We start from the raw sequence: 57,671 nt of genomic DNA on the forward strand, positions 1-57,671 counted from the left end.
TGGGGCCAAAACTCACCCGTGATCAAGACCCCCAAGATCGCTAAATGGGGCCAAAACTCGCCGGTAGGTGGAGCCAGCTCTCACCCCTGAAATCACCCCGCCGATGACGCATTCTGGGCCGAACTACACGTTCTCATCCTCAAGCAAGGCGCGGTGTCGCTTGAGGAGGACTATCTCTCCAACACCTCACGCTGGCACCGGATCACCCTCGATGAGGTTGCCTCAATACGGAGCAGGCTCGCCCCGCGGGCCACGCTGCTGATCTGGCCTGACCTGTCGACAGACGTGGACGCAGCCCTTGCCGGCCTTCCCGACGAGGGCCTCGTTGAGATCGTCTGGCAGAACTCTCGGAGGCACATCACCAGCCTGACCATCGACGAAACCGAATATCCGGCACTGCCCGCCATGCTGGCCGAAGCCCGCGCGATGATGATTCTTCCCGGCTACGAGGACGAACGCACCCCGCTGATGGCCGCCGTGATACCCGATGCCGATGGCGTGCTCCGCGCACGATGGATGCCCTAATACGGCAGCCGCCATTCGTCGTGTGAGCTGGTGGTTGGCCGAGCGCCCCGCCCTCTCGGCCAACTATCAGGAGGCCAGTTGCCGCCGAACTGCTCGAGGGCTGTCCGGGTGTCCTCCGCTGAGGCATCGCCGTACACCTTCATGGCCATCGAGATCTGGCCGCCCACGACGATCCGTCCGGGCGCCATATGCGGGTAAGTGCTCTGCAAGCGGTTTGTACTATCTCTTGAGGCGTTGAACCAGGGCCCTTCGGCTATCAGGAGATCCGCCATGAATCGCTCGATCCGTAACCTGGTCGGCGTCGCCACCGCTTCGGTCATCATGACGGGTGCGGCGATTGCCACCCAATCCGCCGCCCACGCTTCGACACCAAGGGAAGTCTCGATCGCGGTGGCGGACCAACCGGACACGCCCGTAGCCGAGGCTCGGCGCAACTGCTGGTACCGATGGGTGGACGGACGTCGCGTGCGGGTGTGCCGGTTCGGGTAACACCTGCATGCCAAACGGCCCGTCTGATCGGCCGACTCGATTTCCTATGACGGCAAGCGCGGCTAATTGCTCACTGACCTGCAGCTTCTCTTCATGCCGACTCGGCCAATCTGGTCTACGGCCCGCAGTTGCTACAGCAGCTAATTGTCACGATCTACGCCATTACCAGCCTGCCACCCGGATGGATCACCTACACCTAGCCCGCTGCCCTGATCCGCGGCCACTGGAACATCGAAGCCCTGCACACATCCGCGACGTCACCTACCGCGAGGATGCCTCCCGCATCCGGACCGGCACCGCACCCCGGATCATGGCCGGCCTCCGCAACCTCGCTATCGGCCTGGCCCGCCTGAACGGCCGGACCAACATCGCCGTCGCCACCGACCAATACCGCAGCCACCCCGCCGACGGCCTTCATCCACTCGGTCTTACGACATGAGGACGCCCTGGTCCTGGTCCTGGACCTCCATGCACGACTGGAAGACCCCCGGGTGCTGCAATGCAAAGCGGCTTGGTTCTAGGAAGCCTTTGGAATTCGACGAGATCCCGACCAGCACCACGCCTACCCTCACCATCAGGAAAGGAACCCGCGGGTCTGCGGACGCGTGGCCCCCAGCCGAAGCGACAGCTAGGAACCGCGCTGACCAAAATGGAAAATAAAACCCAGCCGGAACTTCAATCTAATCACACCAAAGGTCAAGAAAGGGCGAGCTTGAGGCTTATGCCGCCGATCTCCTTATCGATACGCAGTTTATCTGGAAGACTATGCCAAGGAGCGTTTGGACCGTTACATCAGCAGACAGGCGCAGGACCACAGGATGCGAATTCGCGTCCCGAGGTGGACACTCATAGACTGGAGCACTGCGTGGACGCCAAGATCTGGATCAGTGCTAGCGAGCCAGTGGACGAGTGCGCCTCGTTGATCAACTGGCTACAAGGCCAGCGCGAGCTTCAGGGAAGAGTCTACCCGGCACGCCGCCAACCGAGGGAAGGCGAACTCGGCAGCATGGTTGAGTTTCTCACTGTCGCTGTAGGCTCAGGAGGCACAGGGATCGCTTTGTCCAGATCGCTGATTGCGTGGCTGAGTAACCGTCACTCGGATGTGAGTATCACCGTCACGACGTCAGCTGGCACTGTCCAGTTAGACGCTCTCCGGGTGAAGGACGCCCTGCCATTGCTTGAGAAGGTTCTCCAGCATGACGTCACCGACCATGATGTCTGATTCCATGGACTGGTCCAGTTCTCAAGCAGTCTTGATCGGAGTTTCTACTTACCAAGATCACAGCTATCTGAGCATTCCAGCCGCCGCCAACAGCCTGAACGCCTTTTACTCGGTGCTGACCGATCCGCAGATGTGTGAATGGCCCACCAAGCAGATCACCTTGCTATCCAATCCGTCCGACACTCGGGCGGTGGCTAAACTGCTCCGCCGACTCGCCCAACAGACGCAAGACATACTGCTGATATATTATGTCGGGCACGGCACCGTCACTGCTGGGGGTGAACTCTGCCTAACTTTGACCGATACAGACGCTGACGCCGCTGATTTGACTGGACTGGAATACGCTCGAGTCAGGGCAGCCTTCCGCGATAGCCCTGCGCGTGTGAAAATCGCTATTCTGGATTGCTGCTACTCCGGACGCGCCATCGAGATCTTGACGAATCAGGAGACCGTAGTCGCCGACCAGACCGATGTCCGTGGCGTCTACACCCTAACCGCCAGTGATTATGCCGCCCATGTCCCGCCTCTCTGGCAACAGGCGACCACCTGCACCTCCTTCACAGGTGAATTGCTGGCATTGATCCGCGATGGAATCGTCGGACAACCCGATATGCTCACCTTAGGCACCCTGTACTTGGAATTGAGGCGGCGTCTGCTAACTCAAGGACTCCCAGCCCCCAACCAGCGCGGTACTGACACCGCCCACAGCTTCGCCTTCACTAAGAACGTAGCGTTAGCCCGACAGATTAAGAGCGGTACTGCGACGACCGCTTCGCCTCTGATCGAAGCAGCGGATCTGGGACTGACTCCCCATCAAGCACCGAACCACAATGCCGTCCCCTCCGACAGAAACTCCGAACCTGAAGCAGCCGAATCGGTGTCGCGAGAAACTTTGACTCAGCCACCCGACACATCCGTCGAACCTGAGGCACAACGATCCGACACTACGCCAGCAGACAACGGTACGAACGCATTATCTACTAATAGCTCAATAGGCGGGAAGCTCGGCCAGCTTAGACGGCAAATAATGGGCCCTTCTCTGCCATCTGCCCAGAAGCGGCCCTCCATCACGGTTAGCTACCCCGAAATCGCAGATGGCAACCTGTTTGTTCCGATGGCATCAGTGCCGGGAACCGTAGCTTACAAGCTGTCGCATCTTCCCCGCCGCCTTGTTCTGATAGTAGCCGTCTCGACAGCCATGGTCAGCGTGAGCGCTGGGTTCGCAGTACCCACGTTGCTAGGGGCACAGCGAAGCCCCATCGAATCTCCCAATGTATCTCCATCGCTAACCCCGTCCCCATTTAGCACATAGATCGGAATATTGCGTCTGCGACCTCGAGGACGCACCCTTGGCGGCGGGTTGAGCAGGCGTGTGCGAAGACAGCCCTCAATACCCGGCTGACTGGGCGTAGAAGGAACGGGTGGCTATCCCCTAGAGAAACCTATGCATTCAAGCTGGGTAGAGATGCACGGATAGTAGAGGATGGGTCGTCCGGTCATGGCGCTCAAGAGTATCCATTCAGGTCCACCGTTGACCTGCGGCGATATCAGGCGTTCGCAGACGGATCAGCACGACAGTCCAGGTCAGGAGTATGGAGCCCTGGAGGCCCGGACGTACCAATCGCTTGCAGCATGCCGATGGTCCGCCCTCGCGCCACCTGGCCCCTCGCTTGTACCCAGTGCAAATATGGATGCAGCACTGGCTGGAGCGTGCCCCAATCACGTTTGCGATCGCAACATGCGCGACTGATGCGAAGTGCTCCATCTTGGCGTCGTGTCGCACACCGATCGCTAGCGGGGCGTCCTGTCGCGCAACAAGCAGGACTAGCGGTTTGAGACACGCCTCATTTTGCCGCTGTAAACCAGGGCAAACCGGTCCGCAGGTACCACGATGTCAGCAGTCTCCACCTGCGTCTCCCCCGCGTAATACGTCCGCTGGATCGTCACCATGATCGAACCAGGCGGGTGCTGTAGCCGCTCGCATTCCTCCGCTGTCCCGAGCCGCGCCCCGACCTCTTCCACCCAGTCGTCAATGGGCATGCCGATACTCAGCATCCGCTCGGCTACTCCCCTGCCGGCCAGCATGCCGTCCTCGGGCAGCACGATCGGCGTCCCGCGGGTGACCTCGAGCGGTTCCCAACTGGTCGAGAGCATGACCGGCTCCCCGTCGGCCGAGAAGACATAGTCAGTCCGAACCGCGTCTTCCACGTCTCCCCCGGACTCATCCAGGCCGAGGCGGTCGCGGATCTCTGGTGGGGCCTGGATCGTCTGTGACTTATACGTCCAGCCGGCCTCACGGTCCTGGCGCTCCATGTCCTGTCTGAACGGCGAGCCGTACGGCGTCGCCCGATGCCACGCGCGGATCAGCCGTTGCGGCTCCCGGGGCAGACGAACATAGGTGCCCGAACCTGATCGGGCGACGGCGAGGCCCTCGGAGATGAGCACCTTGAGCGCCTCGGCAGCGGTGGAACGTGAAATACCCAAGTCGGCCGCCAGGCTCGGCACTGAGGGCAGGCGATCGCCCTCCTGAAATTCACCTGACGCGATCCTTTTCCGCAGCGTGTCCGCCACGCGGAGGTACATGGGGCGATCAGCATCTCGATCCACGCCGGTAGCTTGACAGGCTTACTAGCAAGCTTCAAGCTTACGGTCAGATACCGAACCTACACAGAAGGTTGCGTGGTGTACCGGCTGTCCGTATTTCCCACCGACGCATGCGTCGAGAACGTCGGCCACTGGGCACGAGGCGTCGCCCAGACCGAACGCCCGGATCTCGCGCGCGACGCTGAGCAAGTCGCCCGCGCTCTGGTGTCTGCTGCCATCCGCCGCACCAAGCGAGACGAACTCATTCACACGCGGATCGAGGTGACCCCTGACAGTCTGCGCATCGAGGTCCACGATCCGGGCGGCTACGACGCCGCTGGAGGCTTCGAGACAGCCGAACTATCAAGCACCGCCACATCCTTCGGCGCCTCCAGTGACCACACCGGACATAGGATGTGGATCATCCTGCGTAAGCGCAGAGAGGCATGCCATGACCTCGGACGATGATCACCGGGACGAGGCGGGCCAGCGGCCAACAGACGCCGGCTTGAACAGAAACTCGCCGTCATTCGAAGAGGCGACGACCGCCATCCGTGGCATGGCGCAGCCCCGAAACGCGCACTACAGGACTACGCACCCCGCCAATGACGCGTACACGGTGACGGAACCCACGCCTGACCCGGACCTGCTCGGCGCATTCAGGCGCTTCTACGTCTGGCGTGACCGTCTCGGCGGTTGGCGAGCAAGGCCGATGCCCAAGCTGACCACCGAAGAGATCGCCTATGGCCTCCAGCAGGAGTTGGTGGCTGACACGGCCTTGGAACTCGCCTTCGCCTGCACGTGGCAGCGGAGCCGCAGGAACGTCTACCGCTACCTGCGGAAGTACGCCGTCGAAACGACGCACCGTGGTTCAGCTTCCTGATCTGCCTGCACGACCGTGGGAGTCCCTCCTTCGGCCGAGGGACCGCATGCGGATCACAGAGACCTCATGCTGCGGAGCGTACGAGTGGGCCTGCCAGGGAGGCGAGTTCCTCATCCTCCGAACCAAGCAGCCAGAGGGCTACCAAGAGACGGGAAGAGGGCCCCATCGACAGGCGCGTTCGATCTGGCTGGCTCTCCTCACCGAGCACGCGCAAGAACACCTTGAAGACCGGCCTCGTACCGTCGCCAAGAACAGGCGCCGCAACCGGAGACCGCCCGAAGAGCCCACAGCTTTATCAGAGCCACGCGTCTCCTGATAACGCAGTGGCCGGCGCACGTAATAGCCCACACCGCGTGGCGAACCCCATTCCACGCATCCCCGGACGCAACGAGCACCTGGCGTCTTCCCGCTTCCTCGGTTCTCAACGAGGGAAGGTTAGAGGGACGTGAGGCCGCGATACTTCGCAGGTCCTAGCCCGTCCGCCCTACCCTAGAGAGAGTGTGCCTCGGCAAGGGAGCGCGATGAGCAAGGCGAAGGATGACCCCACCTACGTTCGGATAGCTGAGGACATCCGCAGCCGCATCCACCAGGGCGATCCTCCCGCCGGCGGCATGCTGCCCTCTGAGACCATGCTTGCTCGTACCTACGGCGTGGCACGGGGAACCATTCGCCAGGCAGTCGCCGAGCTGGAGCGCACAGGACTGGTCGCCAGCGAGGCCGGCCGCGGGCGTCGCGTGGTCGGCGAAGGATCCGCGAGTACCCGCCGTCCAGCCTCGACACAGTACGAGACGATCGCGGAGAACCTGCGTAAGCGCATCGAGAACGGCGAGCTGGTTCCTGGCCAGCAACTCCCCGGCGAAGCCGCAACGGCCGATGAATACGGCGTTTCGAAGGGAACCGCCCGACAGGCGCTCCAACTGCTGGCCGCCGAGCAAGTGATCGCCTCCGTTCACGGAAGAGGCTGGTTCGTCGGGGGACCCGATCACGCGCACACGCGTGCCGACGACCTCGCCAATGCCCTACGGCAGGAAATCGTCACCGGCCAGCTGGCCGTAGGCGCTGCGCTCCCGGGAGAGAACGTGCTTGCCCAGGAGCGAGGCGTTGGTCGCATCACCATCAGGCGGGCTCTCGCTCTATTGGAAGCGGACGGGATAGTCGAAAAGAGGGCCGGGAGAGGCCGCGTCGTCAAGTCCCGACCGAAGGGTTCCGAGTGACTGTCTCTCAGCCGCCCACGATGCCCTTCACCTCCCAGGAAGCACTCGCGACCCTTCGAGAGGCTTGCCAGGCCGCTGGTCTGGCCGGCGAAGACGCTCGCCTGATACGCCTGGGCGAGAACGCTTTGTTCGTGCTGGCCGCTGAACACGTGGTCGTGCGAATCGCCCGGAGCCTCGACGTCATCGACGACGCCCGGAAAGAGGTAGCCGTATCAGCGTGGCTGCATGACCAGGGAGTTCCTGCTGCCAGAACGACGGATCATGAGCAGCCTCTTGTCGTGAGAGGCAAGCCCGTAACGCTGTGGCACCTCATCGCCAACGACGGCTCTCCCGCAAGTCTCGTAGACCTCGCAGCCGTCCTCCGCGCTCTCCACCAACTGCCCGTACCAGCAGACCTCGCACTCCCGAAGCTCGACATCCTCGGGCGCGTCTCGGAACGCATCAGCGGTGCCGACGTACTCTCGGACGATGAACGTCAATTCCTGTTGGGGAGATACCAGGAGCTTCGGACCGCCTACGAGAGCCTCAAGTTTCCACTTGCCTCATGTGCTGTTCACGGTGATGCTCATTCCGACAACCTCATCAAGGCAAGTGACGGGAGCATCGTTCTCATCGATCTCGAGCGTTTCGCGTTTGGCCCTCCCGAGACTGACCTCACCGTCACCGCCATCGAGCACACCCTAGGCTGGGGCACTCGCGCTGAATACGATCAGTTCGCCGAGCGGTACGGATTCGATGTCCTGATGTGGGAGGGCTATCCCGTGCTCAAAGACATCAACGAGTTGAAGATGACCACCTGGCTGATGCAGAACGTCAGCGAAGACGAGGCCATCGCACGCGAGTTCCGCAACCGTCTCTTTTGCCTCCAGAACCCGGCTGAGCTTCGGAGATGGCGAGCCTTTTAGGCGCCAAGTGACGGGTACGCAGGCTGAATTCGTAGGGTCAGTCATGCGATCAAGAAGCTTTTCGATCATCAGGCCTATTTGGCCAGGCAACCGTCGAGCAGGTGCGGCCGGTGGTGAATCTTCTTCAGTTTGCCTACCGCATACCCCCCTCGTCCCGCCCGCATCAAATCAGCCAGCCTAAACACCGGCTTCTCCCTTCAATCTCAATGCACATAGCACTCAGTTGTGGCAGAATCGAGACCTCTAGCAAGTACGCTCGCTTGGCACCAGCCATCAAGCCTCAAGAAAGGCATGATCGCCCAGGGGATTCGGAGCTCCAGCCGGAGTAATGGTCGGATGTTGCTTTCATCCTCACCTGCGAAAGTCTCTTGGAGAAATGAGGTGATCGGTGATGTCAAGCCCTAAAGATCCGTCCGGCCGATCGCGCTGGCTTGCCCATCCCTGGTGGGCTGGAATAGCAGCCATCTTAACCCTGTTCGGCGTTATCATCGCGATCTTACAGCTTACACAGGGTATAGCTAAGGTCGAATCTCAACGGAATTCATCGGAGCCCGCACTAAACCCTTCTACAAGTTCACAAGAACCGCGCCCAATAACGACTCTCACGCCTGTCGCGACGCCTACTCCGTCATCGACCGAACCTGAACCCTCAGTTTCGCCGAGCATGACTAAGGGGCCGATAGAGTATCTTGCTGATCTCAACGCCGTGGACGGCAGTGCCTGGTCAGGCTCACTGACCATTTCAGGGACGGATTATCCTCGCAGTCTACTTATGTACTGCATCGACTCAGAGACATCCGTACGCTATAGCGTCGTGGGGAAGAGTCGCTTCAAAGCCACTATCGGAATCCCCGACGGGACGCGCACCCTCGACAAGGCAGCTACGGTGAGGTTTTTCGCCGAGGGTCAGCGGAAGATTGGGCCAACCTTGCGCGTTCGACTAGGACAGCCCAAGGACGTGTCTTTCGATCTGAAGTCGGCAACTCAGCTGGAGATTCGTTGCTCCCACGGGGTAAGTGGTGGCTTAACGTTCGGCGTCGGTTTCGGTGAAGCCATTATCACTCCATGAGAGTGAGATCGAGTCACAAGCATCAAACGTTGAGAGAGAGCCAACCCGGGGGGAGGGCTGCGCTCACGAAGCCCTCCTATGACAATGAGGCTGCTCGACAGCTTTCTTGTTCCAGACCGGCTTGATGATCGAGAACCCCTTGATTGCATGACCGACCCTACGAATCCAGCTGGTACTTCTCGACAGCCAGGGCGTTGAACGCTTGGACCGAGGCTTCGCATTCGTAGCCCGCGAGATCGGTTCTGAGATCTCGGATGTATCGCAGGTAACGCTCGGACTTGAGTGCCCCGGCCAGATTGATGGCTTCGAGCGCGACCATGGCGGCCTTCGCCGGCTGTCCCATGTGGCCGTAGCTCGCTGCCTGTACCAGGCGGTCGAATGCGAGCGTCCGTACGTACATCGGGGCGCAGAGATCGACTGCCTGGCCTACGAACTCCATGGCCTGTGACGGGATTTTGAGGTCGCGGTAACAGTGCGCCCCCTCGCTGGCCAGTTCTGCCGCGTCGAAGTAGCGGGACCACGGCGGATCATCATCAACATTCCGCCTGCTGAAGAATTTCTCTGCCTCCAGCAATGAGCGTGCGCACTGCGCCTCGTCACCGTTGGCCGCGTGGGCTCGTGCCTCCATCGCGTAGAACAATGCCATGGGTGTAGCTGTGGCCACGTCTTTGCAGCCCTCCTGGGCAGCGCGGGCGAGTTGGATCGCCTGGTTGTACCGGCCGAGGTAGTTCGCCTGGTGGCTCATGTCGGCGAGCAGCAGCCCGCCCATCATGCGGTCGCCAGAAGCCTGCGCGAGGCGCAATCCTTGCAGGAAATACCGCTGAGCAAGTCCATGCCGCCCCAGGTCGTAAGCCGTCCAGGCGACCAGCTCGGTGATTTCCGCGGCTGCCGAATACAGCGAACGCCCCACCGGCTCGCTGAACTTGCCATCCAGCATCGGGACGACTTCACGGTTGTAGTACTGGATGAGAGCAGGCCGCGCATGCCCTCCCCCGAACTGGAAACCCATGTTCGCGAACAGCTCGGTCGTCACCCGGATTGCGTGAACGTCCCACTTCCCAACAGATGGCCGCGCGCTCTCCCTGACCTGATGTGCCTCCGGGCGAGACAGCAGCCAGGCGATCAGTGCCTCTCCCCAAGCATCCGGCACGACCACAGACTCCAGCGCGACAGGATCATCCGCGAGGTCTCGCCGTGTAAGGCCCAGCAGCCGGCTTCCAACGTCGGAGATCCCGCCACCATGCGCGAGCGTGGCCTCCAGGGTCTCCGGAGTCACGACGCTGGCCAGGCCGATGTCATCCAGCGAGAACGTCACGCCGGCCTTCCGGCCGAGGGCCTCGGCGATGAACCGTGCGGTATCCGGCCGCGGCTTCACACCGTCGAGCCAGCGCTTGACGTCCACATGAGTACAGCTCAGGTGTACGCCGTCGTCCTGTGCGATTTGCCGGACTCGCGAGGCTAGTCCCGAATTGGAGCAATCGGCGCGTCGCATTGCTTGAGCAAGCGCCACATTGGGCATTCGGGACACTTTTCACCTCCGCGCATTCAGGCCATCGCAATCATGGCGTGAGCGGGGTCTCAACGGCGTGCATTTGCGGATTCTCCGCCACGCGTTTCTCCAGGTCGGGGCCTAAATCACCTCCCAAAAGCACCCCCTGCGCATTCAGTCTCGGTGGTGAGCACGGTGTTGCGGCAGCGGCCTACGAGGAAAGCTTGAGTCAGCAAGACATGCGAGGCAAGGCCCGCCAGGAACCCAAGACGACCGGTGCCTAGGACTTGACTCTGCGTGACTGTACATGTTCTATGTCTCCTAGAACCTGCTCGACAGGTTCTCGAACCGAGAGGGCTCAACATGCTTGTCCGTCCGCGAAAGGTGCTCCCGACCGTCCTCACGATCTGCGCCGCCCTCTACGCCCTGAAGGACCCCGAGGGCGCGGCGACCGTGGTCAAGGCGGCTGCGCACCTGGTCATGAGCGCTTCTGAGTCGTTCGCGCGGTTCGTCCAGACCGTCAGCAACTAACCGCAGGAAGAGAGATCCACCAGTGGCACACAACACCAACCGCCCGATCCACCCGGCGCGCATGTCGCTCGCTGAGGTGGAAGCGACCTGGCGAGTGGACGGCGAAACGCCGCTCCCCGAATGCACCTACGACCCCGAACTGCACACCGGGCCTCGGCTCACCATCGAGACCACCCAGGAGCGTGCCGCCCGCGAGGCTGTCGCCCGCGAGGTCTGCGCTACCTGCCCCGCCCTGCTGTTCTGCGGTCTCTACGCGCTGGAGACCCGGCCGACCTCGGGCATCTGGGCGGGCCGCACGCCCGCCGAGGTGGCCGAGCACGCCGCCGAACTGGAAGACCTGGAGGTGGCCTGATGGCAAGCCGCATCCGTGCCCGCTTCTGGGACCCGACCGGCGACGAGTACGGCATCCCCACCTACCCGTGGAAGATGGCCCCGCCGCACCTGCGCACCCTTCGCCAGCTCACCGCCGAAGGGCTGCGCGCTGGCGGGCAGGGAGTCCAGGCCCAAGTGCTCTGGCGCTCCCGCCGCTACGGTGCACCCGGCGTCCGGGCCGCATACCTGTACGACGTGCGGTTCGCCCTGCCCAACCGCATCGCGACCCTGCGCCAGCGCGCCACCCTGTCGAAGGCGAACGCCGCCCGCCGTACGTGCCCCGAGTGCCTGACGGATGTCGGGTACGTTCTGCCACGCCACCTCGGCACCTGCCTCGACTGTGCGGAAGAGGTGGCCGCATGAACGTCTGCCACACCACACCCCGGCCGCTCACCGAGGGCGAACGCACAACCATAGCCGTCACTGCCTCCGTTACCGGCGCGCTCGGTCTGCTCGGGTTCGTCAACAGCTTCGAGCGCGTCGCTCATGCCGCCGGCCCTTCGTTCGGCTGGTTCGCCTGGACGGTGCCTCTCGGCATCGACCTGGGTATCGCCGTGTTCTCCGCGCTCGATATCGTGCTGGCCCGCCTCGGGATGCGGTTGAACTGGCTCCGGTTCATCCCGTGGGCGCTGACCGGCGCGACGGTCTACCTCAATGTGGCCGCCTACCTTGGCGCCCCCGGCCGTACCGACTGGTTCGCGGTCGTCGCCCACGCGCTGCTCCCGCTGCTGTGGGTCATCGCCATCGAGGTCGGTGCCCACGTCGTCCGCAAGCGCGCCGACTTGGCCAAGCCTGACCGCATGGACGGCATCCGCCGCTCGCGCTGGCTGCTGGCCCCGCTCGCGACCGTCACACTGTGGCGCCGCATGGTGCTCTGGGAGATCCGCAGCTACCCCGACGCCCTCGGACGCGAGCGCGAACGCATCCTGGCCAAGACAGAACTTCAAGACCAGTACGGCCTGCTCTGGCGCTGGAAGGCCACCCGCCGCGAGCGAGCCTTGTATTACCTCGGCGAACTCACACCCACGAATATCCCGATGAAGGCGCAAGCCGTACCCGTCAACCAGGAGGACGCCCGGCCTGCCTTGCCGCCCGCGCCGCGCAACCGTCCTGTTGCCAACCGCACCCGCGCCAAGAAGACAGCACCGCCGACTCCGAACGTGGTCGACCTTGTACCGCTGGGACGCCGCGTGGCCGCCGATCTCATGGCACAAGGCGAGCCCCTGACCCGCGACCGGCTCAGGGACGCCATCCGCAGCCAGGGACAGAGCATCTCGACGGATCGCGCCGGAGCGCTCTTGTCGCACCTCAAGACGGAAGGCCCCGCGGATCGGACGCCACCCGTACGGGAAGACGAGGCGGCCTGATGCCCTTGACCATCACCGACACCCGGATGAGCTCGGACGACTGCCCGAACGTGGCCGAGCTTCGCGGCGGCCGCTGGAGCGTCACCGGCTACCCCGGACGGACCTTCGACCGCAACCAGGCCATCACCGCCATGCTGCTGGCCGAACTGCTGGCCCAGCGCCCGTTCCCGGAGGACCGAATCGAGCTGCTCGCCACGTCCTGGCGCGCCGAACTCAGCATCACCGAGGCGGACGGACCGCACACCCCGACCGCCACCCCAACGCCAGCAGACCGACCGGACGAGCAGCGGTCCGACCGCGCATCGTCCCTGACCGCCACATGGGGCGCGGCCTCATCCGCCAAGACAACGACCGCGCCCCAGGACCCCGCGACCAGCAAGTCAAACGAGGTGCACACATCATGACCCACCAGCACGACGATCCCAACAACGAGGACGGCAAGGACCCGGACCGGTCCGTCGCCCCTGACCACGACAACGGCAAGGACGCCGACATCGTCCACCTGGACGCTGCCCGCGCCGAACGCCAGCCGCAGAAACCCGCCGACCGGTCCGAGCCGGACACCGAGGACAGCCCCGCGAACGCGGACGGACCGGTCCTTGAAGGCGAGGTCGTCCGCGTCGACCGCCCCGGTCCGACCGGGGCGGACTGGCGGACCGCGCTTGAGGCCAAGACCCGGAGCCGGCAGCCGATCGTTCCGCTGTGGCTGCGCTCCCGAGCCGAGGCCGTCGAGACTCTCAAGTGGATCGGTCTCCACTACGTGCACGTGGCCGGATACCAGGTCTCCCGCGTACCGCTGTACGGCGGACGGCTGACCGCACGCGCGCCGCGCGGATTCTTCCGCCTGGTGGGCGGCGTCATCAAGTGGACCTTTGACCTGGAGGGCGAGCCGGTACGGCTGGCCGCCGTCCAGAAGGCCGATCCCGAGGCGTACCTCAAGCTCAGCAGGCAGCGAGACTCTCGCGTGCGGCTACGCACCCTGGTCTCGATCACGGCGCTGGTCACGCTGCTGATCGCTGGTCTCATCGTGGCCGATCAGACGAACCCCGTGCAGTGGACGGCGCTCGCGGTCGCCATCGCCGCGCTCGGCATCCTCGGCAAGCCCGCCGATCGCCCGCTGATCAACCGTGCGGTCGTGCCGTCCACGGTGGAGAAGCTGACCAGCGACATCGTCGTCCGTGCCCTGACCGTGCTCGGCATCGCCGGCATCAACCAGGCCATCGCCAAGAACCCCAAGGACGCCATCCGGTTCGTCGCCCCGATCACCCGCGACGGCCCCGGCTGGCGGGCGGACATCGACCTGCCGTACGGCGTGACCGTGGCCGACGTGATGGACAAGCGTGACCGCATGGCCTCGGCGCTACGCCGCCCGCTGGGCTGCATCTGGCCCGAAGGCGACTCGACCATCCACGAGGGACGGCTGATCCTGTGGGTGGGAGACAAGTACCTGTCCAAGACCGTCATCAAGTCCCCGCTGCTCAAGGTCAGCTCGCATGACGTCTTCAAGGGCATCCCGTTCGGCTGCGACCCGCGAGGCCGCGCCATCGTCGTACCACTCGTTGAGCAGAACATCCTGATCGGCTCGCAGCCTGGCCAGGGCAAGACCGCCTCGGTACGCGTGCTGGCCTCCGGTGCGGCCCTCGACCCGAGCGCTGAGCTGTGGATCCACGAGCTCAAGGGCACCGGCGACCTCGACCCGCACGAGCAGAACTGCCACCGCTACGTCTCCGGCATCGAGGACGAGGCCATCGGCTATGCCGCCGACTCGCTGGCACTGCTGCGCAGGGAGGTGATGCGCCGCGCTGCCGCTCTCAAGGCTCTGCCTCCGGACCTGTGCCCGGACAAGAAGGTCACCCGGCAGATCGCCGACAAACGCTCACTGGGACTGCATCCGCTGGTCGCCGTCTTCGACGAGTGCCAGAACCTGTTCGCACACACCGAGTACGGCGACAAGGCAGGCGATGACGCCGAGTTCATCATCAAGCTCGGCCGCGCCCTCGGCGTCGTCCTGGTGCTGGCCACCCAACGCCCGGACAAGGACAGCCTGCCCACCGGCATCAGCGCGAACGTGACGATCCGGTTCTGCCTGCGGGTCGCCGGCCAGCTCGAAAACGACATGATCCTCGGCACGTCCGCCTACAAGAACGGCATCCGCGCCACGGTGTTCCAGCCCAAGGTGGACGCCGGTATCGGCTACCTGCTCGGCGCAACCCCGATGCCCAAGGTGGTGCGCACCGCCTACCTGGACACGCCCGACACGCAACGCATCGCCGACCGCGCCCACGCGCTACGGGCCAGCACGGGAGCACTGAGCGGGCACGCCCTCGGCGAGACGCCCGAGCAGCACGCGCCCACCTTCGACCTGCTCGCCGACATCCTCGTCGTGGTCCCGCCGTCCGAGGCCAAGGTGTGGAACGAGGCAATCGTGGATCGCCTCGCCGAGCTGCGGCCCGACATCTACGGGGCGTGGGCGCGCCTTGAAGGCGGCGCGAAGACGGCCCAGCTCACCACCGCGCTCAAGCCGTACGCCATCAAGACCATGCAGGTCTGGGGCACGCCCGAGGGCGGAGGCAAGGGCGCGAACCGCATCGGCGTAGCCCGAGACGACATCACCACCGCTATCACACACCGTGATCGCGGTAGAGGGTCCAGCGCCGCTTCCTAAGGCCCTGATCGCCTCTAGACCTAGAGGCAGACCCCTCTAGGTCTAGAGGCCCGCCTAGAGCCCAAAACGGCACTCGAGATGCGCTCTAGCACCTAGACCCTGACCTGCGAGAACCCTGAAAACGGCCCTGGAGGCCCACATGGCCACTGCCATCACTCTTCTAGCAGTCTGCCTACTGTCGATCACTCTCAGTTACATCATCGTCTGCCTGGCATGGCCCTGGGGCCGCTGCATCCGATGCCGCCCCGGCGGCAAGAACCGCACGTGCCGCGCCTGCAACGGCACCGGCATGCGGCCTCGCCTCGGCTGGCAGCTCTACGTCTACGTCCGCCGCCTGTACCGCGACGGCACCCACTGACCCGGTCCCAAGGAAGGAAGCCCGCCATGTCCGGCGAGACCACCATCACGATCATCGGCAACCTGACCAACGACCCCGAACTGCGCTTCACCCAGACCGGTACGGCCGTCGCCACCTTCACCATCGCCTCAAGCCCACGCACCTACAACAAGCAGCTTGAACAGTGGGAAGACGGCGAGGCCCTGTTCATGCGCTGCTCAGCCTGGCGCGACCTCGGCGAGCACATCTGCGAGTCGCTCACCCGAGGCACCCGCGTCATCGCCTCCGGACAGCTCCGGATGCGCACCTACGAGACCGACGAGGGCGAACACCGCACCGTCTTCGAGATGACCGTTGACGAGATCGGCCCGTCCCTGCGCTTCGCCACCGCCAAGCCCGCCAGAGCGGCCCGCAAGGCCACTACCAGCGACAACGGCAGCACGCCCGACGCATGGGCTACCACCGCCCCAACGGGCGACAAGCCGCCGTTCTAGCCACGCCCGCACAGCACCGGGATACGGCCTCGGCGACCAGCCGCCAAGCACAACCGCCGAGGCCACCCACCCCGATCACGAGGAAAGGCAGTGCCAGCATGGCACCGACCAGCACCCATTCCCACCGCTACGCCCGAACGACCGCACCCCGCCTGGAAGACCTCAACCACCTTGGCTGGGATCGGCTCACGCTCGACGCGCACGCCGCCACCCCATTGGACGCACTCATGCACGTCCCTGCCGAGGGTTACCGTCACGGGTTCCTTGGGGCCAAGGAGGCGTCCAATGGGTTGGCCTGACCTGACCCGCGCCGCCCTCCAGGCCGCCGCCCGTGGCTGGCATGTCTTCCCGCTCACCCCGCGCGGGAAGAAGCCGTTGCGCGGCTTCACCGGCTGGGAGCGGCACGCCACCATCGACACCGACCGCATCGCCGCCTTCTGGCCACGCCAGCCGTACAACATCGGCATCGCCTGCGGCCCATCCCGCCTGGTCGTGATCGACCTCGACCGGCCCAAGCCCGGCGAGCACCCGCCCGCCGGCCTCGCCCAGCACCACCCGCAGAACGGAGAGCACGTCTTCCGCCTGCTGTGCGCCGAGCGTGGCCAGCCGTACCCCGACGACACGTTCACCGTGCGCACCCGGCGCGGCGGCACACATCTCTACTTCACCGCATCCGAGGGCCTACAGCTGCGCAACAGCGCAGGTCACAAGGGCGGACTTGGCTGGCTGATCGACACCCGCGCCTGCGGCGGCTACGTCGTCGGTCCTGGCAGTCACGTCGCCCAGCCGGACGGCACCGGCCCTTACGAGGTCACGCGGAATCTACCACCCGCACCGCTCCCGGCTTGGCTCGCCAAGGCGCTTGAACCCGCCGCGCCGCTTTCGATGAGCGCCGCCGATCTGCTGGGCAGCTTGCCTGGTCACCGTCTGAATCGGTACGGCGAGGCCGCGCTACGGGGCGAGATTGAGCGCGTGGCCACCGCCCGGCGCGGCACCCGTAACCGCACGCTCAACACCGCCGCCTTCAACCTCGGCCAGCTCGTCACACGCGGCGTGCTGCCCTCCGAGGTGGTCATCACCGCCCTCCAGACCGCCGCCGAGACCGCGAACGCCGAAGGCGATCCGAACCCACCACGCGAGATCGCCGCCGTCATCGCCTCGGGCCTGTCCGCAGGCATGAAAGCCCAGCCACGCCGTTGCAGGGCCGCATGAATATCACGCAAGGAGCACTGTCCATGAACGACCGCACACCTAACGGCGCCGCTCTGCTCGATCGACTACGTGCCGCGCTGACCTGCTACGTCATTCTGCCGAGCCCCGAGGCCGCCGATGCTGTCACCCTCTGGATCGCCGCCACCCACGCCCAGCCCGCTTGGGCACACGCGCCCCGGTTGGTCATCCGAGGCCCGGAGAAGCGCTGCGGCAAGTCCCGGCTCCTGGACGTGGTGGAGGCCACCTGCCACGAGCCGTTCATCACCGTCAACTCATCCAGCGCTGCCGTCTACCGGTCCATCACCGAAGACCCGCCGACCATGCTCGTGGACGAGGCCGACACCATCTTTGGCCCCAAGGCCGACGGTAACGAGGACCTCCGCGGCCTGCTCAACGCAGGACACCAGCGCAACCGCCCGGCCAAGCGCTACGACGCCGCCACCAACCGCGTGGAAAGCATCCCGACCTTCGCCATGGCCGCACTCGCCGGCATCGGCGCCATGCCCGATACCATCGAGGACCGCGCCGTCGTCATCCGCATGCGCCGCCGCGCCCCCGGCGAGAACGCCGCCCCCTACCGGCACCGCCGAGACCGGCCCGCGCTACGTGACCTCGCCACCGACTTGAACGAGTGGCTCCGTGCCGACCTGTCCAGTTTGGAAGCGGCAGAACCCAGCATGCCGGTCGAAGACCGCGCCGCCGACACTTGGGAACCTCTCGTCATCGTTGCCGATCACGCGGGCGAGAACTGGCCGGATCGCGCCCGCACCGCCACGTTGACGCTCACCGCCGAGGCCGACGACAACGGCCAGACTTCGGCCCGAGTACGCCTGCTGGCCGCCTGCCGCACTGCGTTCGGCCCCGAGACAGCTCTACCTACCGCCGTCCTGTTGGAGCGGCTCAAGAGCGACCCCGAGAGCGAGTGGGCCGACCACGGCCCGGCCGGACTGACCGCGATGAAGCTCGGCACGATGCTGCGCGAGTACGACATCCGCTCAGGCAACATCCGCTTCCCCAACGGCATGCAAGCCAAGGGCTACCAGCGGGCCGACTTCGCCGACTCCTGGGCGCGCTACTGCCCAGCCTTCGACCCCATCCCTGAGGCCGATGTCGTGCCGATCGAGAGGGAGGGCCGTCCCAGCCGTCCCAGCCTCGTCACCGCAGGTCAGAGCGGGACGGCTCTCGTCGCCGGGACGGCATGACCCGTCCCACCAAAACAAGCCGTCCCAGGCTTGACCTGCAGAAATGGCCCTGGGACGGCTGGGACGGCTTACCCCTCCACAACCAGCCGCGAGCACCCTCGGCGACCAGCCGCCAAGCACAACCGCCGAGGCAACGATCTGCACCGATCACGATGCCCGAGAGGCAGTCATCACCATGCCAACGCGCCCCAAGACCATGCTCACCATCGCCGACGTCCTCGACGAGATCGACGTTCCGAAATCCACCTTCTACCGCTGGCTGAACACCGGCCGCGGCCCGAGGTCTCTGAAACTCCCCAACGGTAAGCGCAAGGTCCGCCGCTGCGACCTGGACGCATGGCTCAGCACCTTCGAGCAGACCGCAGCCTAGGAGGGGGCAAGATGCTGACTCACGACGTCGTGATCTGGAGTATCCGCAACCGTAAGGGCCGCGCCAAGCCCTACCAGCTTCGATGGAAGGTCGGCACAGAGCCGAAGTCCAAGGCGTTCCTGACCAAGGCGCTCGCCGATCACTTCCGCGCCGACCTGCTCAAAGCGGCGAAGAAGGGCGAACCCTTCGACACGATCACGGGCCTGCCCGCCTCCATGACGAAGACGGAAAAGGCCTCCCTGAGCTGGTACGACTTCTGCCGCAAGTACGTGCACATGCGCTGGCAGAGTGCCGCTGCCAAGACCCGGGAGAGCATCGTGGACAGTCTCACGGTCGCCACCTTCGCTCTCCTGGCCGACGGGGCTTCGGGCCTCTCCAAGAAAGAGATCAGAGCCGCGATGCTGTGGGCCCTCATACCGCGCCAGGACGACGAGGCGGCCCCGCCTCATCTCAACTACGCCGTTCGCCTGCTCCAAAAGGGCACCATCAACGTGAGCGACCTCGCAGACCCCATCGTGGCGCGCAACGTCTGCGAGGAACTCACGCTCACACGCGATGGCAAGCGCGCGGCGGCCGACACGACGGCCCGCCGACGCCGCGGACTCAACACGGCTCTTGAATACGCGATCGATCTCGGCGAGCTGGCCGAGAACCCGCTCAAGCGCGTCAAGCAGAAGAGGGTGGCCAGGGATAACGCCGTTGACCGGCGCTGTGTGGTCAACCCCGCCCAGGCCCGCGAGCTCCTCGTGGGCCTCTCCTATGTCGGTAGTTGGCATCGCGGGCGAGGCCGCCGTCTCGTGGCGTTCTTCGCCACGCTCTACTTCGCCGGCCTTCGCCCAGCCGAGGCGATCGGGCTCCGCGAGACCGACTGCTTTCTGCCGGAGCAAGGATGGGGGTTGCTCACTCTTGAAGTCACTCGCCCGAGCAGCGGCAAGCAGTGGACCGACAGCGGAGCCGTGCACGACCAGCGCGGACTCAAGCAGCGAGAGGAACGCGAAGTCCGTCCTGTGCCGATCCCGCCGGAACTGGTTCGCATTCTGCGGGCACACGTCGGAGAGTTCGGCACGGCTCCGGACGGCCGACTATTCCGCAACGAGCGTGGTGGCGTCCTCGGCGCTTCCACTTACTCTCGGGCCTGGGAAGAGGCCCGCCGCTTCGCCTTGACCCCGCAACAGGTCGCCTCACCCCTCGCTGGAAAGCCCTACGACCTGCGCCACGCCGCCCTGTCCACCTGGCTCAACGCAGGCGTCGACACGACGGTGGTAGCGGAGCGCGCGGGCAACAGCGTGGAGGTTCTCCTCAAGCGGTACGCCAAGTGCCTCGATGGACGCGACAGCCAGATCAATCGCCGAATCGAGGCCGCCCTTGAAACCTGATCAAATTCAGTCAATAGGAATCTGAACCACGGGCGCAAGCGGTGAGGGTCAGCGAGGACGGGCGGAACCTCGATGCGCGACTGGAGACCCCGGCCAAGCCGTCTGCGCCAAGCTCAAGTGAGACATTCGGGGACAAACAACCCAGGCAGGGCTTAGTAGGGCGAGGACAGGTACAGAGCAGACAGTGACGATGACCATGCACGACATGCAGGCCGACGGGCCCGCCGACAGAGGCCCGCAGCAGCCGATTGCCCAAACCGACTATGGCAAGGACCGAAGTCAGCGATTTGAAGCGTCCCCGCGTCAGCCAAATACCCATTGCGAGCGAGAACAAGATCGGTCACAGCTTTCCGCAAGCGCTCCAGCCGGTTATGCCGAGTCGTGACAGCCCGGCCATCACCTCCGGTTGGTAGTCAGGGCCGAAGCGTTCTCGGCTGGTGGGACACAGGCGGGCTCGACGAGGCCGGGTGGTTGAGGGCAGCCCGGGGCGTGAATGACAAGTGCGACCTCCGATGATCATTGGTTGTCTACGCCAGTCGATCAAGAACAGGGGCCGCGTTCGCGTGCCATCATCGCCGATCGACGTGCTCGCCTGCCACCTGGAGCACGTCACCATCGCCGACCCGCTGACCGACCTGCTCGATCTGCCGGCCCTGGCCGAGGTGATGGACTCGGTGCCCGACTCGCGCAGACGCCGCTACCGGCTCGGCCCGCTGCTGGCGCTATCCCTGCTCGCCGTGCTCGGCGGAGCAACATCTCTGGCAAAGATCACCCACATCATCGCCGGATACGACCCACACCTGCGCGCCCAAGCTGGGTTACCCGGCACACCACGGCCGGCGTCAGCACTTTGGGACGGCTCCTCGCCCGCCTGGACGGCGACGCCTTCTACACCGCCGCCTGCGGCTACCGGCAAGCGCGTCATGCACTTCTCCCATATCGAGACAAATCGGCGCCTATCCCTCCTATAAGAGGGTAAAGAGGACTGTCTGCGTGATCTGAACTTATTCCAGAAGATCGATACGAAAGCGGGCTGCACGGCAACCTGATCCCCCTATCGTCGATACCGATTCGCTCGAATCATCACAATCGCCTCACCCCTACATGGAGTTTGAGCTATTGTCATCTGCGCTACTGCGGGAGCACTGAATCCGAGATGGGCTCCGCGATGTGCCATTTGTCTGGTTGGGGCGCTACTGGGCGAAAGAGGGTGTTTCAGATGGAAATCACAGTCACGATAGAGGGGACTGCGGATGACCTTCATTCCCTATATAGCTGGCTGAGCGACGATGAAGAGTTGCGAGGCCGAGTGCAGCTCATGGAGCCGCCGCCACAACCCGGCACCCTCGGCTCCATCCCTGAAATGCTGACCGCTGCACTGTCTCCAGGTGGCGTGATTCCCGCCATCCTCGTGAGCGGAGTCATTACTTGGATGCGCCATCGCACAGGTGAGGTCGTGTGCAAGTTGACCCGGCCAGACGGAATCAGTGTGGAGGTGTCGGCCCAGAGGGTGCGTAGCACGGACATGGCAGAAATGCGCACGCTGGTAACTGAACTGTGCCTCTCGTTGGAGCAGGGTGCCGGGACTGAAACAGGCTTGACGGCACCGTCCGAGCAGTGATCAATGAGGAGCCTAGACGCACCCGGGAGCCAGGTGCTTTTGGTGGGCACCGGCATTTATGGCGCGAAATGCGGCCTCCCTCCGGTTCCTGCAGTGCTGGGTACACTAACTGACCTGGGTCAAGTGCTCGTAGAGCGATGCGGGCTACCTAAAGAGAATCTGCAAGTTTTGCGTGACCCAGAGACCCCGACTCAGCTCGGAAACGCTGTCGCAGAGGCAGCTGAATGCGCTCAGGACGTGCTATGGATTCACTATGTGGGTCACGGTCTTGTCAGTCCCAGCGGCGAGTTGTATCTGACCACTGTCGCGACCGACCGGCGATCTAGCCGGCTGGCGCACACTGCGCTGGCTTACACGGCAATCCGTGACTGCCTACTGCAGAGCCCAGCTCGGTCGATCGTTGTCGTACTCGACTGTTGCTTTTCTGGTCGGGCGGTGGGTGTCCTTGGGGCTGTTGACGGGGAGGAAGCTGACTTGGCCCGGGTGCACGGCGGTTATGTACTGGCTGCGGCAGCCCGAAACGAACTGGCGATGGCACCGCCCGGAGACGTACACACTGCGTTCACTGGCGAAATGATCCGGCTGATAAACGAGGGCGATCCGGAAGGTCCTCAGCAGCTAACTTTGCGGCACGTCTATCGATACCTAGACCGGGCTCTGCCTGCGAAGGGTTTCCCGCGTCCCCGCCATCACGCCAGTGCGTGGATCGACGACTTTGTACTCTGCCCGAATCCCGCCTACCAGCCACCTGTACTCAGCGGTCCGATGTCGTCTAAACCAGCTTGGACCACCAACGGAGGCATACCGCCGGTTTGCCCATACCCGGGTCTGACCGCGTTCGGCCCCAACCAGGCGCAGTGGTTCTTCGGCCGAGATCGCTTGATTTCCGAATTGGCCGAGACTTTGACCGAACGCATGGACCGAACCGGCCCACTGGTGGTCGTGGGCCCATCCGGAGCGGGAAAATCCTCGCTGCTAGGCGCAGGTCTGCTACCGATGCTGGCCAAAGGCGCCGTGCGATCACCCGGCTCCAGGACATGGCCCCACATCCTGTTCACTCCTACCGAGCACCCACTGACCGAGCTGATGGCCTGCATGAGGCAGTCATCAGATAACCCGCAATTGCCATCAGCTAACCAACTGGTCGACAATCCCAATCAGCTTGCCGCCACCATACGAGAGATACTGCGTGATCGCGGTAGGCAAGAAACGATCAGTGGTGCCCGAATGGTGGTGGTAGTGGATCAGTTTGAGGAAATCTTCACCCAATGCGCCGACAAGAACGAAAGGCAAGCGTTCGTCAGAGCGCTGTGTGCCATATCTAGCGGCGACGGCGGCGATGAGCCACCCGCTTTGGTCGTCCTGGGCCTGCGAGCAGATTTCTATGGTCACTGCACTACCTATCCTGAACTGAGACCCGCGCTGCAGGAGGCGCCCGTCATCGTCGGGCCAATGAATACCTCTGAGGTACACGACGCGATCACTCGGCCAGCTCAAGTCACGGGGCAAGCTCTACAACCGGGACTGGTCGAGGTTCTGCTGCGCGACCTAGGCCTCGGTGATGAGGCTGAGCAGAACCGCAGCCCTGGAGTGTTGCCGCTCCTCGCCCACGCCCTGCGCGCCACGTGGGAACATCGTGAAGACAACACACTGACAGTATCTGGCTATCAGGCCACAGGCGGTATCAAAGGTGCGATCGCCACAACTGCTGAGGCAGCCTACAACCAACTCGACTCCGCCGGACAGCAGGCAGTCCGCCTGCTCATGTTGCGTATGGTCCAGGTCGGGGAAGGCGGCGCAGACACTCGCCGCCGAATCGACCGCAGTTTGATTTATCGCCTGTCTTCCCCTGAGACAGCCGTCGCTGCGCTGGAAGCCCTTGTCAGCGCGCGACTTGTCACTCTCGACGAGGAAACCGCCGAGATCACCCATGAGGCGCTCCTCCACGCCTGGCCACGCCTCCACCGGTGGATTGACGCCGATCGGGTTGGCTTGCGCATCCATCAGCAGCTCAGCGAAGCCGCAAACACCTGGGACCGTGCCAACAGGGAAGCCGCTCATCTGTATCAGGGCTCCCGCCTTGACCTGGCCCGTGACTGGGCCTCCGACCCAGCTCATCAGGCCGATCTCAGCCCGTTAGAACGCACTTTCCTGAACGCCTGCGATCGAGCCGCTCAGCGGCGCACTCGACGCCAACGACAGATCATTGCCATCTTGGCCACTTTTCTCGTGTTGACCCTGACCGCGAGTCTGGTGGCCGTCCGGCAAAGCCAGGCGGCGCAGACCCAGGAGCGGATCGCTATTGCCCGTCAATTAACGGCTGAGTCAGCCACGTTGGCCGCAGGAGGCCAACCAGAGGCTTCTATGCTGCATGCTGTCGAGGCTTTCCAGCAAGATCCCACTCTCATTGAAACTCGGAGCACGATACTAAGCAGCCAAAGTCGTTATTTTAGAGTTCGACTTGTCGGCCACAAAGATACTGTTTATGGAGTGGCGCTCAGCCCCAATGGATACACTCTCGCCACCGCAAGCGCCGATCGCACAGTCAAGTTATGGGACGTTTCTCATCACAAGGTAACTGCTACCTTGGCTGGTCATACGAGCGACGTCAACTGGGTAGTGTTTAGTCCCGATGGCCACACGCTTGCCTCCGCCAGTGCCGACGGCACAGTTAAGTTGTGGAGCATGGCCAACTACAAGGAGATCGCTACTCTCTCTGGCCATACCGATCAGGTCACGGGCGTGGCATTTAGTCCCGATGGACGAATGGTCGCAAGCGTCGGTGGCGATCGAACAGTTCGGTTGTGGAGTTCGACCAAGCATAAGGAGATAGCGGTCCTGACCGGCCACACCGGCTTAATCTTCGGGGTCGGGTTTAGTCCCAATGGGCAGATACTAGCCACCGCTAGCTTGGATACAACGGTCAGGCTATGGAGCGTTGCCCGCCGTAAGGAAATTGCCACCTTGCCTGCCCATACTGACGACGTCAACGGGGTGGCGTTCAGCCCAGATGGACGTACGCTTGCAACCGCCAGTAACGATCGCACGGTTCGATTGTGGAACGTAGCCCGCCATAAAGTGGTTGCCGTCCTAACGGGCCACAGAGGTCCTGTCTGCGGTGTGGCGTTCAGTCCGGATGGAACCATCCTGGCAACTACCAGCACCGACGGCACGACTAAACTATGGGATGTCGCTCGCCGTGAAGTGACCACCACCTTGGCGGGTCACACTGGTGCTGTCTGGGCGGCGACATTTAGTCGCGATGGGAACACGATTGCTACAGTTAGTAATGACAAGAGCGCGGTGCTGTGGAGCATGAATGGCACAATTCTTACGCCCCGTCCGATCGGGCCTGTAAAGAGGGTGACAATTAGTCCAGACGGACGCACTTTCGTTACTAGTAGCAGCGATCGAACCGTTCGGATTTGGAGCATGGATCGCAACAGGGTGATCGCAACTCTAACCGGCCATAAAGATACTGTCTTTGGGGTCGCAATTAGTCCTGACGGGAAACTTGTCGCAACGAGCAGTAATGACGGAACTGCTCGCTTGTGGGATCTGGCCCGCCATCATCTGATTGCCGCTCTACCTCACGCTGATACGCGCAACACAGATTTCTTGGGGCTGGGCGTGGCGTTCAGCCCGGATGGGCGCACGCTCGCAACCGCCAGCAATGATGGCATAGCGCGACTGTGGAGCGTGGCTCACCACAAGATAATCACGTCTCTAGCTGATCACAGCGGTACTGTCTGGGGGGTGGCGTTCAGTCCCGACGGAGGAACGCTCGCCACCACCAGCAGCGACAAGACGGTCAAGTTGTGGGATACCCACACCCACAAGCTGATCGCCACCCTGACCGGCCACAGCAGTCTTGTTTACAACGTGGCATTCAGCCCCGACGGGCATACCCTTGGCACTGTCAGTGACGACAAGACGGTCAAGTTGTGGGATACCCACACCCACAAGCTGATCGCTACCCTGACCGGCCACAGCGATGGCATCTGGGGGCTGGCGTTCAGTCCTGACGGACGAACGCTCGCCACCGCTAGCGTAGACAAGACGGTCAAGTTGTGGGATACCCACACCCACAGGCTGATCGCTACCCTGACCGGTCACGAAGGCCCTGTATATGGGGTCGCGTATAGCACCGACGGGCATATGCTCATTACCGCCAGTAACGACGGAACAATACGGCTATGGGACACCGATCCGGCCCGCGTTGTCGCGAAGGACTGCGACGTCATCGGGCCTATCAGCCGTTCTCAATGGGCCCAACTTCTTCCTGAACTGCCTTACCATCCCACGTGCCCCCCTATCACTCAGTAGCTTGTGAGCCTCCCGCGTCTGTGCCTGCCGAAATTTGTATGCACGCAGTTCAGACTCCCGCGTTACGTCGCCATGCCTCCTAAGACATCAGTGCCGAGTTCGTGCCGCGAGCCGTAGCCCGCGAGCCGTAGCCCGCGAACCTGGCCGCGATGGTCCTCGGTCGTCTGGCGTTCCGTCCCGGTGGCTGGGAGCGCGCGGACGTCGCCGGCCGAAGAGCCCTAGCCCCGTCGGCTGCCGATCGGCACGCGACGCGCTGACCGTAATCGGGCTTCCCACGACTGGGGCGGGATCTATACCAACTGCCACAGGTTCATGACCATTCAGCGCACCACAGGCGATCTCGCACTGATCGTGGCCACCGACGAGTGATCAGCACCTGGGGGATATGAGGATCTGCTGACCCGCGCCGATCCTAATCGCATCTAAGGAAGCGCAGGTGACATGAAGCCGCCTCACCGCTAGAGGCATTGATGGAAGCCCGATCATGGTCCACAACTGGTCCACAGCCAGTGAGCGTCAACGAGAACGGGCGGGACTCCGTGAGACTGGAGGCCCGCCCGTTCGTACGATGTTTACCCTGGTCAGCGGCCGGAGCCGCCGGTCAAGATCGTGTGCCCCCTGTAGGATTCGAACCTACGCACCCGGCTCCGGAGGCCGGTGCTCTATCCCCTGAGCTAAGGGGGCTCAACGAGTGATAAGGCTACCAGCATCAGGCCACCACTCCGCACCACGATAAAGGTCCAGCCACACATCCAAGGAAAACCGCACGTGACCGCGCCACTACGGGTAGCTTTGCGGCCGTGGGCGAGGTTCTTGGCAGGGTACTGGTCGTGGACGATGACGAGGTCATCCGTCAGTTGATCGCGGTGAACTTGAGCCTGGAAGGCTTCGAGGTCGCCACCGCCACCGATGGGCAGGACTGTCTTGAGCGCGTGCTCGACGTCATGCCCGATGTCATCACGCTTGACGTGATGATGCCGTTGCTTGACGGCTGGGTGACGGCGCAGAAGCTGCGTACCGAGGAGGCGACCAGTCACATCAAGGTCGTGTTGATCACTGCTAGAGCGCAGGATGATGACAAGCGGCGCGGACATGGCATTGGCGTTGACGCCTACCTCACCAAGCCGTTTGATCCGGCGGAGCTCATTGAGGTGGTACGTGATCTCGCGTCGAGCCCCAGGGCCTGACGGGTTCACCGTCCGCGATCGGTCGCTCGGTCAGAGACGAGGGTCAATCGGTCGACCCCGGGGAGCCCGAGGGGCTGGAAAGCCCCTCGCCCAGAGGCGAAGCCCTGGATAAAGCGCCCGAGCGAGAGCGAGGACCACGCCTTTCGGGGGGTCGAAGGGGGCGCGAGCCCCCTGGGAAACACAGCCCGACCTCCAAGCGCGAAGCACCCATAGTGGGAGGCCCACGCTTGTCAGAGCAACCCGCGCTCCCGCCCCGCCGCAGCCGCCTGGGTGCGGGTGGAGACCTCCAGCTTTCCCAGGATGTTGGACACGTGCACGCTTACCGTCTTCTGTGCGATGAAGAGCCGCTCCGCGATCTCCCGGTTGGTCAGGCCCTCCGCCACCAGCCGTAGCACCTCGATCTCCCGCGCCGTCAGACCCCCGTCCGCCTGTCCGCCGGTGAAGCGGGCTCGGCGGCCGAAGTCGCTCAAGGCGTTGTCCAGCGGTGCGGCCCGTAGCTTGCCCGCCGTCTCGCGGGCCTGCTCCCACTCGGACTGGGCTCCTGGCCGGTCTCCTGCTGCCAGCAGGGCCTCCGCCAGGCGCCAGCGGGCGCGGGCCGCCTCGTAGACGAAGCCGTAGTCGAACGCCGCCACCACTCGCCGCCACAGGTCCACGTCGAGCCGGCCGTGTACGCGATGCCATTCAGCTTCCGCGCGCAGGGCCCAGGCCTGGCCTTCCGGGCCCATCTGGCCGCGTTGGCCCACCGGGCCGGTTTCGACGGCGAAGCGGACGCGGGCCAGGAGGTCGTCGGCGCCTTCCACCTGGCCGAGGTCGGCGAGTGCCCACAGTGCGACGGTGGCGAGGCGTAGGATGCCCGGGTCGCCGGGTTCGCAGGTGGCCAGGGCGGCCTCTACGTGTTCGAGGGCTACGGTGGGCTCGCCCTGCCAGAGGGCGTGCTCGGCCGCCAGCCCGCGGGACATGTAGGCGACGAGCAGATCTGACCAGAACGGTCGCAGCCAGTTGAGGCGCCCTTCGACGGCGGGCAGACCGCGGGCTACCTCGATGAACAGCGCGAACGACGACAGGACCGCCTCCGGCAACGTGCCGACGCGGGCGCCGAAGCCGGCGGCCATGGCCTCGGCCTGGTCCCACTCGCCGGCCACGTAGTGGATCAGGAAGCGGAGGAAGCGCAGGTCGGTGCCGTAGGTGCTCCAGTTGAGGCCGGTCTCGACAGCGAGTTGGATGCCATCGTCGGCGACCTCGGCCGCCTCGGCGAGCAGGCCCTGCTCGTAGAGGAGGCGGCCATGGTGGAAGCGGGCGCGCAGATTCATGGCCAGGTCGCTGGTGTCTTCGGTGGTGGCGGTCTGCGCGAGCGAGTGAGCTCTGGCCATGTCTCCTTCGTGCTCGGCGTGCAAGGCCAGGATGAGCAGGGCGCCTACTTCGGCGTCGCGGGCGCCGACGGCTCTGGCCGTCTCGATGGCGCGGCGGGCCATGTCCTGGGCTTCGGTGTGGCGGGCGGTCCAGGTGATCGTACGGGCGTAGGTGGCCAGGGCTCGGGCGAGAGTGGCCTGGTCGGGGGCGTCTTCGACGGCGCGATCGGCGGCGGCGATGGCGCCGTCCTGGTCGTCGAGCTCGGTCAGGTAGTAGGCGAGCCGCTCGCTGACCTCGGAGGTCGGGGGCAGGGCGCGGAGCTGCTGGACGGCACGGTGGTTGTCGCCGCTGTCGGCCGCCATGACCGCGCTGCGGAAGGCCAGCGCGGCCCGGCTCTCACCGGCGAGCTCGGCGGCCTCGGGAACTCGATCCCACAGGCTCAGCGCCCGGTCGTAGTGGCTGTGGGCTTCGGCGGGCGCGCCGAGGCGCTCGGCCACCCTGCCGGCCTCCGCCGAGGCGGCCAGGGCTCCCGCGAGATCGTGGCCAGCCAGGTGGTGGTGGGCGAGCTCCGCGGGCGAGGTGAGCAGCCGCGCGAAGTCGGCGTGCAGCCTGGTGCGCTCTCCGGGCAGCAGGTCGGTGTAGACGGCTTCCTGCAGCAGAGCGTGCCGGAAGGCGTAACCGTAGCCGTCGACGCGGAGCAGGCCGCGCGAGACGATCTCGCGTACGGCCTCTTCGAAGTCGGCGAGCGGGAGCTCGGAGACCTCGCGCAGCAGTTGGTCCTCGACGCGGCGACCGGCGACCGCGGCGGCGCGCAGCACGCGCTGGCCGGGCTCGGACAGCACCTCGACCCGGGACATCAGCAGGCTGGCCAGCCCGTCGGGCAGGCTGTCGCCCTCGGCCACGGCGGCGAACAGCTCCTCGGCATAGAACGGGTTACCACCCGCCCGAGCGATGATCACGCCGAGCTCCTGGGCGTCCAGATCACCCAAGGTTGTTACGTAGTCGGACATTTCGCCGGAGTCGAGTGGGCCCAGCTCCAGGTGGGTGACGCTGGGCAGGCGCTTCAGCTCGGCCAGCACCGAACGCAGGGGATGGCGGCGATGGAGATCGTCGGTGCGGTAGGTGCCGACGACGCACACGCGCTCGGTCTGCACCATGCGACTCAGGAACACCAGCAGGTCACGCGTCGAGCGGTCGGCCCAGTGCAGGTCCTCGATCACGAACAGCACCGGCTGCACCTCGGCCAGCAGCCCCAGCAGCGAGCCGAACAGCCGCTGCTGCGTGAGCCCCGCCGAAGGCGCGCTCTCCACTCCCGGCAGCAGTTGGCCGAGCAGGGGGTGGGCGGCGACCGCGTCGCGCACGGCCGGCTCGGCACCGCGCAGGGCGTCGGCGAGCGGGAGGTACGGCAGTGTGTCGCCGAGCTCGGCGCACTGTCCGACCAGCACGTTGAAGCCACGGGAGCGGGCCTCGGCGACCAGCTCGGTGACCAGCCGGGTCTTGCCGATGCCGGCGTCACCGCCGACGAGCGCCACCTCGGCGGTGCCGTCGGCGGCGGATTCGAGCACGCGGGCGAGTCTCGCCAGCTCAGCAGCGCGCCCGACCAGGAGACCCTTCACGGCAGCAACTATGCCACGCTCGGCCGACATCCGATTGGCCCAGGAACGGGGTACCCGATTGGCCCTTATCAGCGGACCAACGCAGCTTTACGCTGATATTTCATGATCCCTTGGTCTACGTACGTGCTCTTCGTGGGCGCGTCCCTCGCACTGGTGCTCATTCCGGGTCCCAACCACCTCTACATCACCGCCAGGGGCCTCGCTCAGGGCCGGGCCGCCGGGCTGGCCAGCGCGTTCGGCGTCGAGACCGGAACGCTGGTGCACATCGCGGCCGCCGCGGCCGGGCTCTCGTACCTGATCACCAAGTCGGCGACGCTGTTCGCGATCGTCAAGTGGGCAGGGGTCGGCTATCTCGTCTATATGGGGATACGCGCTTTCACCAGCAAGGAGCAGGCCGGCACGGAGGCGCCGCCGCGGCAGCCGCTCGGCAAGGTGTTCCTCGAAGGCCTCGTGGTGAACGTACTGAACCCCAAGGTCACGCTGTTCTTCCTGGCGTTGCTGCCGCAGTTCGTGAAGCCGTCGGCGGGGTCGCCGGCGCTCCAGATCGTGGTGCTCGGCGCCACGCTTCTGTTGCTGGGGCTGATCTCCGACATGGTGTACGTGTTCACCGCCGGGGCGCTCGGCGCCCGCCTCGCCGGCCGGGCGAGGGCGCTGCGTCACTTCAGCGGCGTGGTGTACCTGGGGCTGGGCGTGCTCACGGCGTTCGCCGGGAGAAAATGACCGCATGGCGCCGAGGAAGCAGCAGGAGATCTTCGACGCGACGCTGCGGCTGGTCGCGGAGAAGGGCTATGACGGTCTGACCGTCGAGGGGGTGGCCGAGCGTTCCGGCGTCAACAAGACGACGATCTACCGCTGGTGGCCGTCGAAGGCCGCGCTGCTGGGGGCCGCGTTGGTGGAGGCGGACCTGCTGGAGTTCGAGCCGCCGGACACGGGGAGCCTCCGCGGCGATCTCGTGGCGCTCGTGGAGGGGATCAGGCGGCTGCTCACCGAGCCGCCGGCCAGGGACATCGCGGTGGCCGCGCTCGGCGCCGCCGTACGCCATCCCGAGCTGGACGCGCGGAGGTTCTTCGCGGACCGGTTCGTACGGGAGCGGCAGGTCTTCGAGCGGGCGGTACGGCGGGGCGAGCTGAAGCGGTCGGTGGACCCGATGCTCGTGATCGATCTGCTGGCCGGGGCGGTGTGGGTCAGGGCGGTGTTCCGGGGGTTGCCGCTCACGGACGACTTCGCGAATCAGGCGGTGTCCGCTGTGCTGGGTGGTGTTGCGACTTAGCGGGATAAATCCGGCCGCCCGCCGACGTCCTGCGGCGCACCGCGCCGCCCACCCGTCCGCGACGCCTCAGAGGGCCTCAGCCAGGGCGGCGGGGATCCGGTCCAGCACCGGATACTGCATCAGCCCATAAGCGTAGAAATCCACCGCCAACGCCCCCGCGGCCTTCGCCCCCCGAGCCTTCGCGACCAGCCGATCGGCCGAGTCGCTGTCGGGGTAACCAGGCCGCAGCACCGCGCGTACCTCACGATCCTTACCCACCGACCGCAGGTAGGCGCCCACGTCGTCGGCCACCCGAGCGGCGTCCCGCGCGTACGCGAGCACCCCGAACGCGGGCACGAGATCCCCGAGCGCCACCAGATCCACCCCGAGCTGCCACGCGTCGTGCGCGGCCAGTCCGGGCGACGGCAGCCCGTCCGTGTAGCCCTTGACCGCGCCGGTGGAGTCGATGAACACCAGCTTGGAGCCCTCTTCCGCCACCGCGGACGCCACCTCGGAGACCAGCGTGGTGACGGTCTCCGACCGGGCGCGGGCGTAGGCGACCACCTCGGGCCCCGCGTACGCCGTCAGCGCGGCCCGGGTCACCTCGCCCTGCGCGGGCGGGTCGCCGTCGAACACCCCGCCCACGATCCTGGCGCACTCCTCGCGCGCCACCTCGGCGTTGACGCCCAGGTCGGTGGCCCGGCGCATGCAGTAGTCGCAGAAGCACAGGCCGAACAGGTAGGTGTCCATCGGCCCGAGCGGTACGAAAGAACGCTGCGGCTTGAGCGGCCTGAAGTGCAGCGACTCGGCCACGACACTGTCGACGCCGAGCCGGGCGACCGCCCTGGACAGCGCGACGGCGTACTGCCGCACATCGGGATGCGCCGGGCACAGGTCGGTGAGCGAGCCACGGTCGCCGAAGCAGTCGCGTACGGTCACGTCCGGATGTTGGGTGCCGATCGTGGCATTGCGCAGGAAAACCGTCCAGCCGTGGAGCTTCAGCCCTCGCTCCGAACAGGCTTCGCGAAGGCCGTCGAGGGCGTTCTGATATCCGGCCGTCGGCCTGAGCCGCAGACCGGAGAACAGGTCCGACGGCGGGACGAAGTGCGCGCCGTCATGGCGGAGGGTGAGCCTGGACAGTCCGTGCGGGGTGACGTCGCGGGAGGCGTGGTGCACGGCGCCGATGGTGACGCCCGCCACGCCGTAGCCGCTGATCCTGTCGAGCACCCGCTCGACGCCCTCGCCGCGCAGATCCTCGACGAAAACGTACACCGAACTGTCCACGGACCGACCTTACGCGCTCTTGTACGCGACGAAGTCGATCTCCACCAGGATGTCCAGCAGGTCCGAGCCGACGGTCGTACGGACCGGGTACGGCTGGCTGAAGTACGACTTGTACACCTCGTTGTAGGCGGCGAAGTCGCGCTTGAGGTGCTGCAGATGGACCGTGGCCTTGATCACGTCGTCAAACCCGAGGCCGTGGGCGGCGAGAATGGCGCCGAGGTTCCGCATGACCTGGTGGGTCTGGGCGGCCACGTCGTCGCCGCCGACGACCTCACCGGTCTCCGGGTCGAGCGGTCCCGCGCCCGAGGTGTAGACGAAGTCGCCCACGACCAGGCCCTGGGAGTACGCACCGACGGGGGGCGCGCCTTCGGTGGTCTTCAATTCCTTCTTCACAACAGCTCCTTAACCAAAATGGGTGTTGATCGTGCCGACGCGGCGGTAGTCCCGGTCGACCACCGGAAGCGTCCGCCACTTGTCGAAGGCCGTGCACGGGTGCGAGATGCCGAAGGCGAGCAGGTCACCCGGCTTGAGCCCGTCGGCGCGTACGACCGTGTGCTGGTCCTGCATCTTCACGATCGTGACGCCACCGCGCCTCGGGACGGGCAGGCCCTCGTCGTAGGGCGCGTCACGCTTGCCCATGCCGACGATCGCCAGCCCCGGCTCGGGCGTGGACAGCACGTACGCCCACACCTCCAGCGCGGGCCACAGCTCACCGGGGACGCGGTTGAAGGGCGTGCGCTCGCGGTAGTAGCCGTCGTCGTGGGTGACGTACGCTCCGGCGCGCAGTATGACCCTGGCCTGGGTGGTGACGAGCTCGCGCCCGATCACGTCGAACCACTGGCTGCCGCCGACCGTCAGGATCGGATTCTTGACGCGGAGGTGCTCGACCGCATCCTGCAACAGGTATAGATATTTCCGGACTTCTGGAGCGGTCTTCAGCGCCCCTTCGTACCCGGCGATCCCGGCCAGCTCCACCCCGTCGGTCCGCTGCACATGGGCGGCCACCTCGAGCAACTGGTCCAGGGTCCGGCAACCGGCCCGCCCGCCCTCGTGCCCGAGCTCGACCAGCACGCTGAACGGCCGTGACGATGCGTGCCGGGCCAGGATGTCCACCCCGGCCACCGAGTCCACGAAGGACAGGAAGTCGAAGCCCGGGTCCGCGGCCAGCTCCGCCGCCGCCCACTCCAGCCCGACCGGGTCCACGACCTGGTTGGCCACCATGACCCTGGCCGCCCCGAACTCTCGCGCGGCCATCGCCTGCCTCGGCGTCGCCACGGTGAGCCCCCATGCGCCCGCTTCGAGCTGCATGGTGGCGATCTCTCCGGACATGTGGGTCTTCGCGTGCGGCGCCAGCTCCATGCCGTGATCACGCGCGAAGGCGGCCATGGTGGCGATGTTGTGCTCCAACGCCTCCCGATGCACGACCATCAGCGGAAGGGACGCCCCGTCGAAGACGGACCTGTCGTGTTCATGGAAACCCTGCACAACACCCCCATTTGTCCGCGTCTGACCCTATCTCATGGGCATCATATTTTTTCGATCTTGTACGGCCAGCCCGGTGGGCCCCACCCGCCACACGTGGCCGGGCCCTGTCCAGGGACACGCTCCTCCGGTGGAGACGGCTGGGCGCCGTGACGTGCGTCTTCTTGGCCCCGGCCGTGGGCGAGCGCTCAGCCCGTGCGGCTTCGGGCCACTGCCTCGGTGTAGAGCTCGGTGGTGAAGTCGTGTTCTTCGACTCCCAAGTCGAGCATTTCCGCTCGTACTACTGCCAGGGCCGCCGGCAGGTCTTCGAGGTCGTCGGTCAGGGTCTCGATCTCCAGGAAGGTTCCGTCCAGGTCTGGAATCGTCACGAGGGTGGCCAGCAGGCGGCGGCCGGAGGTGGTGTAGCTCCAGTTCACGCAGTGCTTCTCGTAGGAGATGACCTGCTCGTAGCCCAGACCGCGCAGGATCGCGTCCAGCGCCTCGGGATCGGCCACCTCCGTCTCGGATTCCGGCTTTGAGCCCGTAGCCTCGTGCACGCTGGGCGCTTTGTAGGTGAGGATCGTGCGGCTTGAGGCTGTTGTGGTGGTGTCCGCCCTGTACGCCCGGCTGGAGGGCGTCGTGGGCGGGTTGGGGTCGTGACCCCGGTCGGCGGTCGGCGTGGTCACAGTGCGGATGCGTAGCTCGCTGCCGGCGGTGGTGAGCGGGTGGCCGGGGGCGTCGTAGTAGGCGTCGGTGTAGACGAGGATCTCGGCGGCCGCACGTCCGCGCATGGCCTCACGTACCGCTTCCGGCCGGCGGACCCGCGCCTTGATCTCGGCCTCTATCGGCATGATGCTCCTTACGCGACCGACCCGACGACCGGCATGACGAACCCGACGCGGCCCAGCCCGACGACCAGCTATGAGCTCCCCACGCGGCCCGGTCCAGCTCCATGACCAGCCTGAAGCTCCTCACACGGCCGGCAGGACGACCCGCCTGAAGCAGGTCATCCGGCTAGTTCGGGCGCAGGGCTCGTCCCGGAGTCTTGCCGGTCAGGACGCCGTTCGCCAGTACCGGCACCCCTGACACGAGCACGTCGTTCACCCCGGTCGCCGGTGTGCGGGGAGTCTCGTACGTCGCCAGGTCCGTGACCGTCGCCGGGTCGATCACCACCAGGTCGGCCGCGAAGCCGCGTCGGAGCAGGCCGCGGTCCGTCAGGCCGAAGCGGCGTGCCGGGTGTGACGACAGGTGGACGGTGGCCTGCTCCCAGGTCCAGTCCCCCAGCTCGCGTACGTGCCGTCCCAGGAAGCGGGCGAACGCGCCGAAGCCGCGCGGATGCGGGTGGCCGCCCACGTAGATGCCGTCCGAGCCGCCCGTCTGCGCGGGGTGGCGCAGGATGCGGCGTACCGACTCCTCCCCCTCCGGACCCTCGTCGGGGCGGGCCGTCACGCAGCCGGCCTCCAGGCGGGTCTCGATGAGCAGGCGGCGGCAGAACTCGTGCGGCGCCAAGCCCGCCCGCTCGGCCGCCTCGACCATGCCCAAGCCCTCCGCCCACTCCAGGCCCGGGGCGTGGGAGATGGTCAGGCGCGGCCAGGTCTGCGCCAGCCCCGGCCACCAGTCGTCGAGCTCTCCGGACGACAGCATCTCCAGGGCGCGCTCCGGCTCGGCGGCCGGGACCTCGGGCGGCAGTACGACCATCGCCAGGATGGTGTTGCCGCGCAGGTAGGGGTAGGAGTCGTAGGTCAGGTCGACGCCCCCGGCGAGCGCCTCCTCCACGAGCGGGAGCAGGACGTCCGCGGGTCCGTGCAGGTGGGAGACGTGTACGGCGGTACCGGAGCGCTGGGCTATCTCGACGACCTCTGACATGCCGGCTCCGGCTCGTGTCCCGTATGCCCTCATGTGGGTGACGTACGGGAGGCCGGCGAGCGGCGCGCACAGGGCGGCCAGTTCTTCGGCGGAGGCGTAGCGGCCTGGCAGGTACTCCAGGCCGCTCGACAGGCCGACCGCGCCGTCCGACAGGCCGCGTTCGACGTGGGCGAGCATGCGGGCCAGCTCGTCACGTGCGGGTGTGCCTGAGGAGGGGCCCATGACGTCGTAGCGGATCGTGCCGTGCGGGAGGAGGTAGGCGGCGTTGAGCGCGACCGTACGGTCATAGCCCTGGAGCAGCTCAGCGACCGTCAGCGCGCCATCGGAAGGCGCGTCGCCCGAAGGCCCGCCGCCCGCGCGGCTGTGACCGGAAAGCGGGCCGTTCACGGCCGCGAAGTAGCGAGCGGCGTAGGCGACGGTGGCTGCGGAGCCGGGGGCGAAGGACAGGCCGTCCTGGCCCAGCACGAACGTGGTCACCCCCTGGCGAAGCGCCGCCAGCTGTACGGCGGGGTCGAAGATGGCCGCGTCGCCGTGGGCGTGGCAGTCGATGAACCCCGGTGCGACGAACCGGCCGTTCGCGTCGATGACGGAGGCGGCTTCCGCACCGTCGAGGCGGCCCACCGCCGCGACCCTGTCGCCGGTGACCGCCACGTCGGCCCGGTATGGCGGCGCTCCTGTCCCGTCGAGCACACGTCCGCCGCTGATGATCACATCGAAAGCCACTCAAGGATTAAACCTGATCCGAGCGGCACCGCGGTCGCCCGGCCGCCGACCACCATCGAGGCGACCGACCACCGACCGACCGACGGCTGCGGACCGCCCATCGGCCGAGCGACCGACCCAGTCGGCAGCCGACAGACCAGCCATAGGCCGAGCGGCCCTGCGGCCGACCGCCAACTGGCCACCAATCGACAGCCGCGGACCGGCCGTAAGCCGGGTGGCCGACCATAAGCCGCGTGGCCGAGCTGCCGGCCGCCAACCAGCCGCCAACCAGCCGCCGACCGGCCAGGCGTCCGGCCAACCAAGTGACCGGCCGGAGACCAGCCAGGCGGCGGATCCCTCAGTCGCTTCGGCCTACCGGGCGGTCGCAGCCGGTGAGCGGAGTGGCGACCGGGCGTTTGGCGAGTAGTTCGCGGGCCTGGGATCTGGCCAGGTTCCAGCCGTTCCACGCGTCGGCCCGGTTCAGGCCGTTGGCGGCGACCACGTCGGCCAGTACGCAGCTGCGTTGCGGTTCGGGGAGCCGGTCCAGGGCCGGTACGGCCTCCGCGCCGAGGTCGCCCAGGTAGTCGGCGTCCAGCTTGGCCACGCCGCGTACCTCCAGTTGTGTCTGGGCCACCTGGAGATCCGGATTGACGATCGCGAACGCGCCCAGCCCGAGCCCGGTGACCAGCACGATCGTGCGTGGCAGCCAGCCGGAGCCGCGGCCGAGCAGCCGAACCGTGCCCGCCAGCATGACCAGCGCGAACAGCGCGCCCAGCCACCAGACCGTGGCCTGCACCGACAGGCGCAGCCGCGACAGGCCGTACGCGTCGGTGTAGAGGTCCATACGGTGCAGCGCGGAGGCCAGTACGACCATCGTGAGGGCGCAGAGGACGCCGAGCTGTCCGGCCAGCAGCCAGCGTTCGCGCCGCTCGGTCCGGAGCAGCCCGGCTGCGACGGCGACGATGCCCAGCACGAACAGGCTGACGATGACGAGCTGGAAGAAGCCCTGCCTGGCGTACTCGGCGTAGGTGAGGCCGACGGTCTTCAGCACCAAGGCGTTGCCGCCGAACAGCGCGGTGATCTGGACCGCCACGAACGCCGCGAACAGCAGGTTCACCGCGGTCAGCGGCACCAGCCAGATGCTCCTGGTCACCCCGAACTTGACCTCGGGCCCGACCGGATCCACCACGGGCCGCAGCGCGACCAGCACCACGGCGGCGAGGAGTACGGCTCCGACCACGAACAGGAAGATCCGCAGCGGCACCGACTCGGCCCAGTCCGGGGTCGTGGTCAGGCGCTCCAGATAGCTGGCGAACACCGCGTCGGCCGAGGCGAACAGCAGGCCGAACACCAGCAGCAACACGGCCGTGATGCCCAGCGCGGTGAGCATGGGCAGGATGCGCCGCTTCGCGGTCAGCTTTTTCAACGGCTTGGCCAGGAACCACGGCACCGGCCCCAGCGCGAGCAGCACCGACGCGCCGCCCCTGATCACGCCCAGCCAGCCGAACCCGGCACCGGAGACGGCCAGCGCCAGCAGCCCGCACCCGGCGAGGAACAGGATCCCCACCAGCCAGTCGGCGTCCCGCACGGCGGCCATCGCGATCAGCCAGTAGGCGGTCAGGCCGAACATCACCGTCCATGGCGTGATCCGCCGCAGCACCGCGGGCAGCGCCGCGGCGCCCAGCACCATCGCGACCAGCACGACGCCCAGCCCCACCTGCGCGTCCGGCAACGCCACGGCCGAGAACACGCCGGCCCCCGCCGCCGCCGGCAGCAGCCAGCGCGGCGTCTCAGGCAGTTCGGGGCGCGGGAACAGCGGCGGCGGGACGTACGGCGGTGGCGGCGACTGCGGGCCATGAACCTGCGGCCCGTGAACCTGCGGGCCGGGCTGCCCCTGCCCCTGGAATGCCGGTCCCTGGTACGGCTGCCCTGCGTACGGCTGGCCCGGCGGGCGGCCCTGAGCGGGCTGGTACGGCAGGGCACCGGCGGGTCGTCGCCCGGTGCCCGCCCCCAGAGACACCCCGACGGCCCCGACAAGCGCGGTGACCAGCACGAGTGTGATGAGCGCGGCCCCATCGCTGTTCATGACCACGCTGACGAACACGGCGGCGAACAGCCCCATCAGGAACCCCAGAAGCAGGCCGATGACTCCCCCCGCGACCATCCGCGCGAGCCGCCGCCCATCGGCCATCGGCGTAGGCTGCGTGACCGCCTGCATCGGCGCCGCCGACGAGGCGGATGGGGCCACAGCGACCGGCTGACCTGAGGACGTACCCAGCCCGACCTGCTGAGCCGAGGAGATCGGCTGCCCCACAGCGACCGGCTGACCAGAAGACACCGGCTCCCCCGCCGCGACCGGCCGCACCCCAGCGACCGGCTGAGCCAAAGACGGCAAATGCGCCAAAGACTCCAACTGTGCCAAAGACGTCGGCTGCGCCAAGGACGCTGGCTGACAGTCCGGCTGAGGCAAGGAGTCCGGCTGAGCCGGGGACACCGGCCGGACCGACAGCGGGTCCTCCCCTTCCTCCTCAACATGCGCGGCCCCGCCGGCCGGCAGAACCGTCTCACCCGCCGCAACAGGACCGGGCCCGGCCGGGACCCGTTCGCCCGCCCCCGCGGCCTGCTCAGGTTCTAACGGCGTATCCGCCATAGTCGTCCTCCCTGGTAAATCGACGATCATGCGGCACCCCGCGCAGTCGCCGATACGGATCGAACCGCCATGCAGTTCGACGATCTCTTTCACGATCGCCAGCCCCAGCCCGGCACCCCCCGCGTCCGCCGTCCGCCCGGTGTCCAGCCGGGAGAAGCGCTCGAACACCCGCCCGTGCGCCGAGGCGGGAATCCCCGGCCCCTGGTCGGTGATGGCGATGCGGACCCCGTCGCCGTCGGGAGCGGCCGTCACGGTGACCGAGCCGCCGGGCGGGCTGTGGCGTACCGCGTTGTCGAGCAGGTTCGCCAGGACCTGGGCCAGCAGGTCGGGGTCGGCGCGGACGGCGAGGTCCGCGGGGACCGAAGGGTCGAGGCGGACGTCCTCGCGCGCCAGTGCGGCCTCGCGCACGGCCTGCTCCAGCAGGGGTGCGAGTTCGACCGCGTCGGGTTCGATGAGGCGTACGCCCGAGTCGAGCCGTGACAGGTCGAGCAGTTGCGCGACGAGCCGGCCGAGCCGTTCGGTCTGGGCGAGCGCGGTCTTCATCGTGACCGGGTCGGCCGGGGAGACGCCGTCCACGACGTTCTCCAGGACGGCGCGCAGGCCGGTGATCGGCGTGCGGAGCTCGTGGCTGACGTTCGCGACGAGCTCGCGCCGTTGCCGGTCGACCTCGCCGAGGTCGGCCGCCATCGCGTTGAACGCCCTGGCCAGCTCCCCGACCTCGTCGCGCGAGGTGGCGCGGACCCGCAGCGTGTAGCGGCCCTTGGCGATGGTCTGGGCGGCCCTGGCCATCTGGCGCAGTGGCTTGGTCATGCCCATGGCGAGCACCTGCACCATGATCAGGGCGAGGACCAGCGCGACCGCGATCCTGACGCCTCGGGACAGGCCGGAGTTGATGCCGACCTCGTTCACCACGAAGGCGGTGCCCACGGCCAGCACGATCACCAGGCCGAGCTTGACCTTGATCCGGCCGAGGAAGTCGAGCGGCTGTTTCATCGGCGCACCAGGGCATAGCCCACGCCGTGCACCGTGCGCACGACGCCGGAGCCGAGCTTGCGGCGTAACGCCCGTACGTGGCTGTCGACGGTTCTGGTCGCGGCGGCCTCGGAGAAGCCCCACACGTCGGACAGCAGCCGGTCGCGCTCGAAGACCTGGCCGGGCCGCTCGGCCAGGCGGCGCAGCAGGTCGAACTCGGTCCTGGTGAGCTGCGCCTCGGCGCCGCGGACGAACACCCGGCGGGCCGCGGTGTCGATCTCCACCTCGCCCACCCTGATCACCGTGTCCTCCGAGGCGAGCTGGACGGCCCGCTCGACCCTGCGCAGCAGCGCGTGGATCCTGGCCACCAGCTCGCGCATGCTGAACGGCTTGGCCAGGTAGTCGTCCGCGCCCACGCCGAGCCCGACCAGGACGTCGGTCTCCTCGCCGAGCGCGGTCAGCATGAGTACCGGCACCGGCCGGGCCAGCTGCATCCGGCGGCACACCTCCAGCCCGTCGAGTCCCGGCAGCAGCCGGTCCAGGATCACCAGATCGGGTTCGGCCCTGCCGTACTCGACCAGGGCGGTCTCCCCGTCACCGGCCACCCGGACGTCGAAACCCTCGGCCGCCAGCCGGTTGCGTACCGCCAAGGCGATGGTCTCGTCGTCCTCGACCAGGAGGATGCGTCGCTGCTCTGCCACGGACGAAAGCCTAGAAGGGCACTGTGCAGACGGCACTCCCCAATATGTGCACATCCGGTGCAGACTTGGCCGGTGAACACCGTCGCATACCTGCGCCGCCTCGGGCTGCCCGACCTGCTGGACGCACCACTCACCGCCGAGAACCTCCGCCGGCTGCACGTCGCGCACATCGAGCGGGTCCCGTACGAGGCGCTGGAGATCTGGCTCGGCCGCCCCACCACGGTCGATCCCGCCGAGTCGGCCGAGCGGATCATCCGTGGCCGCGGCGGCTACTGCTACCACCTGAACGGCGCGTTCTCCCTGCTGCTCAAGGAGCTCGGCTACGCCGTGACCAGGCACGTGGGCGGCGTGCAGGGCCGCAACGACGGCCCGCCCGCCATCACCGCCAACCACCTGGTGCTCACCGTGCGCGGGCTGCCGTCGGAGGACAATCCAGGCGGGGAGTGGCTGGCCGATCTGGGGCTGGGCGACGCGCTGCACGAGCCGCTCCCGCTGGTCGCGGGCGTCTACCGGCAGGGCCCTTTCTCGTACGGTCTGCGGCACTCGGAGGTAGCGCCAGGAGGCTGGCGGCTCGACCACGACCCGAGCGGCTCGTTCCTGGGCATGGACTTCGACCCTGCCCCAACCGACATGTCGGCCTTTACCGCGATGCATCATCACCTGTCGACGTCGAAGGAGTCGGGTTTCGTGCGGGTCGCGTCGGTCGCCCGGCGGGACGCCTCCGGCGTCGATCTCCTCCGCGGGCTCGCCTTGTCACGCCTGGGCAACGGCGCTCATTCCATCACTCTGCACACGGCTCGTGACTACTACTCCGCGTTGTCCGACGTGTTCGGATTGCAGCTGGATGATGTGAGCGAAGAGGAGAAGGACGCCCTGTTCGGGAAGGTTTTTGACGCCCACGAGAAGTGGCTGGCGGGAACCCAGGCCTAGCCATGGCTTTGGTCTGATCCGGAGCGCTATCGTGCACCTCGGAATGGGAGAGTTCAGGAAGCTCGTCGGTCGCTACCGGCTGCTGAATCCTTTGGGCGCGGGTTCGGTACGACTGGCCTTCGACGAGACAGAGCATCGTGACGTCGCGGTCAGGGAGCTACGCGTGCCCGCCGAGCTACGCGGAGCCGCGCTGCAGGACGCGCAGCGGGCCGCGGGGCTCCGCCATGCCTCCGTCGTGCCGGTTCTCGACGTGGTGGTGGAGGACGGCGAGCCGTGGCTGGTCATGGAGTTCGTCTCCGGCACCTCGCTGGAGAAGACCGTGGACTCGCGGCACCCCTTACCCGTCCAACAGGCCGCCAGGGTGGGCGTGTGCCTGCTGTCGGCGTTGCGGACCGCGCACGACGCGGGAATCGTCCACGGACGGGTCAATCCGGGCAATGTGCTGCTCACCTCGACGGGCCGGGCCGTGCTCACGGGGTTCGGGCTGCCGGGGCTCGGCATGCGGCCGTCCGCCGACATGTGGTCGATGGCCGCGACGCTGCACTTCGCCGTCGAGGGCCGCCCGCCGGGGCGGGCGCCCGCGGAGAGCACCGACGCGTTCCGGTGGCTGGTCCGGGCCATGCTGGATCCCGCCGGGCCGCCGCCGGTCGAGGTGGTGGCCGAGATGCTCGACCGGCTCGCCGTGTCGCAGACGCTCGGCCACGTGCTGGCCACGGGCGGCCCGCTGCCTCCGGCCCGGGTGGCCGAGATCGGGCTGGCCGTCCTCGACCAGCTCGCCGAACTGCACTCCCGGGGAGCGCATCACGGCGGCGTACAGCCGGGCAACGTCCTGATCGACATGGACGACCGGGCAACGCTGGCCACGACGCCGCTGCCCGCGCCGATGTCACTCGCCCCCGTGATGCCGGCGACGATCCCGGCCTACACGGCACCCGAGCGGGTGCCAGGTCCGGCGGCTGATCTGTGGTCGCTGGGCGCCACGCTGTTCGCGGCCGTCGAGGGGCATCCGCCCGTGCCCGGCGCCCCGCTGTCCAGAGCGGGCGCGCTGGCGCCGGTGCTGTTCCGGCTGCTGTCGGGGTTCCCCGCGCACCGGCCGGGGCCGGACGCGCTCCGCAAGGACCTGAAAGCCGTCGCCGACCTATTTTGAGATACATCGCGATTGGAACCACCTGGGTGGTCCATGCGTTGAACACACGACGCACAATGTGGGAGAGGCGGGGCGCGCGCTCCGCGTTCGGAGGAAGTTGAGGATGTCACCAGTCCAGAAGTACGCCATCGCCGCAGGCGCCGCGGTCCTGCTCTCGCTGATCTTCTTCGGGCCCGGCTTTATCACCATGCTGGTCGTCCTCGGCGTGGTCGCCGCCCCGGTCGTCGGTTACCTGATGCTGGACCCGTCGCAGCGCGAGCGGCTCAAGCGAGCCCGCAGACGCGGCATCGGCAGCTGACCCGAGTTCGCGGCGCGGCCTCAGGCCGCCGCCGCGGCCAGGGCCGCGTGCACCCGGCTCGTCACCCGCCGTTCGATGTAGAACGACAGGAACGGCACCGTGCCGCCGAGCATGATGCCCAGCATGTACGGCCAGCTCCAGCGGGCCTTCATGCCGAGGTTCATGACCGTGACCAGGTAGATCATGTAGAGGAAGCCGTGGATGGGCGCCACGATCTTCGATATGCCCACGATGCCGAAGCCGTAGCGGAGCACCATGGCCACGCAGAGCACGAGCAGCATCACGCCGACGATGTAGGCGAGCACCCGGAAGGGCTTCAGAGCCGATTCCACCGTTAACCTTCCAGAACAATTTCGGGGGACTTGCCACGGTCCCGATCACGATCCGCTCGTACGGCATCGCGTACGAAGTGGAACCACATGAACACGGCGAACCCAGCGAAGATCCACCAGTTAGCGGCATAAGCGAGATTACGCCAGGTCAGCTCGCCACCGACGACCGGCGGCTGGACCTTCACCTGAACCAGCGGCCCCGAGGGCGGCTGGGCGACGACATAACCGTTGCGTACCTTCTGCCCGCTCCACAGGTTGATCAGCTCACCGGTGGACACCGTCTGCACCTGCCCCGCGGGCAGCTCCTCGGTGCGGCGCTGCACGCTGTCGGTGCTCTGCTGCGGGCGCAGCCGTCCGGTCACCGCCACCTTGCCGCCGGGCACGGCCGCCGCCGGGTCGCCGGCCTTGGCCACCCAGCCGCGTACGACCGGGATCAGCGTGCCGTCATCGAGCCGGAGCGGTGTGAGCACCCAGTAGCCCTCGCCGCGCGAGACGTTGCCACCCGGCGCGTCGACGTCCGCCGGGCGGTCGGCGACGAGCAACTGGCGCGAGGCGTCGTAGACGCCCTCCGCCGAGACCTTGCGGCCCACGGCGGCCCCCGTCAGCTGCGCGCCCACCTGGGACAGCGTGGTGACGCCGACCGGGGCGGGATCGGTGACCGCGTGCGGCTTGCCCGAGTCCTGGAACACGCCGAGCTGCCAGCGCCCGAGCAGGATGAAGGCGATGAGGACCCCGATCGTCAGCAGGTGCAACCCCACCACGCGTGGAGAGAACAGGGTCCGGAGCATGCTTCAAAGCTATCCGCCCACCAGGCCGGTCCCCTAATCAGCCCATGCCCACAGATCACACCAAAAGCCGCAAACACACCAGACGATCACGCTAAGCTGCTGGGCATGTCTGACCAGCATATCGACCCTGCCGGCAATACTCAGCAGTTCCGCGCGTTCGCGCAGCGGTCTGAGCAGGAGGCGGCGCCGAGCAAGAAGTCGCCTCTTATCCCGATCATCGCGGTGATCGCCGTCGTCGTGATCATCGGCGTGGCGGCCTTCCTGATCCTGCGCTGACCCACGCGCACCAGGGCGCCGACGGCAACCGCCCTCGGCGCTTTTCGTGCGTCCTGAGGGCGGATAACATACCGACCAGTCGGTGTGATTCGCGTCACTCTGGACGGACCTCGCCATCTCTCACTACATTGGACATTGCGTCTAATAATGCGGAGGAGCAGTGGACGAGCCAGGGATAGTGATCATCGGCTCCGGCTTCGCCGGGATCGGCATGGCGATCAAGCTCAAGGCCGCCGGATACCACGACTTCGTGATCCTGGAGAAGGCCGCCGACCTGGGCGGCACCTGGCGCGACAACACCTACCCCGGCTGCGCGTGCGACGTGCCGTCGCCCCTGTACTCCTACTCGTTCGACCTCAATCCCGGCTGGTCGCGGCTGTTCTCCCCACAGCAGGAGATCTGGGACTACATGCGGGTGTGCGGTGAGAAGTACGGCATCACCCCGCATCTCCGGTACGGCAAACGGGTCGTCTCACTCGAGTACGACGACGCCGACCGCCAGTGGACGGTGACCACGGACGACGGCGAGACCCTGCGCGCGAACGCCGTCGTGTCGGGCATCGGCGCCCTGCACATCCCGTCGTTCCCCGAAATTTCGGGGTGTGAGGCTTTTGCCGGTCCGGCCTTCCACTCCGCCGAGTGGGACCACTCGGTCGACCTGACCGGCAAGCGCGTCGCGGTCATCGGCACCGGGGCCTCGGCCATCCAGTTCGTGCCGCGGATCGCGGACCGCGTGGCGCGGCTCACCGTGTTCCAGCGCACCCCGCCCTGGATCCACCCCAAGCCGGACGTCGCCTTCTCACCCCGGACCCGGCGGTTCATGAAGCTGCCGGGCGCCGCCAGGACGGTACGCACCGCCCTCTACTGGCTGCTGGAGACCAGGGCGCTGGGCTTCACCGTCGACCCGAGGCTGATGAAGGCACACGAGAAGGTGGCGCTCAAGCACCTGGAGAACCAGATCCCCGACCCGGAGCTGCGCAGGAGACTGACGCCCGACTACACGATCGGCTGCAAGCGCACCCTGCTGTCCAGCGACTACTATCCCGCGCTGACCCGGTCGAACGTCGCGCTGGTCACCGACGGAATCACCGAGATCAGGGAGCACTCGATCGTCGACGCCGCCGGAGTGGAGCACGAGGTCGACGTGATCATCTACGGCACCGGGTTCAAGGTGACCGAGGCGCTCCAGCGGCAGCGGATCGTGGGCCGCGACGGGCTCAAGATCCAGGACGCCTGGCAGGACGGCATCGAGACCTACTACGGCATCTCCACCGCCGGGTTCCCGAACCTGTTCTTCCTCCTCGGCCCGAACACCGGCCTCGGCCACAACTCGGTCGTCTTCATGATCGAATCACAGGTGCGGTACGTCATGGACTGCCTCCGGCTGCTCTCGAAGACCCAGGCCAGGGCCATCGACGTCAAACCGGGACGGCAGCGGGAGTTCAACCGGCGGCTGCGCGAACGGCTCGACCCGCTGGTGTGGAACGCGGGTGGCTGTACGTCCTGGTATCTGGACGAGCACGGCGTGAACCGGACGATCTGGCCGGGCTTCACCTTCGAGTACTGGGCGCGTACCCGCAAGATGAAGCCCGGCGCGTACGAACTGATCTACTAGCCCGGCCGCACCACCAGAGCGCTGCCGCCACCCCTCCTGGCCGGCTCGGCGACCGCCTGCACCTTGCCGTGGCCCAGGAACTCCAGCGCGGTGGCCGCGCCGATCTCCGTGGTCAGCGCGAGCTTGTGCCCGCGTGCCTCGAGTTCGGTTCGGTACTTGTCGAGGAACGCCTGCTCGGCCAGCGTCTGCTCGGTGTTGCGCTGCGTGGCCCGCGGCGCGGCGACCGCCTCGGGCAGGCTCATCCCGAACTCGTAGCGGTTGACCAGGATCTGCAGCACGGTCGTGATGATCGTCGAGCCGCCCGGCGACCCGGCCGCCAGCACCGGCCTGCCGTGGTCGAACACCAGCGTGGGCGCCATCGACGAGCGCGGCCGCTTGCCGGGGGCCGGCAGGTTCGGGTCACCGGGGGCGGGGCCGAAGGTGAAGTCCGTGAGCTCGTTGTTGAGCAGCACGCCGCGCCCCGGGACCACGATGCCGTTGCCGCCGGTCGACTCGATCGTCAGGTTGTAGGCGACGACGTTGCCCCACCGGTCGGTGATGATCATATGCGTCGTCTCGGGGCCTTCGTCGGTGGTCGCCGTCGCGGTGCCCGCCGGGGTGGCGCACGCCTCATAGGCGCCGTCCGGACTGCCGGGCAAGGCCGGGTGGGCCATCGCCTTCTCGCCGATCAGGCAGGCGCGCTCCTTGGCGAAGCCGTCGGACAGCAGCTCCTTCAGCGGTACGTTCGGGAGGTCGCCGACGTACTTGTTGCGGTCGGCGAAGGCCAGGCGGGACGCCTCCAGATACTCGTGCAGGCCCACCCTCGGCAGGGACTCCAGGATGTTGAGCGCCTCCCCCACGGTCGAACCGCCGGAGGACGGGGGCGCCATGCCGTACACCTGCATGCCGTTGTAGTCCACGCGCGTGGGCTCGCGCTGGAGCACGCGGTAGGCGCGCAGGTCGGACAGCTCCATCAGGCCCGGCCGCACGTTGCGGGTGGCGCCGGGGGTGACTGGCGGCTGCTTGACCGTGGCGACGATCTCCCTGCCGAGCTGCCCGTCGTACAGCCAGCCGATTCCGCGTTTTCCCAGCTCGCGGTAGGTGGCGGCGAGTTCGGGGTTCTTGAAGACGGAGCCGACGGGCGGCGGCGCGCCGCCCGGGAGGTAGAGCTTGGCGGTGGAGGTGATGTCCTTGAAGCGGGCGGCGTTCGCGGCGGTCTGGTCGTAGAAGGTCTGGTCGACGACGAAGCCCTTGGACGCCACCTCGATGGCCGGCTGGAGCGCCTGCTTCAGCGAGAGCGTGCCGTACCTGCGCAGGGCCAGGTCCCACTGCGCGAGCGTGCCGGGGATGCCGGCCGACAGGCCACTGGTGACGCCCTCGTCGAACGGGATGCCTTCCAGCGTGGTGGCGGTCATGGCCTGCGGGGCGGTCTCGCGGCCGTCCAGCGTGACCACCTTTCGGCTGCGAGCGTCGTAGTAGACCATGAAGCCGCCGCCGGCCAGGCCCGCGGAGTAGGGCTCGGTCACGCCGAGCACCGCACCCGCGGCGACGACCGCGTCGATGGCGTTGCCGCCCTGCTTGAGTACGGCGATGGCGGCCTTGCTGGCGTCGAAGTCCACCGTGGCGGCCGCGCCGCCGTACCCCTCGGCTACGGGAGCCTTCTGTGGCGGCGTGGGTGTGGCAGCCAGCGCTGGGGCGGACACCAGCGAGAGGAGGACTGCTGCTGCGGGAACGATCATTCGGCGCATGTGTTCCACGATGGACCAGGTACGCCCATCGCGGTAGGGCCCCCTGCGGCTGGAGGGTGATGTGCGGGTCAGGCAGGTGGCCTAGCGTTGGGGGGGTGCGTAAGAAGCCCGGGAACGACGTCTATGTCGCGTTGATCGTCGCGGTGGTCCAGGTGGTGCTGTCGCAGGGGGCGGCCTGGGGGCAGCGGGATTTCAGGGAGCCGCTGGATTCGCTGGCGTACGTATTGCTGCTGGTGGGGCCGGTGGCGATACTGGGCCGCCGCAAATTTCCCGCCCTCTCAGCTGTTATCACGCTTTTGGCGACATTTGCCTATGTGGTGGGCGGATATCCGTATGGGCCGATTTTTCTGGCGCCGGTGTTCATGGTCTCGTCGCTCGTCCTGGGCGGGCGGCGGCTGATCGCGTGGATCCTGTCGGGGGTTACGCTCTCCGTTTTCCTGATTTATGGCTATTTGGGGAACGGTCGCAGTCTCTGGGACTTCCACAACCTGGCGATCACCGCGTTCATCCTGCTGTTCATGGTGATTGCCGAGCTGTTCAGGATCCGGCAGGAGCGGCGTGCTGAGCACCAGCGGGTCGTCGAGGAGGAGTCCAGACGGCAGGCCAGCGAGGAGCGGCTGACTATGGCGCAGGAGCTGCACGACGTACTCGCGCACAACATCTCGCTGATCCACGTTCAGGCGTCCACCGCCCTGCACCTCATGGACGAACAGCCCGAGCAAGCACGTACCGCCCTGACCACCATCAAGTCCGCCTCCAAGGAGGTTCTCGGCGAGATGCGCTCAGTCCTGAACGTCCTACGCGAAGGCGCCCCCCGCTCCCCCACGGCCGGCCTCGACCGCCTCGACGAGCTCGTGACTCGCTCCGGCCTGGACGTGACGCTCAAACACGTCGGCTCCCGGCCGCTACCGCCGCAACTCGAACGCGCCGCGTACCGGATCATCCAGGAAGCCCTCACGAACGCCGCCCGCCACGCGCCCGGCTCCCGGGTGACGGTCCGGCTCGAGTACGGCACGAGCGAGCTGGGCGTCCTGATCGCGGACACCGGCGCGACGAAGCCGGCCGTACTGGCCGAATCAGGCAGCGGCAACGGCATCCCCGGCATGCGCGAACGCGCCTCAGCCCTCGGCGGCACCCTGACCGCCGGCCCGGTCGGCAACGGCTTCCAGGTCGAGGCCAAGCTGCCCTTCCCCGAGGAGACCTCGTGATCAACCTGGCCCCGCTCAACATGACAGCCGTCGCAGAGGAGACCTCATGATCAAGCTCCTGCTCGCCGACGACCAGGCACTGGTACGGGCCGGCTTCAAAGCCCTGCTCGACGCCCAGCCCGACATGACGGTCGTCGCGGAGGCCGCCGACGGCGCCGAGGCGGTACGCCTCTCGCGCGAGCACGCGCCGGACGTGGTGCTCATGGACATCCGCATGCCCGGCACCGACGGCCTGGCCGCCACCCGCCAGATGCCACCGGGCCCGCGCGTCATCATCCTGACCACCTTCGAGCTGGACGAGTACGTCTTCGAGGCCCTGCGCGGCGGCGCCAGCGGCTTCCTCGTCAAGGACACGGAACCGGCCGAACTCATCCAGGCGGTCCGCGTGGTCGCGGCCGGCGAAGCCCTCCTGTCCCCCAGCGTCACCCGCCGCCTGATCGCCGAGTACGCCACCCGCGCCAAGGAACCCTCCGCCACCAACCACCTGGACCAACTGACGGACCGCGAACGCGAGGTCCTGTCCCTGGTGGGCACCGGCAAAACGAACGACGAGATAGCCGCGAACCTCTTCATGTCCCCCGCAACGGCAAAAACCCACGTCAGCCGAGCCATGATGAAACTCCACGCCCGAGACCGCGCCCAACTCGTCGTCATCGCCTACGAATCCGGCCTGGTGAAACCCGGGTGGCTCTGAACGCAAGGCCTTCACCTGGTCGGCGCTTCGCGCAATGGGACTCAGACTGTGTTCAGTGGGGGGCTCCGCGCCCCCCACACCTCGGCATAGGAACCATTGGATTCCGCCGACGAAGCATGCCCGTGGCCAGGCAAAAAACGCACTTGACCGTTGACAACGGTGCCCCAGGGCTGCTGATCCTCACCTGAACCGGGCGGGAGAGACCTCTGGCAAGCTTCGCGCTGCCAGGAGGCCGTCAGTGCTCGACTTCTTCAAGACAGTGGGCTTAAGTGCCTCGGTACTGCCACTCGCCTTGGCGATCATCGTTGTAGCAGCAGGTCTGACCGCCCTGTGGGCCCCCTCCGCCAAGCGCCAGAACCGCGCTGTCCAAGTGCTGCGGATCGTACTGCGGGCCCCCGATAAGCGGACACAAGACAGACAACTCCGCACACCACCGCCAGGCCCCGAAACAACCTCGAATGAGGGCTCCAAACCGGACTACGCGCCGTAGAGCCGCCCGCCCTGGCCGTGTTCAGCGGCTTGGCGCCAGCGGAGTGCCAGTTCCAGCGGCTTGAGGCGCTTTCGTGGAGGTTAGCGAGGGATCCCCATAACCCTTGGTGCCTATTCCTGAACCGGTGATCATGACCTTGGTGATCAGCCCGCGTGGCGGTGGAGCAGCCCTGGGAAGGTCTGGGGGCTTGAACATCCGTGTGTGGAGGCGGCCTTCTCAGTCGGCGGAGTGCTGGAAGCCGTGCAGGATGGCGGTGAGTCCGATCTCGAAGTGGTCGTCGAGGGTGGTGGCGTCGGCTGCTTCGGCGAGCAGGTTGTAGTCGGGGCTGTCGGGCCGTGGTTTGCGGCTGCGCCGTTCTGCGCCGAGCTTGGTCACGGAGATGGCCAGGGCGTGGCCGATGGTGAATTCGCGCAGGCAGCGGGCTATGCGGAGGGCGTCTGCCGGGGAGATGCCGTCGGCGTGGAGTTTGGTGAGCATCTTGACGCCGGTGTCGATGGAGGTGGGTGAGCGTACCGGACGGGTCGCGAACACCTGCACGGCGTGGGGGTGGCGCAGGAGGGTGTCGCGCAACCGCATGCAGTATTCGCGCGCCAACTCCTGCCAGGAGCCGTCCCAGGGCAGGGTGTCGACGTCGATCTCGGTGAACAGCGCCTCGGCGACGCCGTCGAAGAGCGCCTCCTGGTCGTCGTAGTAGCGGTAGACGGCCATCGGGTCGAAGCCGACCGCGGTGCCGAGCTTGCGCATGGAGAACTTGCGCAGGCCGTGGCTGTCGATGAGGGCGAGCGCGGCGACGGCGAGGTATTCGCGGGTGAGGGTGGGCCGGCTGGGTGGCTCCGGCAGCCTGCCCGGCGGGCTGGGGTCGGCCGTCATGCTGGGAAGCCCTCCAGGATCGTGGTGAGTGTCTTGGTGAATTCTTCCGGATGCTGCATGAACGGGAGGTGGCCGCCGGGGAACTCCTGGCAGGGTATGCCAAGGCGCTCCGACAGCACGTGCGCGGGAGTGTGGTAAGGCTTGCCGACGCTGTCGCGCCCGGTGGCCAGGCACCACGGTGCCGTCGTGGCCGCCAGCGCGGCCAGGTCGGGCCGGTAGTCGAAGCAGCACGCCGGCAACTCGCGGCGGAAGGCCAGCTCCGCGTTGCGGAGCTGGCGGGTCATCGCGTCCGGCTCCCGTCGGTTGAGCTTCCGTGCCAGGTCGCCGGCGGCGAGCATGAGGTGGGTTCCGGCGGCGATGACGGCTTGGCCGGTGGGTGACAGGAACATCCGCGGCGGGTTGGGCAGCGTCATCGCGCCGAACGCCGCATAGGCCCGCATCAGGTGCCCGTCCCGGCCGAGTCGGCCGATGCGTTCGATCTCCCGCCGCTCGGGAGCGTCTGCCGGGAGGAGTTGAACCAGCGGCGGCTCGTGCACGACCGCGCCCAGCAGGCGGTCGGGATGCCTGGCGACCATCTCCAGGGCGATGGTCGCGCCGCCGCTGTTGCCGAAGAGGTAGACGCGCTCCAGGCCGTAGTGGTCGAGGATGGCGGCGGCGTCGTCGGCCTGGCGGGCCATCGCGATCGGGGCATCCGGTTCGGTGAACGGGCTGCGGGAGTTGCCGCGCCGGTCGTAGGTGATCACGGTGAACGTCCCTGCCAGCAGCGGGACCACGTCCGCGTACATACCGGCGTCGCCTCCGCCACCGGAGATCAGCAGCAGTGCGGGGCCGTCACCGGCACGTTCGACGTGCAGTCGCGCGCCGGGCACATCAACCGAGTCGATCATCATGGCTCTCCTTGCCGATGTCACAGAGCGTGTGTCTACACCGTAGATTACATCTACATCGTAGACAGACTTCGAACGGAGCCATGCTCATGACGACCACCGACGAGATCCCCGAGCAACGCAGGCGCACGGACGTCGCGAAGCTGGCGGAGGCCGGCATCGCGGGAATTCTCGTATTCGTGGGCCTGGTCGCGAGCCTGCACGTCATCGACCCGGGCAGGGATCCGATCAGCATCACCGTCAGCGAGTACGTGCTGGGGCCCTACGGCTGGTTACTCAGCTTTGCCGCGCTGGCATTCGGGCTGGGAGTGCTCGCCCTCACCGCCGCGATCGCCGCAACCTTGCCGTCGCCCCGACCACGCGCAGGCCTCACCTTGCTGGCCGCCGCCGGACTCGGCATGGTGGTAGTCGGGGCGTTCCCGACTGATCCCATCGACCCGACCGATCCCCGATTCGTGACCACCTCGGGCGTGATCCACGCGGCGGCCGGCATCCTGGCGTTCACCTGTTTCGCCCTCACCGGGCCGCTGCTCACCCGCCCGATCCTCACGGCCACGAGCACCACGAGACTGAACGGACTGGCCTTCCTTCCGCCGGCGGGCTATGCGCTCTTCTGGGCCACCGGCATCCTCGACAACCAGCTCGGCGGCCTGTTCGGCAACCGCTCAGCCACCGGACTCGGAGAGCGCCTCATGGCGGTGACGTTCATCGTCTGGCTGATCACCGCCGCCCTCGGCATCAGACGTGCCATGCGTCAGGGCTGATCCGAACGGCAGGACATCCTCGACTTGACGTAGAGCTGAGAGTTTCGGTGTCGGCTTGCGACAGTCGATGGCGTGGGCCAGCGCGCAGCAGTGGCGCGAGCTGCGGCGATCGAGCGCCGAATACGATCGGGTGCGCCGCGATCTCCCGTACCTCAAAGCGCGCCAATCCCAGAGCTCGACCTACTGGGCGCGCCAGAGGGCGGCAAGCTGCCGAGTGGCCAGTCGGGACGGTATGGCACGCAGCAACGTGTCGCGCAGCAACGCGGCGACGCCGGTCTGGGAGGTCAGCCGCGATTGCCGGAGCGCCGCCCGCATCATCCGGTTGGCACTGGGTCTGCGCTCGGCGTCGTAGTGCAGGAGCTGTCCGGCGACATCTGCCGGCTCGGCGCCGGTCAGGTGGCGGCTCAGTGCGGCCGCGTCCTCGAAGGCCTGGCTGGCGCCCTGGCCGAGGTCGGGTGGCATGGCATGCGCGGCGTCGCCGAGGAGCGCGATCCTGCCGGCCACGAACGAGGGCAGAGGTTCGGCCAGGCGGGCGATCAGGTCGACGTAGATGTCGTCGGGCGGGGTGGCCTCGATCAGCGCGGTGACGAGGGGGTGCCAGTCGGCCATCAGCGACAGCATGTGCCGGCGTGCCTCGTTCGGGTCAGGCGGCGTGGCGGGCAGGACGGAGTCGGTGAACCAGTACAGGCGGTCCTCGCCAACGGCGAACAGGCCGAACATCGCCCCGTAGCGGCGGTCGACCAACTGGCTGGTGAACAGGTCTGGAGCCAGGCCGGCAGGACGGGGCAGCATGCCGCGCAGGTCCATCCGGCCGGTCCGCCGCAGCCCGGGGTGGCCGGGGAAGAGCTGTGCGCGCAGCTTGCTGCTGATGCCGTCGGCCGCGATCACGGCGTCCGCTCTCGCGACGGGGTTGCCGTCGCTGCACGGCTGTGCCGAACATGTCCAACCGCGGCCTTGACTCGGCCACCCCAGCGCCTGGCCCGCCGAACCGGCGGGCAGCCTGGCGCGACAGACCGTCTCCCAAGGTCTGATTCCAAGAGACCGGCACGGATCTCGCACCTCAGCGGCGGGGCCACAGGGCCGCGCGACTTGACATGCAGCCATTTGGCTGCCTAAATTAAAGGCAGCCGCAAGGCTGCATATCAACAGACGGCAACCCGGATACGAGGACGGGCATGGACGAGGTGTTCAAGGCACTGGCCGATCCGAGCCGGCGCGCGCTGCTCGACTCGCTCAACGCCCGCAACGGGCAGACGCTGCGCGAGCTGTGCGCCGGACTCGACATGGCCAGGCAGTCCGTCAGCAAGCACCTCGCGGTGTTGGAGGAGGCCGGGCTCGTCGCCACCGTGCGGCGGGGCCGGGAGAAGCTGCACTACCTCAACGCCGCGCCCGTGCACGAGATCGCCCACCGGTGGATCAGCCGCTACGACCGGGCCAGGGTCCAAGCCCTGGCGGACCTGAAACTCGCCCTGGAGGAGACCCCGATGGACGCGCCGACCTTCGTCTACACCACCTACATCCGCACCACCCCGCAGAAGCTCTGGCAGGCGCTGACCGAGCCCGCCTTCACCCGCCGCTACTGGGCCACGGAGCTCATTACGGACTGGTCCGTCAGCTCGCCGATGACCTGGGACAACCACGGCGTGCTGATCAGCGACCCGGAGCAGGTCGTGCTGGAGGCCGATCCCTACAACCGGCTCTCCTACACCTGGCACGCCATCACCCCGGAACTCGCCAAGCGCTTCGGCTGGGACGAGGAGTTGCTCGCCCGGCTGTCCGGCGAGGCCCGCTCGAAGGTCACCTTCACGATCGAGAAGGCCGCCGCGCAGGTCGTGAAGCTCACCGTCGTGCACGACGGCTTCGAGCCCGGATCGAGCATGGCCGAGATGGTCAGCCACGGCTGGCCGAACGTGGTGGCGAGCCTGAAGTCGCTGCTGGAGACCGGCGAACCGCTGCCGGACGATGCGTGACCTCCCCTATGTGTCAGAGGTTCGGTCGGCAGGCCGTCGAGGTCCTGATAGCGCTCGCGTGCCTGCCGGATGGCCTCGGCTTTCATCCAGCGGGCCAGGCCGTGCCCGCGATGTTCGGGGAGCACGCCGGTGGAGTAGTGCTGGGCATCGCACTGGCCGTCTCCTGGGACGACCAACTCGGTGAATCCGGCGATGGAACCGATGGTGGCGACGGTATGGAGCCGGTCACGACCAGGCGGTAGCCGGGATGCGGGCTGTACACGATCTCCGTGAGCTCGACGAGGTCCGTCTGTGCCGGCGGCAGCCGCGTGTAGGTCAAGGTCAAAACCCTGCGGAAGCCACGCGCCGACAGGAAGGCGTCTCCCGGCGAATCCGGCTCTGCCTGCGCGATCACGTGGCCAGCCAGGCGAGGCGCCGACTGGATGACGAGAGCTGAGGATCAATCAGCGGGATGATGCGAATCGTCATAGCGGCCGATGCCTACTACGGCCCGGCCTCGGCGAAAGTTTCGGAATGACAGGGCTGACCGCATAGAACCCGCCCGTTTTCAGCTAATTTCCGAAAGTGTTGACATCCAGAACGAACGTATCTCCAGTTCAAAGGAACGACACAATGCCAATCACCGAAATATTTCGGAACATACGTTGACATGTTTCGGGCGGATTCCCAGACTCGTCGCCAACACCCCACGCGGAAGGGAGAGCCCTGGTGATCATCAGCTTGGCCCGCTCCATGGCGCTGGCGGTAGCGGTGGCGCTCTCGGTCGCTGGAGCGGTGGCGGCACCATCCACCGTGGCCGCCGCGGCTGGTGGAGTTGAGGACGAAGGTGCCGACTGCGCAGTGACCGGCCTGCCCGACGAAGGATCCTTACCGACCAACTCCAAGCTTCCTGATCCCTTCAAAAAGCTGGACGGTACGCGCATCTCCGCCAAGTCCGAGTGGCGGTGCCGACGGGAAGAGATCAAGAAGCTGGCGGAGCGGTTCGTCTACGGCGAGAAGCCCGGAAAGCCGGCGAGCGTCACGGGAACGGTCTCGAGAACCGGCATCACCGTGAACGTGAACCACAACGGCAGAAGCGCCGGCTTCTCAGCGAGCGTCTCACTGCCGAGCGGTTCCGGACCTTTCCCGGCCGTCGTCGTCCTGGGCGGATTCGGCGCGGACACGGCCGCCATCAGCGCGGCCGGTGCCGCCGTCATCAACTACGACCCCTACGCGGTCGGGCGAGAGGGCACGCCACGCAACAACAAGCAAGGCGCGTTCTACAGCATCTACGGCTCCTCAAGCAGCACCGGACTGCTGCTCGCCTGGGCCTGGGGTGTGAGCCGAATCATCGACGTCATCGAGCAGTCGGACGGCAGCATTCTCAAAGCGGATGCGACCGGCGTCACGGGATGCTCGCGGTTCGGAAAGGGCGCCTTCGTCATCGGCGCGTTCGATCAGCGCATCGCACTGACCATGCCGATCGAGTCGGGTAGCGCCGGTGTTCCCATCTTCCGCGGGATCCCCGGGGAAGGCGCCCAGAGCCTGAGCAGCGCCTATGGAGAGCAGCCGTGGCTGGGCGACGCGTTCGGCTCCTTCACCGGCAACCCGAACAGGCTGCCGGTGGACACGCATGAAATGGTGGCCATGGTCGCGCCCCGCGGACTGTTCATCATGGATAATCCCCACATTGTTAATCTCGGCCCCAAGTCCGCGAGCGTCGCGGCCCTGGGTGGAGCGGAGGTCTACAAAGCGCTCGGTGCGGGAGACAACCTCACCTACTGGTCCGACATTCAGGACGGCAACCACTGCGCCAACAGATCTGAATGGCGGACCCCGTTGCAGCAGAACATCCAGAAGTTCTTGCTGAAGACGGGCAGTGCTCCTGGCGCGATCAGGATCTCGGCCAAGGCGCTCGGCAATCTGTCCGAGTGGAGAGACTGGCAGACCCCGACCCTCAACAATTCCAGCGACACCTCCCCGCCGACGACCCCGGCCGGCTTGGCGGCCTCGGGAACCACGTCCACCGGCACGAACCTGAGCTGGACGGCCTCGATGGACGACAACGGCGTCGCCGGCTACGACATCCTGCGCGCGCCCGGCGCGAGCGGTGGCACGTTCACCCAGGTCGGCACCTCGACCACCACCTCGTTCAGCGACACGGGCCTGACCCCGAGCACCACCTACCGCTACCAGGTCAGGGCGCGGGACGCCGCGGGCAACACCTCGCCGGTCTCGAACACCGCGGAGGTCAACACCCAAACCGGCCCGTCCACCGGAACCTGCACGGCGGTTCCGACCGTACAGACCCAGTGGAGCACCGGGTACGTCATCCAGCCCCTGACCATCACCAACACCGGCACCTCGACGATCACCGGATGGACGGCCACCTTCACCCTGCCGCCC

General features: G+C 66.7%; 53 protein-coding genes, 1 tRNA gene and 2 pseudogenes (1 of these 56 running past the window's edge). 37 read left to right on the top strand and 19 right to left on the bottom strand.

What is annotated here, in order from left to right; all coding sequences use genetic code 11:
• Positions 1–153 precede the first annotated feature (153 nt).
• Positions 154–525 carry a hypothetical protein gene (locus tag AB0B91_RS55495; RefSeq protein WP_358339777.1) on the top strand — a complete coding sequence of 124 codons (372 nt, stop codon included), beginning with the start codon at positions 154–156 and terminating at the stop codon, positions 523–525.
• Here the strand turns inward: AB0B91_RS55495 and AB0B91_RS55500 are convergent.
• The gene (locus AB0B91_RS55500; RefSeq protein WP_358339779.1) at positions 522–935 is read right to left on the bottom strand and encodes a hypothetical protein; all 414 of its coding nucleotides are present in this window, start codon (positions 933–935) and stop codon (positions 522–524) included. The genes AB0B91_RS55495 and AB0B91_RS55500 overlap by 4 nt on opposite strands.
• A gap of 291 nt (positions 936–1,226) precedes the next feature.
• On the opposite strand from AB0B91_RS55500, the pseudogene AB0B91_RS55505 reads away from it, so the two are divergent.
• From AB0B91_RS55505 to AB0B91_RS55515, 3 genes and pseudogenes are all read left to right on the top strand, one after another.
• Positions 1,227–1,369: pseudogene (locus AB0B91_RS55505) on the top strand (ISAs1 family transposase); the annotation flags it as partial.
• A 510-nt stretch (positions 1,370–1,879) separates the two neighbouring features.
• Positions 1,880–2,236 carry a hypothetical protein gene (locus AB0B91_RS55510; RefSeq protein ID WP_358339781.1) on the top strand — a complete coding sequence of 119 codons (357 nt, stop codon included), beginning with the start codon at positions 1,880–1,882 and terminating at the stop codon, positions 2,234–2,236.
• Positions 2,211–3,548, top strand: a complete 1,338-nt coding sequence (locus tag AB0B91_RS55515) for a caspase family protein (protein ID WP_358339783.1) — start codon at positions 2,211–2,213, stop codon at positions 3,546–3,548. The genes AB0B91_RS55510 and AB0B91_RS55515 overlap by 26 nt, the downstream gene beginning before the upstream one ends.
• A gap of 512 nt (positions 3,549–4,060) precedes the next feature.
• Here AB0B91_RS55515 and AB0B91_RS55520 read toward each other — a convergent pair.
• A complete protein-coding gene (locus AB0B91_RS55520) occupies positions 4,061–4,819 on the bottom strand; it encodes a GntR family transcriptional regulator (protein WP_358339785.1) in 759 nt (252 codons plus the stop codon).
• Between the two features lie 96 nt (positions 4,820–4,915).
• Here AB0B91_RS55520 and AB0B91_RS55525 point away from each other — a divergent pair, with 96 nt between their 5' ends.
• From AB0B91_RS55525 to AB0B91_RS55540, 4 genes are all read left to right on the top strand, one after another.
• A complete protein-coding gene (locus AB0B91_RS55525; RefSeq protein WP_358339787.1) occupies positions 4,916–5,287 on the top strand; it encodes a hypothetical protein in 372 nt (123 codons plus the stop codon).
• Positions 5,271–5,702 (top strand): hypothetical protein, encoded by a 432-nt coding sequence (locus tag AB0B91_RS55530; protein ID WP_358339789.1) that lies wholly within the window; start codon positions 5,271–5,273, stop codon positions 5,700–5,702. The genes AB0B91_RS55525 and AB0B91_RS55530 overlap by 17 nt, the downstream gene beginning before the upstream one ends.
• A gap of 521 nt (positions 5,703–6,223) precedes the next feature.
• Positions 6,224–6,916, top strand: a complete 693-nt coding sequence (locus AB0B91_RS55535) for a GntR family transcriptional regulator (protein ID WP_358339790.1) — start codon at positions 6,224–6,226, stop codon at positions 6,914–6,916.
• A gap of 20 nt (positions 6,917–6,936) precedes the next feature.
• Positions 6,937–7,821 (top strand): aminoglycoside phosphotransferase family protein, encoded by an 885-nt coding sequence (locus tag AB0B91_RS55540; RefSeq protein ID WP_358339792.1) that lies wholly within the window; start codon positions 6,937–6,939, stop codon positions 7,819–7,821.
• A gap of 1,226 nt (positions 7,822–9,047) precedes the next feature.
• Here AB0B91_RS55540 and AB0B91_RS55545 read toward each other — a convergent pair.
• Positions 9,048–10,292 carry a hypothetical protein gene (locus AB0B91_RS55545; RefSeq protein WP_358339794.1) on the bottom strand — a complete coding sequence of 415 codons (1,245 nt, stop codon included), beginning with the start codon at positions 10,290–10,292 and terminating at the stop codon, positions 9,048–9,050.
• 450 nt (positions 10,293–10,742) lie between these two features.
• On the opposite strand from AB0B91_RS55545, the gene AB0B91_RS55550 reads away from it, so the two are divergent.
• From AB0B91_RS55550 to AB0B91_RS55625, 16 genes are all read left to right on the top strand, one after another.
• Positions 10,743–10,910 carry a hypothetical protein gene (locus tag AB0B91_RS55550; RefSeq protein ID WP_358339796.1) on the top strand — a complete coding sequence of 56 codons (168 nt, stop codon included), beginning with the start codon at positions 10,743–10,745 and terminating at the stop codon, positions 10,908–10,910.
• A 22-nt stretch (positions 10,911–10,932) separates the two neighbouring features.
• The gene (locus AB0B91_RS55555; RefSeq protein ID WP_358339798.1) at positions 10,933–11,262 is read left to right on the top strand and encodes a WhiB family transcriptional regulator; all 330 of its coding nucleotides are present in this window, start codon (positions 10,933–10,935) and stop codon (positions 11,260–11,262) included.
• On the top strand, positions 11,262–11,645 hold the full coding sequence (locus AB0B91_RS55560) for an RRQRL motif-containing zinc-binding protein (RefSeq protein WP_358339800.1): 384 nt from the start codon (positions 11,262–11,264) through the stop codon (positions 11,643–11,645). Before AB0B91_RS55555 ends, AB0B91_RS55560 begins: the two co-directional genes overlap by 1 nt.
• Positions 11,642–12,649, top strand: a complete 1,008-nt coding sequence (locus AB0B91_RS55565; RefSeq protein ID WP_358339802.1) for a DUF2637 domain-containing protein — start codon at positions 11,642–11,644, stop codon at positions 12,647–12,649. The genes AB0B91_RS55560 and AB0B91_RS55565 overlap by 4 nt, the downstream gene beginning before the upstream one ends.
• Positions 12,649–13,053: a hypothetical protein gene (locus AB0B91_RS55570; protein ID WP_358339804.1), complete on the top strand. Its 405-nt coding sequence runs from the start codon at positions 12,649–12,651 to the stop codon at positions 13,051–13,053. The genes AB0B91_RS55565 and AB0B91_RS55570 overlap by 1 nt, the downstream gene beginning before the upstream one ends.
• Positions 13,050–15,314 (top strand): cell division protein FtsK, encoded by a 2,265-nt coding sequence (locus tag AB0B91_RS55575; RefSeq protein ID WP_358339806.1) that lies wholly within the window; start codon positions 13,050–13,052, stop codon positions 15,312–15,314. The genes AB0B91_RS55570 and AB0B91_RS55575 overlap by 4 nt, the downstream gene beginning before the upstream one ends.
• Before the next feature lie 139 nt (positions 15,315–15,453).
• A complete protein-coding gene (locus AB0B91_RS55580; RefSeq protein WP_358339808.1) occupies positions 15,454–15,672 on the top strand; it encodes a hypothetical protein in 219 nt (72 codons plus the stop codon).
• Positions 15,673–15,698: 26 nt separating this feature from the next.
• Positions 15,699–16,145, top strand: coding sequence for a single-stranded DNA-binding protein (locus tag AB0B91_RS55585; protein WP_358339810.1), 447 nt, complete (start codon positions 15,699–15,701; stop codon positions 16,143–16,145).
• A gap of 98 nt (positions 16,146–16,243) precedes the next feature.
• Positions 16,244–16,444, top strand: a complete 201-nt coding sequence (locus tag AB0B91_RS55590) for a hypothetical protein (protein WP_358339812.1) — start codon at positions 16,244–16,246, stop codon at positions 16,442–16,444.
• Positions 16,431–17,357, top strand: coding sequence for a bifunctional DNA primase/polymerase (locus tag AB0B91_RS55595; protein ID WP_358339814.1), 927 nt, complete (start codon positions 16,431–16,433; stop codon positions 17,355–17,357). The genes AB0B91_RS55590 and AB0B91_RS55595 overlap by 14 nt, the downstream gene beginning before the upstream one ends.
• 23 nt (positions 17,358–17,380) lie before the next feature.
• Positions 17,381–18,559, top strand: coding sequence for a DUF3631 domain-containing protein (locus AB0B91_RS55600; RefSeq protein WP_358339816.1), 1,179 nt, complete (start codon positions 17,381–17,383; stop codon positions 18,557–18,559).
• A 175-nt stretch (positions 18,560–18,734) separates the two neighbouring features.
• Positions 18,735–18,929 (top strand): helix-turn-helix domain-containing protein, encoded by a 195-nt coding sequence (locus AB0B91_RS55605; RefSeq protein WP_358339818.1) that lies wholly within the window; start codon positions 18,735–18,737, stop codon positions 18,927–18,929.
• A gap of 11 nt (positions 18,930–18,940) precedes the next feature.
• Positions 18,941–20,305: a site-specific integrase gene (locus tag AB0B91_RS55610; RefSeq protein WP_358339820.1), complete on the top strand. Its 1,365-nt coding sequence runs from the start codon at positions 18,941–18,943 to the stop codon at positions 20,303–20,305.
• 563 nt (positions 20,306–20,868) lie between these two features.
• Positions 20,869–21,276, top strand: a complete 408-nt coding sequence (locus tag AB0B91_RS55615) for a hypothetical protein (protein WP_358339822.1) — start codon at positions 20,869–20,871, stop codon at positions 21,274–21,276.
• Positions 21,277–21,524: 248 nt separating this feature from the next.
• A complete protein-coding gene (locus AB0B91_RS55620; RefSeq protein ID WP_358339824.1) occupies positions 21,525–21,926 on the top strand; it encodes a hypothetical protein in 402 nt (133 codons plus the stop codon).
• A 483-nt stretch (positions 21,927–22,409) separates the two neighbouring features.
• A complete protein-coding gene (locus tag AB0B91_RS55625; RefSeq protein ID WP_358339993.1) occupies positions 22,410–26,252 on the top strand; it encodes an AAA family ATPase in 3,843 nt (1,280 codons plus the stop codon).
• Between the two features lie 612 nt (positions 26,253–26,864).
• Here the strand turns inward: AB0B91_RS55625 and AB0B91_RS55630 are convergent.
• Positions 26,865–26,936: transfer RNA gene (locus AB0B91_RS55630), tRNA-Arg, on the bottom strand.
• A 116-nt stretch (positions 26,937–27,052) separates the two neighbouring features.
• On the opposite strand from AB0B91_RS55630, the gene AB0B91_RS55635 reads away from it, so the two are divergent.
• A complete protein-coding gene (locus AB0B91_RS55635) occupies positions 27,053–27,439 on the top strand; it encodes a response regulator (RefSeq protein ID WP_358339825.1) in 387 nt (128 codons plus the stop codon).
• Positions 27,440–27,669: 230 nt separating this feature from the next.
• Here the strand turns inward: AB0B91_RS55635 and AB0B91_RS55640 are convergent, their stop codons facing one another.
• A complete protein-coding gene (locus AB0B91_RS55640; protein ID WP_358339827.1) occupies positions 27,670–30,405 on the bottom strand; it encodes an AAA family ATPase in 2,736 nt (911 codons plus the stop codon).
• 102 nt (positions 30,406–30,507) lie between these two features.
• Here AB0B91_RS55640 and AB0B91_RS55645 point away from each other — a divergent pair, with 102 nt between their 5' ends.
• Positions 30,508–31,125, top strand: a complete 618-nt coding sequence (locus AB0B91_RS55645) for a LysE family translocator (RefSeq protein WP_358339828.1) — start codon at positions 30,508–30,510, stop codon at positions 31,123–31,125.
• Between the two features lie 4 nt (positions 31,126–31,129).
• The gene (locus AB0B91_RS55650; protein ID WP_358339830.1) at positions 31,130–31,675 is read left to right on the top strand and encodes a TetR/AcrR family transcriptional regulator; all 546 of its coding nucleotides are present in this window, start codon (positions 31,130–31,132) and stop codon (positions 31,673–31,675) included.
• Positions 31,676–31,741: 66 nt separating this feature from the next.
• Here the strand turns inward: AB0B91_RS55650 and AB0B91_RS55655 are convergent, their stop codons facing one another.
• From AB0B91_RS55655 to AB0B91_RS55685, 7 genes are all read right to left on the bottom strand, one after another.
• Positions 31,742–32,938 carry a hypothetical protein gene (locus AB0B91_RS55655; RefSeq protein WP_358339832.1) on the bottom strand — a complete coding sequence of 399 codons (1,197 nt, stop codon included), beginning with the start codon at positions 32,936–32,938 and terminating at the stop codon, positions 31,742–31,744.
• A gap of 9 nt (positions 32,939–32,947) precedes the next feature.
• Positions 32,948–33,331 carry a Rid family detoxifying hydrolase gene (locus AB0B91_RS55660; protein WP_358339834.1) on the bottom strand — a complete coding sequence of 128 codons (384 nt, stop codon included), beginning with the start codon at positions 33,329–33,331 and terminating at the stop codon, positions 32,948–32,950.
• Positions 33,332–33,340: 9 nt separating this feature from the next.
• Positions 33,341–34,423, bottom strand: coding sequence for an alanine racemase (locus AB0B91_RS55665; protein WP_358339836.1), 1,083 nt, complete (start codon positions 34,421–34,423; stop codon positions 33,341–33,343).
• A gap of 185 nt (positions 34,424–34,608) precedes the next feature.
• Positions 34,609–35,250: a class IV adenylate cyclase gene (locus AB0B91_RS55670; protein WP_358339838.1), complete on the bottom strand. Its 642-nt coding sequence runs from the start codon at positions 35,248–35,250 to the stop codon at positions 34,609–34,611.
• A gap of 163 nt (positions 35,251–35,413) precedes the next feature.
• The gene (locus tag AB0B91_RS55675) at positions 35,414–36,988 is read right to left on the bottom strand and encodes a D-aminoacylase (RefSeq protein ID WP_358339840.1); all 1,575 of its coding nucleotides are present in this window, start codon (positions 36,986–36,988) and stop codon (positions 35,414–35,416) included.
• Between the two features lie 337 nt (positions 36,989–37,325).
• Entirely contained in the window at positions 37,326–40,610 is a 3,285-nt protein-coding gene (locus AB0B91_RS55680) for a DUF4153 domain-containing protein (protein WP_358339842.1), read from the bottom strand.
• Entirely contained in the window at positions 40,607–41,290 is a 684-nt protein-coding gene (locus tag AB0B91_RS55685) for a response regulator transcription factor (RefSeq protein WP_308127352.1), read from the bottom strand. Before AB0B91_RS55685 ends, AB0B91_RS55680 begins: the two co-directional genes overlap by 4 nt.
• Before the next feature lie 72 nt (positions 41,291–41,362).
• On the opposite strand from AB0B91_RS55685, the gene AB0B91_RS55690 reads away from it, so the two are divergent.
• The 3 genes from AB0B91_RS55690 to AB0B91_RS55700 all read left to right on the top strand — a co-directional run bounded on the left by AB0B91_RS55690 (position 41,363) and on the right by AB0B91_RS55700 (position 43,665).
• Positions 41,363–42,220 carry an arylamine N-acetyltransferase gene (locus AB0B91_RS55690; RefSeq protein WP_358339844.1) on the top strand — a complete coding sequence of 286 codons (858 nt, stop codon included), beginning with the start codon at positions 41,363–41,365 and terminating at the stop codon, positions 42,218–42,220.
• 43 nt (positions 42,221–42,263) lie between these two features.
• Positions 42,264–43,367, top strand: coding sequence for a protein kinase (locus AB0B91_RS55695; RefSeq protein WP_358339846.1), 1,104 nt, complete (start codon positions 42,264–42,266; stop codon positions 43,365–43,367).
• A gap of 103 nt (positions 43,368–43,470) precedes the next feature.
• A complete protein-coding gene (locus tag AB0B91_RS55700; RefSeq protein ID WP_358339848.1) occupies positions 43,471–43,665 on the top strand; it encodes a hypothetical protein in 195 nt (64 codons plus the stop codon).
• 20 nt (positions 43,666–43,685) lie between these two features.
• Here the strand turns inward: AB0B91_RS55700 and AB0B91_RS55705 are convergent, their stop codons facing one another.
• Together AB0B91_RS55705 and AB0B91_RS55710 are read right to left on the bottom strand one after the other, a co-directional pair.
• A complete protein-coding gene (locus AB0B91_RS55705; RefSeq protein WP_219535578.1) occupies positions 43,686–43,997 on the bottom strand; it encodes a DUF3817 domain-containing protein in 312 nt (103 codons plus the stop codon).
• A gap of 2 nt (positions 43,998–43,999) precedes the next feature.
• A complete protein-coding gene (locus AB0B91_RS55710; RefSeq protein ID WP_358339850.1) occupies positions 44,000–44,785 on the bottom strand; it encodes an SURF1 family protein in 786 nt (261 codons plus the stop codon).
• 105 nt (positions 44,786–44,890) lie between these two features.
• Here AB0B91_RS55710 and AB0B91_RS55715 point away from each other — a divergent pair, with 105 nt between their 5' ends.
• Positions 44,891–45,061 carry a hypothetical protein gene (locus AB0B91_RS55715; protein WP_358339852.1) on the top strand — a complete coding sequence of 57 codons (171 nt, stop codon included), beginning with the start codon at positions 44,891–44,893 and terminating at the stop codon, positions 45,059–45,061.
• Between the two features lie 160 nt (positions 45,062–45,221).
• A complete protein-coding gene (locus AB0B91_RS55720; RefSeq protein ID WP_358339854.1) occupies positions 45,222–46,676 on the top strand; it encodes an NAD(P)/FAD-dependent oxidoreductase in 1,455 nt (484 codons plus the stop codon).
• On the opposite strand, the gene ggt is transcribed toward AB0B91_RS55720, so the two are convergent.
• Entirely contained in the window at positions 46,673–48,403 is a 1,731-nt protein-coding gene (gene ggt, locus AB0B91_RS55725) for a gamma-glutamyltransferase (RefSeq protein ID WP_358339856.1), read from the bottom strand. The two genes, AB0B91_RS55720 and ggt, sit on opposite strands and share 4 nt — an antisense overlap.
• A 95-nt stretch (positions 48,404–48,498) precedes the next feature.
• On the opposite strand from ggt, the gene AB0B91_RS55730 reads away from it, so the two are divergent.
• The gene (locus AB0B91_RS55730) at positions 48,499–49,611 is read left to right on the top strand and encodes a sensor histidine kinase (protein ID WP_358339858.1); all 1,113 of its coding nucleotides are present in this window, start codon (positions 48,499–48,501) and stop codon (positions 49,609–49,611) included.
• Between the two features lie 46 nt (positions 49,612–49,657).
• Complete coding sequence (locus AB0B91_RS55735) at positions 49,658–50,305, top strand: response regulator transcription factor (protein WP_214633688.1); 648 nt, start codon at positions 49,658–49,660, stop codon at positions 50,303–50,305.
• A 706-nt stretch (positions 50,306–51,011) separates the two neighbouring features.
• On the opposite strand, the gene AB0B91_RS55740 is transcribed toward AB0B91_RS55735, so the two are convergent.
• Together AB0B91_RS55740 and AB0B91_RS55745 are read right to left on the bottom strand one after the other, a co-directional pair.
• Entirely contained in the window at positions 51,012–51,665 is a 654-nt protein-coding gene (locus tag AB0B91_RS55740; protein ID WP_358339859.1) for a TetR/AcrR family transcriptional regulator, read from the bottom strand.
• Entirely contained in the window at positions 51,662–52,555 is an 894-nt protein-coding gene (locus AB0B91_RS55745) for an alpha/beta hydrolase (protein ID WP_358339861.1), read from the bottom strand. Before AB0B91_RS55745 ends, AB0B91_RS55740 begins: the two co-directional genes overlap by 4 nt.
• An 86-nt stretch (positions 52,556–52,641) precedes the next feature.
• Between AB0B91_RS55745 and AB0B91_RS55750 the strand changes: the two genes are divergently transcribed.
• Positions 52,642–53,316 carry a DUF998 domain-containing protein gene (locus tag AB0B91_RS55750; protein ID WP_358339863.1) on the top strand — a complete coding sequence of 225 codons (675 nt, stop codon included), beginning with the start codon at positions 52,642–52,644 and terminating at the stop codon, positions 53,314–53,316.
• 180 nt (positions 53,317–53,496) lie between these two features.
• Here AB0B91_RS55750 and AB0B91_RS55755 read toward each other — a convergent pair whose 3' ends face one another.
• On the bottom strand, positions 53,497–54,204 hold the full coding sequence (locus AB0B91_RS55755) for an FAD-dependent monooxygenase (protein ID WP_358339865.1): 708 nt from the start codon (positions 54,202–54,204) through the stop codon (positions 53,497–53,499).
• Positions 54,205–54,491: 287 nt separating this feature from the next.
• On the opposite strand from AB0B91_RS55755, the gene AB0B91_RS55760 reads away from it, so the two are divergent.
• Positions 54,492–55,286 carry a metalloregulator ArsR/SmtB family transcription factor gene (locus AB0B91_RS55760; protein ID WP_358339866.1) on the top strand — a complete coding sequence of 265 codons (795 nt, stop codon included), beginning with the start codon at positions 54,492–54,494 and terminating at the stop codon, positions 55,284–55,286.
• 62 nt (positions 55,287–55,348) lie between these two features.
• Here AB0B91_RS55760 and AB0B91_RS55765 read toward each other — a convergent pair.
• Positions 55,349–55,729: pseudogene (locus AB0B91_RS55765) on the bottom strand (hypothetical protein); the annotation flags it as partial.
• 265 nt (positions 55,730–55,994) lie between these two features.
• Between AB0B91_RS55765 and AB0B91_RS55770 the strand changes: the two are divergent.
• Positions 55,995–57,671, top strand: the 5' portion of a protein-coding gene (locus AB0B91_RS55770; protein WP_358339867.1) for a cellulose binding domain-containing protein. 180 nt of this gene lie beyond the right edge of the window; only the first 1,677 of its 1,857 coding nucleotides appear in the window; its start codon is at positions 55,995–55,997; the stop codon falls past the right edge of the window.

Source organism: Nonomuraea sp. NPDC049141, assembly GCF_040648415.1.
Taxonomy (GTDB): Bacteria; Actinomycetota; Actinomycetes; order Streptosporangiales; family Streptosporangiaceae; genus Nonomuraea.

Bases quoted from the DNA above. Each gene is read 5' to 3' on its own strand.
- AB0B91_RS55515 (WP_358339783.1), top strand. From the start codon at position 2,211: ATGACGTCACCGACCATGATGTCTGATTCCATGGACTGGTCCAGTTCT.
- AB0B91_RS55520 (WP_358339785.1), bottom strand. From the start codon at position 4,819: ATGTACCTCCGCGTGGCGGACACGCTGCGGAAAAGGATCGCGTCAGGT.
- AB0B91_RS55530 (WP_358339789.1), top strand. From the start codon at position 5,271: ATGACCTCGGACGATGATCACCGGGACGAGGCGGGCCAGCGGCCAACA.
- AB0B91_RS55535 (WP_358339790.1), top strand. From the start codon at position 6,224: ATGAGCAAGGCGAAGGATGACCCCACCTACGTTCGGATAGCTGAGGAC.
- AB0B91_RS55540 (WP_358339792.1), top strand. From the start codon at position 6,937: ATGCCCTTCACCTCCCAGGAAGCACTCGCGACCCTTCGAGAGGCTTGC.
- AB0B91_RS55550 (WP_358339796.1), top strand. From the start codon at position 10,743: ATGCTTGTCCGTCCGCGAAAGGTGCTCCCGACCGTCCTCACGATCTGC.
- AB0B91_RS55560 (WP_358339800.1), top strand. From the start codon at position 11,262: ATGGCAAGCCGCATCCGTGCCCGCTTCTGGGACCCGACCGGCGACGAG.
- AB0B91_RS55565 (WP_358339802.1), top strand. From the start codon at position 11,642: ATGAACGTCTGCCACACCACACCCCGGCCGCTCACCGAGGGCGAACGC.
- AB0B91_RS55570 (WP_358339804.1), top strand. From the start codon at position 12,649: ATGCCCTTGACCATCACCGACACCCGGATGAGCTCGGACGACTGCCCG.
- AB0B91_RS55575 (WP_358339806.1), top strand. From the start codon at position 13,050: ATGACCCACCAGCACGACGATCCCAACAACGAGGACGGCAAGGACCCG.
- AB0B91_RS55580 (WP_358339808.1), top strand. From the start codon at position 15,454: ATGGCCACTGCCATCACTCTTCTAGCAGTCTGCCTACTGTCGATCACT.
- AB0B91_RS55585 (WP_358339810.1), top strand. From the start codon at position 15,699: ATGTCCGGCGAGACCACCATCACGATCATCGGCAACCTGACCAACGAC.
- AB0B91_RS55590 (WP_358339812.1), top strand. From the start codon at position 16,244: ATGGCACCGACCAGCACCCATTCCCACCGCTACGCCCGAACGACCGCA.
- AB0B91_RS55595 (WP_358339814.1), top strand. From the start codon at position 16,431: ATGGGTTGGCCTGACCTGACCCGCGCCGCCCTCCAGGCCGCCGCCCGT.
- AB0B91_RS55600 (WP_358339816.1), top strand. From the start codon at position 17,381: ATGAACGACCGCACACCTAACGGCGCCGCTCTGCTCGATCGACTACGT.
- AB0B91_RS55605 (WP_358339818.1), top strand. From the start codon at position 18,735: ATGCCAACGCGCCCCAAGACCATGCTCACCATCGCCGACGTCCTCGAC.
- AB0B91_RS55610 (WP_358339820.1), top strand. From the start codon at position 18,941: ATGCTGACTCACGACGTCGTGATCTGGAGTATCCGCAACCGTAAGGGC.
- AB0B91_RS55620 (WP_358339824.1), top strand. From the start codon at position 21,525: ATGGAAATCACAGTCACGATAGAGGGGACTGCGGATGACCTTCATTCC.
- AB0B91_RS55645 (WP_358339828.1), top strand. From the start codon at position 30,508: ATGATCCCTTGGTCTACGTACGTGCTCTTCGTGGGCGCGTCCCTCGCA.
- AB0B91_RS55650 (WP_358339830.1), top strand. From the start codon at position 31,130: ATGGCGCCGAGGAAGCAGCAGGAGATCTTCGACGCGACGCTGCGGCTG.
- AB0B91_RS55670 (WP_358339838.1), bottom strand. From the start codon at position 35,250: ATGCCGATAGAGGCCGAGATCAAGGCGCGGGTCCGCCGGCCGGAAGCG.
- AB0B91_RS55680 (WP_358339842.1), bottom strand. From the start codon at position 40,610: ATGAAACAGCCGCTCGACTTCCTCGGCCGGATCAAGGTCAAGCTCGGC.
- AB0B91_RS55695 (WP_358339846.1), top strand. From the start codon at position 42,264: ATGGGAGAGTTCAGGAAGCTCGTCGGTCGCTACCGGCTGCTGAATCCT.
- AB0B91_RS55700 (WP_358339848.1), top strand. From the start codon at position 43,471: ATGTCACCAGTCCAGAAGTACGCCATCGCCGCAGGCGCCGCGGTCCTG.
- AB0B91_RS55710 (WP_358339850.1), bottom strand. From the start codon at position 44,785: ATGCTCCGGACCCTGTTCTCTCCACGCGTGGTGGGGTTGCACCTGCTG.
- AB0B91_RS55715 (WP_358339852.1), top strand. From the start codon at position 44,891: ATGTCTGACCAGCATATCGACCCTGCCGGCAATACTCAGCAGTTCCGC.
- ggt (WP_358339856.1), bottom strand. From the start codon at position 48,403: ATGCGCCGAATGATCGTTCCCGCAGCAGCAGTCCTCCTCTCGCTGGTG.
- AB0B91_RS55735 (WP_214633688.1), top strand. From the start codon at position 49,658: ATGATCAAGCTCCTGCTCGCCGACGACCAGGCACTGGTACGGGCCGGC.
- AB0B91_RS55740 (WP_358339859.1), bottom strand. From the start codon at position 51,665: ATGACGGCCGACCCCAGCCCGCCGGGCAGGCTGCCGGAGCCACCCAGC.
- AB0B91_RS55745 (WP_358339861.1), bottom strand. From the start codon at position 52,555: ATGATGATCGACTCGGTTGATGTGCCCGGCGCGCGACTGCACGTCGAA.
- AB0B91_RS55750 (WP_358339863.1), top strand. From the start codon at position 52,642: ATGACGACCACCGACGAGATCCCCGAGCAACGCAGGCGCACGGACGTC.
- AB0B91_RS55760 (WP_358339866.1), top strand. From the start codon at position 54,492: ATGGACGAGGTGTTCAAGGCACTGGCCGATCCGAGCCGGCGCGCGCTG.